The sequence below is a fragment of the Winogradskyella sp. SM1960 genome (assembly GCF_020179375.1).
In the GTDB taxonomy this organism is placed as follows: domain Bacteria; phylum Bacteroidota; class Bacteroidia; order Flavobacteriales; family Flavobacteriaceae; genus Winogradskyella; species Winogradskyella marina.
Genome location: NZ_JAICBG010000003.1, coordinates 173,015 through 230,685, shown reverse-complemented (window position 1 = coordinate 230,685; position 57,671 = coordinate 173,015). Strand labels below are relative to the sequence as shown.

Sequence of the window (57,671 nt, the reverse complement as noted above, 5' to 3'; positions counted from 1 at the left end):
AAGAGCCCTAGCAGAAAAACAATAAATTTTATAAAAAATTAAAAGACTATGACATTGACAATAAGATTTATAGCGATCACAATTTCAATTTTAGTTTTAACATCGTGTAAAAATAAGGTTGAAGTTAAAGAACACACTGAGGAAACTAAACAAGAACTCGTGAAACGGGTTTTTTCCTTAGCAGAACATCAATATGATTATTTAATACATAAAATAGATACCATTTCTCCATTATTAAACCCTAGAAGTTTAAACAAGGATGGGTCGCTTAGAATGGCCTACAAACAAGATTGGACTTGTGGTTTTTTTCCAGGTTCATTATGGTATTTATACGAACAAACAAATGATAATAAGTGGAAAATAGAGGCCGAAAAATTTACAGAAGCCTTAGACTCTGCTCAATTTGTAAAATGGAACCACGATGTTGGATTTATGATACAAAACTCGTTTGGACAAGGCTATCGTCTTACCGGAAATGAAACTTATAAACAAGCTGTTGTTGATGCAGCAAAATCTTTAAGCACACGTTACAGACCTGTTGCAAAAGTCATCCAATCTTGGGATACAGATGCACCATGGATTCAAGGGAAAGGATTAGACATGCCTATTATTATTGATAATATGATGAACCTGAATTTACTATATCAAGCGACCAAGCATACGGCAGATTCAACCTTCTCTAATATCGCAAATGCGCACGCCACAACAACGATTAAAAACCAGTACAGACCTGATTATAGTTGTTATCATATCATAGACTACGACCATATTACGGGTGACGTACGTAAAAAAGTAAATTTTCAAGGCTTCGCTGACGAGTCTGCTTGGGCGCGTGGACAGGCGTGGGGATTATATGGTTATACAGAAGCATATAAAGAATCGGGACATAAAATATTTCTAGAGCAAGCTAAGAAGATAGCCGATTATATTATGAATAACGATAAAATTCCTGGTGATAATATTCCTTATTGGGATTATGATGCCGAAAGTACTGAAGAGATTCCCAGAGATGCTTCAGCGGCAGCTATTGTAGCATCGGCATTATTGGAATTACAAGCATTTGATGTAGCAAATAAAAAAGAATATTTAGACTACACCGAAACCATCTTAAGAACACTTTCATCTGATGACTATTTAGCTCAAAAAAATGAAAACGGAGGCTTTATCTTAAAACATTCTGTGGGCAATTTTCATGAAAATAATGAAACCGATGCTCCACTAAATTATGCAGATTACTACTATTTAGAGGCTTTAATTCGATGGTCTAATATATAACGGTATCATTTAAAAACAGAAATTTATACATACTGCTCAAACCTTTATAAGTTTTGTCTTTTATTCATTACTGAGCCGTATAATATTATGAATTTAGAAGTTTTTATATATATATTTGAGAATACTATAATAATTAGCTATTGTATTACTAACAACTAACTTTTTAGGGTACTTTTTTGACGTTTCTTTAAAAGCCTTATAATTCTAAATTCAATTTTTTATGGGAATAACACATTTTAAACTCACTGCATTTCTCTGTGTTTTTATAATAACATCATTTTCTGTTTTGCAAGCACAAGAAATTCAAATAACTGGTAAAGTGACTTCATTAGAAGATGAGATGCCTATGCCAGGTGTGTCGATTATTGTTGTAGGAAAGAACAAGGGGACGAATACCGATTTTAATGGCGTTTATTCAATTGACGCAGAAAAAGGAGATGTACTTCGTTTTAGCTATATTGGCTTCTCTGAACAGACGGTAACTATAGGAGATAATACCGTTATTAATATTCAATTGGTTGAATCTGTTGAAGCGCTTAACGAAGTCGTGGTTACTGCTTTAGGAATTTCACGTAAGGAACAAGCTTTAGGCTATGCTATATCTAAAGTTGATGGTGAAGAACTCGCTGAAATAAAAAGTATTAATGCCGTTAACTCGTTAGCAGGAAAAGTTGCTGGTGTAGATATTGCGCAACCAAATACAGGGTCAGGTGGTTCATCTAAAATTATTATTCGTGGAAACACAAAATTTAATGGTTCTAATCAACCGCTATACGTTGTTGATGGGGTTCCAATGGATAACAACTCTTTCGGACAAGCCGGACAATACGGTGGCCAAGATTTAGGAGATGGTATTTCTTCTGTAAACTCAGATGACATAGAAACCATATCTGTTTTAAAAGGTCCTGCAGCAGCAGCATTATATGGTTCTAGAGGTGGTAACGGTGTTATTTTAATTACTACAAAATCCTTTAAAAAGAACTCGAAATCTAAATTTAATATTAATTTTTCAACAAACTCTACGTTTGATGAAGTCATAAGTGGATATGAAGATGTTCAACATGTGTATGGTCAAGGTATCGGAACACCTCCAAGAGATATCGGTGACGCTACAGGTATGTGGAGTTGGGGAGGTAAAATGGATCCTAATTTACAATTCATCTCTTTCGATGGAGAGTATAGAGATTATGGTGTGAAAAAAGATAATATTGAGTCTTTTTTTAGAACAGGCTATACCATTCAAAATACAATCTCTTTATCTGGTGGTAATGAATCTGCCAACCTATTATTTTCTGCATCAGATGTAAAAATGGAAGATATTGTTCCAAATAGCGGTTTACATAGAAATAACTTCACTTTAAAAGGGCACTTGAAAATGTGGGAGAAGTTAACTTTAGATGCAAAAGTTAATTTTACTCTAGAAGATGTAGATAATAGACCATATTTGGGTTATTCAGGAGCAAATACGGCATTAGCACTTCTAGGGTTACCAGGAAATATTGATCAGCAATGGTTACAAGATAGTGCAACGGATGCTAACGGTGATTATGTGTTTTGGAATTCTGCAACACGAATTATCAACCCTTACTATTCATTATATAACATGAAAAATGAATCTAATAAGAATAGAGTTTTAGGATATGCCTCTTTAAACTATAATATCACAGATTGGTTAGATTTCAAATTCAAATCTGGTATAGATACATTTACATATGATTATTATAATTACTCACCAAGAACAACCCCTTTAGCTGAATGGGGAGAACTAACAAAAATAGACTCAAGAACTACTGAAATTAATACTGAATTTCTACTTTCTGCGAATAAACAGCTTAACGATAATTGGACCGTTGGAGCAAGTCTTGGTGGAAACATTATGAATTATGAAAGTTCAACAAATACTATACTTGGTAAAAACCAAGGGTCAGAAGATGTCATCTCTATAAATAACTATAATGAATTCATTGTAGGACGACAAAACCCTAGAAAATCAGTCAGATCATTTTACGGATTTGCAAATGTTAGTTTTAAAGATTATGCCTTTTTAGATGTCACAGGAAGACAAGATTGGTCATCTACATTAAAAAAAGGTAATAACGGCTATTTTTATCCATCATTTACAGGTGCCTTAGTCTTAACCAAGGCCATAGAAAATATAAAATCTAAAACGATACCTTATGCAAAATTAAGAGCTTCTTATGCTGAAGTTGGTGGCGATACAGATCCTTATGCTTATAATACCTTTTTCGATTACCCATATTCTTCAAACGGAGCAAATTTTTCAACCGTAAATGATATTACATATTTTACCAATATTAACCCTTCAAGAACCAAAGGATATGAATTTGGTTTAGACGCCAAACTTTTTAACTGGAGAGTTGGTTTAGACGTCACATATTACAATCAAACCACCTATGATGAAATAATGAATATTCCTATTTCTAATTCAAACGGCTTTGAATCGGCTAGTATTAATGCAGGTGAAATCAATAATAAAGGATGGGAAGTGATGGTAAATTTTGTACCTATCAAAACAGATGATCTTCGTTGGGATTTAACATTCAATTTTGCCAATAATGAGAACGAAATTGTAAAATTACATGAGGAAGCAAAGACACAAACCATTGCAAGAGCAGATTGGATTAGCTCATTAATTACTGCAGAAGAAGGTGGTTCTTATGGAGATATTGTCGGTTACGACTTTAAACGTACTGAAGACGGTACCCCTATATTAGGTGCTAATGGACTACCTTTAAGATCTGATGAACAAGTCTCTTTAGGTAATGGACAATATAAATTTACTGGGGGTATTACCAATGGTATCCAATATAAAGGATTTAGGTTAAGAGCTTTAATTCAAATTAAATCTGGAGCAGATATATTATCTATGACCAATCAAAAATTATATCAACAAGGAGCACATATCGGAACCCTAGAAGGACGTGAAGGATGGGCACTATCCGAATCAGAAAGGGAAAGTGCAGGCGAACTTCCAAGCAGTTGGGTTGCCACAGGTGGTTACCTAGCACAAGGGGTTATTGAAGATGGTGTTGGAGTAGACGGAAATCCAAATTATAGAGCTAATGACGTTTATGTAAATCCTAAAGATTATTGGGGTAGTATTGCAAATTCGCACATTATAAAACCTTTCATTTACGATGCTTCGTACGTAAAATTAAGAGAAGTTTCTTTGTCTTATTCTTTAGGCCCAGAACAATTGAAAAACATTAAATTCCTGAATGGTTTAACCTTTTCTATTATCGGTAGAAATTTATGGTTAATTCATTCAAATGTACCGAATGTTGATCCAGAGTCAACTTACAATATTAGTAACGGACAAGGCTATGAATATGGTTCTTTACCACAAAGACGAAGTTACGGATTTAACTTAACTGCAAAATTTTAAAAAATGAAGACAAGTATAAAGATATTGATATTACTAGTGTCTACTCTAACACTAACTACAAGTTGTGAGGATTTTAACGACTTAAATGTTGATCCCACAACCTCAACAATTGCCAACCCTAAAACCTTAATTTCTAAAGTACAAACAAGCTACTCTGGAGATAGAGAAACACAATGGAGGTCTTTAGCTGCGTATCACATGTCAATTACGCAAATGATTTCAGATGGGTGGACTGTATCGCATGGGCAAGCCTATAAACTCGATATAAGTTATATGGAGTATATGTGGAAAAGTTCTTATCGTGAAATCAGTGATTTAACTTACGCTATTCAAGAAGCTGAACAAAATCCAGAACTTGTAAATTACGAAGCTGTAGCCAGGATATTAAAAGTTATGATCTTTGCTCAACTCACAGATACTTATGGAGATTTACCATATTTTGAAGCGGGTGCACAAGCAGAGGACGATAATTTACATCCGGCTTACGACAATCAGGAAGACATTTATAATGATTTCTTTAAGGAATTAAAAGAAGCTGCCGCTCAATTAGATGACTCTAAAGCTTTAGAAGGTGATTTAATGTATAATGGAGATGTAGAAAGATGGAGAAAATTTGCAAATTCTTTAAGGTTAAGATATGCGATGAGATTAGTCAATGTTAATTTGTCTAAAGCCGAAACTGAAGCTGTATTGGCTATTGAAGATGGTGTGATGGAAAGTATTGATGACGCTGCCAAAGTAGAACATGGTGATTTTACAGTAAGCACAAGTGGTGCCTCAGAAATTAGAGGAAATGGATTTTCACAAGTTCAAAATTTTTCAGAAGAAATAATGGTGGCCTGTGAAACGTATGTATCTTATTTACGAGATAATGATGACCCAAGACTCTTAATGATGTTTGGAATGTATGCCGCTTACCAAGAAGATGCAACATCGCGATACAACTCAAAATCTTCTACCGAAACCAGTGTGGAAATTACAGATGAATATTTAGCTGCTTATGGCGTTCTTGAAGGCTATGCACCAGGATACTTTTTATTTGAATCACCTGAAAATGCACCAGCTGATATTTGGTCACCACGTTTCGTTGAAAAAAATGGAAGAACTGTTCAAATTGATAAATATTTTAAACCCCTTCAGATAAGAAGACATTTAACACGTATTGATTTACCTTCAATATATCAATCTTATTCTGAAGTAGAACTGTGGTTGGCAGAAGCAGCTCTAAGAGGTTGGAGTAATTTTGGTGGTGATGCTAAAACCCATTATAAAAATGCCATTTTTGCTAACATTGATGAACTGGTTATAATATTAGGTGCTGAACCTAATTTAGATATTAATTCAGATGTTTACGCTGAAAATTTATGGAATAATACTGCAGATAAAATGGAGGCTATAAACATGCAACATTATGTTAATAATTTTTACAATGGTATAGAAGGCTTTGCAAATTGGAGAAGATCAGGTTTCCCTGTACTTAAACCTACAACTGACAACCCTTATACGGACCAAACACTAAATGGTTTAATTCCTAGAAAATTACCGTATCCTAATACCGAAATGAATTTTAACAGAGAAAATTTAGAACCCCATTTAGATAACGGAGTCAATTTTTGGGGAGCACCTGTTTGGTGGGATAATAGTTTAACAAGAGGAGTTGATTTATAAAAAAACACATTATGAAAATAAAGAATTATAGTGCCTATATTTTTAGTCTTTTATTACTTCTTACGTCATCTTGCAGTCAAGACGATGTAAAAAATCCAACACTATCTGACACGGATTTAACCGTTTATTTTTGGGGTGAAGGAGATAATATAACCGGCATTGCATGGGAAGGTTATGATGTTTTAATAGGAGAAACATTAGACCTAAACCTACAAGTATCACCAAGTGAAGACACCACAGTACAATGGGTAGACGATGAAACTGGTGAAATATTAAGTAACGACTTAAACTATACTTACGCTCCAACCGAAGAAGAGACCAAAAGAGTTAATTTTATTGCGACCCGACCTTCTGGATATGAAAAAACAGTGGTCTTTAATTTTAGAGGTAATCTCGATGGTTACACGAGTAGAATTAACGAATGGCAATCTATTCCAATTCCGCAAGGCACTCAAACAGGTACATTTACTGTTGAGTTTGATATGATTCCTAGTAAAGACATCATGGATGGTGTTGTTGGTATTTTAGATGGAATCGCAACAACGTATTCTGATAACTCATGCATTGTAAGATTAAATCCTTCAGGAAAAATAGATGCTTATGATGATACTGGGTATGCAGCAGATAACGAGCTAGAATATCATGCTGGTTTAACGTATCATGTAAGAATGGATGTCGATGCCGTTACTATGACTTATGACATATACGCCAATGAGCAAGGTGGAGACGTTGTTCTCATTGGAGAAAATTATAAATTTAGACGTAAAATTACACACCAAGATTATTGGTCTATGGTCGCTGGTAATTTTAATTTGGATGATCCTGGAACGCATAGAGTGTTAAATATGGAAATCACGACACTAACACAAAATCAAGCGCCTGTTTTTCTACCTGTAGATGATGTTGTATTAGCGGAAGGAGCTGTTTTAGAAGTAGAAATTGAAGCCGTAGATCCTTTAGGTGGCAATATTACTATGGAAGCAAATGATTTACCGCAATTCGCAAATTTTGTAGATAACGGCTTTGGATCTGGAGCCATAACTTTTGACCCATATTCCGATTGTGGAGGATGCGATTTAGGTACCTATGATATTACCATCGTTGCTACCAATGGTGTAGAGTCCTCTGAGTTAACTTTTACTATTGATATTGTTGATCCAAACGCGGCCTTCGATGTAACTGCGGATGCAGGAGATGCTACTATTTGGAGTGGAGGCTCTGTGGATGCAACATGGACTCAACTATTTGGTGGGCATGTAGCCACAGGTGTTGGAGGTGATGATCAAGTCGTTAGTGTGATGCCATTTGCTTTACCAGAAATTCCTGAAGGTAAAAGGGTGAAATCAGCCGTTTTAAAGGTCAATGTCGTTAATAACAACTCTTGGGTTCCTGTAGAGTTTGATGTGTACGCTATAGCTTCCAGATCAACTTCAGAGGTCCTATCTACAGACTATTTCACTGGAGACTATGATACCGATGCCAATGCTACTGCAATTCAACAAGGTTTTATTACAGATGGAGGTACTCTTGGGGAGTTTGTTATGGATGACCCATCTAGTATAGACTTGGCGACTTTTATGAATGACCAATATGATAATGGAGCAAGTGCTGGAGAATTTATGTTTCTTAGAATTGGTGCTAACCGAAATGACATGCCACTTTGGGCACATTTACAGTTTGATAGTGCAGAATCAGCGGCTACAGCTCCTATCTTAACAGTAACTTTGGAAGATGAGTAAAAAGTGGGTATCTAAGCTCAAAATAATATAGTATTTAAAACTTACTAAAAATAGAAACCTCCAGTACAATGTATAAAGTTGTACTGGAGGTTTTTTATATTTAATACTATCGTATTACCTTATAATTATGTTACGCAACAAATCTCATATAAGGTTTAAGCCGGCTCAAAATCTTTTTTTAATAGTTGCTTAGCCAATTTTAATTCTGATTCAGTAAAAGACCTTGCTTCTGAAGCAGAGACCGCTCCCTTTAACTCGCTGATATTTTTAGCTCCTGATAAAACCGTTGAAACCCCTTTCTGATCCAATACCCAACGTAAGGCTGCTTGTGGCATATTTTTAACGTCATCTCTCAGTAAAAACTTAAAAGCTTCTACTTGGTCAACACGATCTGCAATGTCTTCACGCGAATAACGTGCATTCAATGTGCCTGCTGCAAAATTTGTATCTTTTGTAATAGCTCCTGATAAAAACCCGTTTGCCAAACACTCTCGTCCAAAGACACCTATTGGGTATTCTTGTAATTCTTCGATTAATTCCTGAGATTCTTTATTCATTAAACTCAACACCACTTGAATAACGTCTATTTTACCTTCTTTTGCCCATTGACGTGCCATATTTTCGGTCTGATGAAACATGGAAATAGAATGCCCAATAAAGCGTACTTTACCTTGTCTTTTTACTTGTTCAATTCCTTCCCAGACATCATCATCGATTTCTTCAGGAGAAAAAGGAGAATGAAAAAACAACACATCAATATAATCGGTTTGTAACCGTTTTAAACTCTCTTCTACAGAGTCAATTACTCGCGACTTATAGAATTGAGACGCTCCATTTTTAATCGTCGGATTTCGTCCAAATTTTGTAGAGATATGTACCTTATCACGTTTGCCTTTTAGTGCCTTTCCTAAAACTATTTCGGCAACACCATCTTGTTCTGGAGTTCCGTATTGTGGTGCTGTATCAAAAATATTTACACCCATATCAATACCGGCATGAATGGTATTTATCCCATCCTTCTCATCAACACCTCCATAAACTTTATTACCAAAAGCCCAAGTACCTAGACTAATTTCGCTAATTTCTATACCTGTTCTTCCTAATTTTCTATACTTCATAAATATTGTCGTTTTAACTCTTCTATAACTAAAGATGCTTTGCTTAGAAATAATTTTGCAATCTTTTGACCTAATGCTTTGGTCGCTAATCTTGGATCGTCACCAGAAACAGCATCTAGTTCTAGCATAATTGATCTGTCCTTTGGTAAGGTCTCTAAATCTACCGTTTCAGGTGCGTAGTATAATTGTAAGGACGTTTCACCTATAGCAGAATGGTTAGCGACCAATAAATCATCAGGTAGTATATCAAATTCTGCTAATGCCCAAAATCTCCTATCCGGATATTTACTATTAAAGGCTTCGGCTACAGTTTTTAAAATGGTGAGATGAGGTTCTCCGGCATGACCAGATAATAAAACAATAATTTTAAAACCTTGCAGAACTAGTTGTTCCAAATACTCTTCACAAGCAAGCCTAATGAGCTTCTCTGAGAATTCAATAGAATGCTTAGGGAAGTTGACACCTGGATAAGATTTAATTAAATTAGCCGCCAAACTAATTACAGGAAAAACAAGACCTCCATTTTTTTCTGCTAAGTCTTTACACAAGCTAAACGCTTTTATACTATCAAGACCAGTAGGATTATGACTTCCATGATATTCAATGGCTCCCCAAGGCAAATATGCAATAGGTGTTTTATTTTGAATTGCTTCAATTTCCTGAGGTCGCATTTGGTCGTATAGTCCCCAAGTAGAAGCTGTGTTTGTAGTGTCATTAACAATATTCATATCATTCTGCATTAAAACTCATCAAAAGCAATTTGATGACTTGTTACTCCCAGTTGAGTCAACATTTTGGTACAGGCCTTAATCATCTTTGGTGGACCGCATAGATAAAATTCTATGGCTTTAGGGTTGGGATGCGTATTTAAATAATTGTCAAAAACGACTTGATGAATAAAACCCGTTTGACCTTCCCATTTATCATCTTCTAACGGTTCAGAAAGTGCTATTTGGAAATTAAAATTAGCATGTGCATCTTCAATACTTTCAAAATAATCATCATAAAATATTTCTTGTATAGAGCGTGCTCCATACCAGTAACTCACTTTTCTATGGGTAGACTCATTTTCGAATAGATGCGCAATATGAGAACGTATTGGCGCCATACCAGCTCCACCTCCAATATAAACCATTTCTCTCTGTGTCGGTTTTATATGAAAATCTCCAAAACTACCAATAGCAGTTACACGATCACCTGGTTTTAGATTAAAAATATAACTAGAACCAATGCCTGGAGGACAATCTTGACCAGGTGGTGGAGTCGCTATACGAACATTAAATTTAAGTGTGTGTTCTTTAAGTCCATTACTGGCTAATGAATAATTATTAACGCGACCAACTTCTGTATTATTACTACTTAAATCAAAAATTCTTTGATGATTCCAAACGGCAGCATAAGGCTCTGGAATATCAAATTGATTGAATGGCATTTCATTATACTCTGGAATGTTAATTTGCATATAATCTCCAGGCACGAATTCTATTTTTTCATTCGTATTTATAGGCTCAAGAATAAGTTCCTTTATAAATGTTGAAACATTTTGGTTACTAATTACTTTTAAATCATAGCGCTTTTTCTTGCGAGAACCTGCTCCACCTGCCTTTTCAATATTTAGCCAGATTTTATTGTTTCGGTTTTCAATAGGATAAGTTGCCAATCCTTGACAAATAGGAGCACGAGCAGGAGAACCATCTTCAATATTAAAACGTCCATTATGTTTTGGGCATTCTATGATTTTACCTTTTATTAAACCTTCACTTAAGTGTGTATTTCCATGTGTGCAAATACCATCTGTAGCATGAAGACAGCCTTGACTATCACGAAAAAGGGCAAAGGTTTTCTTTACATGATCAAATCTAATAATATCTTCAACCTCTAAATCTTTGTCAGCACAAACTTCTAACCAGCCTTCAGAATCAGGTAATACATTGGACTTTACGAAACCTTCTGGTGCGACGTTCTTTCCTTCTGGTAATTTACGTTTCACGTAATAACCAGGTTCTTTAACTTGTCTTTTTATAGCAGGTAGTATTTCACTCCAAGCACTGTAAATAGACGTGTAAACTGGAGGACAATCGTCTTTTATAAGTTCATGTAATTTAGGAAGTGCATGGTAAGGCACAAGTGGAAACATATGATGTTCTGTGTGGTAGTTCATATTCCAATATATAAACCGGCTTATTGGATTCATATAAACGGTACGGCAATTTAAACGGTGATCTAAAACATTTTCTGCTAAACCAGCATGTTGTGTAGTGTTATGCACAATCATCAGCCAAGTCCCAAAAAATTGAGGTAATACAAATAGAAATATGGGAATCCAACTACTCAAAATAATAGACAAACTAATAACAGCAATATAAATTGCTAGGTAAATACGTGCTATTGTAAAAATTTTACCAAATTCAGTTTCTGGAATATACGTTTTTTCCGAATCCGTAATTTTTCCAAATGCATGCCGAATTAAACTTGGAAAGAATGTTTTGTAACCTCCCCAATTAAATAGAGATAAAATAAGATTCTTGATGTTTGGTGGACGTGGTATTTGAATTTCTGGATCGCGTCCTACAATAATAGTATCACTATGATGACGTGTATGACTCCAGCGCCAAACTACAGATTCTCTCATCACCATAAACGATGCTACTTCATAAACAACATTATTCATCCAATCAGTTTTAAATGCTGTTCCATGGCTACATTCATGCCATCTAGAGTCTGAACTTGTACTATAAAAGACAGCATAAATAAGATAAGGAATGACAACCCACCAAGTTCCCCAAAGTAAAATGGTAGCTACTGCTGTACTGACTAAAATAGCAACCAAAAGCAAAGTATCTACAATGGCTGGTCCATCTTTTCTTACCAGTAATTTTCGCATTGTTTTGCGAGGCACAGGAGTTTGATACCAATCTGCCTCAGCAAGTCCTAATTCTATAGCTCTAGCAGCGTTTTTTCCTGTTAGTGCGTAGTCTAATTCAATTTGAGAATTCGGCATAGACGTTTCATGAGCCAAAGTCTTTTCTTTATGTGTTTTTTGTATTACAACCTTTGGTTCTAGATCTATCATTTTAATTTTTTACTGTTTTCATACCCTGTGTTATGTCAAATTTGCAAACGGTTAATTTTTGCTCTTATAAATTGACGTGATGAAAATTGATTATAGCGCCATGAGAAACACTTTATTCAATATGGGTGATTTACAAACTTAGCGGAATCACCTATTCCAAACAATAGACGTTTTGTTGGTTTTGTTGTTCAAAATGTCTACATTTGATTAGATATGGACAGTTTTTTTCACTATTTAGCTGACGACCCTGAAGCCGAGGTTTGGGGTGTTTATGTACCTACATGTGGCTATCAGCATATTTACCCTGGAGCTCAATACCCATTAGAAGGTCACCCAGACACCCATGACTTTCAACAAGTCATGGGCAGAACGTTACCTGGATGCTATCTTGTGTATGTACCTACAGGAAAGGGTACGTTAGAGACAAAATCTGGTAAATGGGAAGTGAACTCAGGAGATGTTATGTTATTATACCCAGGAGAATGGCATAAGTACAAACCAGATGAAGACACAGGATGGGAAGAGTATTGGATGGGCATACGAGGTGAAGTTTTATCTAATAAAATACTTAAAGATTTGTTTCCTAATAACACGTCCTATGTGAAACAAATGGGATATCAGGATGAGCTGATATTTTTATTTAATCAATCTATAAAATTAGTTAAAAGAAATAGCCCAGGATTTAGAAAAATTTTAGCAGGCATCGTTTTACAGTTGGTTGCCTATGTTATTTCTTATGAAAACCAAGAAACAGGTAATCGAGAAGAAGAGCTTTGCAAAAAAATTATTGATTTTATTAGAGAGAATCTTAATACAGATGTAGACTTCAAAAAACTGGCTAGTGAGCATCACTTAAGTTACAACAGGTTTAGAACGGTTTTTAAAAATAATACTGGTATTTCCTTACAGCAATATCTTATTCAAGAACGACTAGAACATGCGAAACGACTTATGGTGAATACCACGCTTTCTTTAAAGGAAATTTCAGCTAAAACAGGATTTAATTCGCTATTCTATTTTTCAAAAGTATTTAAAAATAAAATGGGGTATTCTCCAGGACAAATTAGAAGAAAGCCATAGCTTTAACGTCGTAAAACTATGGCTTTAAGTTATTTTAATGTTCTGAAATTAAACCATAATTCAAGAAATTATCTTTATTGAAACAAGTTTAAACTCCTAATGACATCTGATTTACAGTCTACTTATTCAAGCTAATTTCTAAAGGATTGTTTACACATTTTGAAAATGTAACTATATAGTCTTCCCATGCTTTCTCAGAAGTAAACTGACCACTTTTTTTCCACCCAAAACCAGCGTAATAAACAACCTTATTGTCGATGACTTTAAGATGTGCATAGGCATTACTCAGGTCTTTTATGTCACTATTATAAGTTTCAAAATCGTTAAAATAGTCTTTAGACGCAATAATAGCAGTTCCTAATTCTGAATCGGCATGAGGCTGCCAATAACTCACCCAGCCTTCTTCTTTATTGCCAGAAACTTCACCATCTTTTTCATGCAATGTTAAACCAGCAGAAATACTATTCACACCCTCTAATGACACATTAAATTTTGAAAAATTCTGACCTAAATCTAAACTGATTACTTTTGATTCTATAATGGTGTTTCCGCCTGCATCCCAATTTTCATATTCCAAATAAAAACTAGTTCTAAGAGGACCCGTTGTTATTGTACGCCAATTGGTAAAGTTTTTAGCGGTATAATACGTCGTATCAATTTTTACAGCAATACCACCTACTCCACGACTAGCACCAACATGAAAATCATCTAATCCTTCTCCTGTATCGATATGATAACTTCCGTCTGTTTCAGTTTCTTTTTTGTACCATTTATTAATAATTGGATATTCTACACGTTTTAACCAAGCGTCAACACCACTAGAAAGCGTACCTCCAGGAATACTATCTTCAATCATTTTTTGTGCCGTTGGCCCATATACCCGAAACGCAACTTTATCATTTTCCCACGTATAGTCATCTGTACGTTCTGGTACAAAACGCGAATAACACAAATCTGCTGCTTTAGGTTGTTCTGCTTCGGTAATTGTCACCACCTCAAATTTAGCTACAGATTTTGAAGCCACTTTAGGTTGAAATAAAATGACATCCATAGAGCCATCTCCATCATTATCGACTAATTGGGTCACTTGAAGCTCACCTGTATTCACATCTTTTATACCAATATTTGATGAATTTTCTGCATCTAATGACGTTATATCAATTTCTACCGTCTCAAAAGAGCGTTCAAAATCTAATGTGTTTTTCACGCTAATAACGGTACTATTTTTCTCTTGCTCACAAGCACATAATAGAACTATCAATACTAAAGCAATAGGTTTTTTTATGATTTTCATAATAATATTAGATTTATTAATCTTCGTTGGCTGGTTTACCAATCGTTGCAAGGATTCCACCATCTACATACACAACTTGACCATTAACAAAATCACTAGCTCTAGAACTTAAAAATATAGCTGCACCTTGTAAGTCATCTGGGTCTCCCCATTTTCCTGATGGTGTTCTATTAACAATAAAATCATTAAAAGGATGACCATCTACTCTAATAGGTTCTGTTTGACTTGTTGCAAAATACCCAGGACCTATTCCATTGGTTTGAATGTTGTGTTTAGCCCATTCTGTAGCCATATTTTGTGTCAGCATTTTAAGTCCACCTTTTGCAGCCGCATAAGCACCAACAGAATTTCGACCTAACTCACTCATCATGGAACAAATGTTAATGATTTTTCCACTTTTTCTTTCAATCATTCCTTTCACAACATGCTTAGAAACAATGAAAGGTGCCACTAAATCAACATCAACAACCGCTTTAAAATCGTCCACCTCCATATCTACCAATGGAGTGCGTTTAATAATTCCTGCATTATTGACTAAAATATCAATGGAACCAACTTCTTTTTCAATTTTTTCAATATTTTCTTTTACAGCGACCTCATCTGTAACATCAAAAAGGTAACCGTAGGCTTCAATACCAGATTCTTTATAAGTTGCAACAGCGTCATCTAATTTTGCTTGTGACGAATTTCCGTTTACAACAATTTTAGCACCTGCATTTCCAATACCTTTAGCCATTGCCATTCCTAAACCATGCGTAGCTCCAGTTATTAATGCTGTTTTTCCTGTTAAATCAAATAAGTTAATTGACATAATTGCTGTTTTTAAAAAATTATTTTAACTCATTGATCTTACAGTGATCCATATCTCCGTAGTCTAAATTTTCTCCAGCCATACCCCAAATAAAGATATAGTTACTCGTTCCTGAGCCTGAATGTATAGACCAAGGTGGAGAAATTACAGCTTGGTTATTGGCCATCCAAATATGTCTTGTTTCTTCAGGTTCTCCCATAAAATGGCAGACAGCCTGATCCTCTGGCACCTCAAAATAAAAGTAAACTTCCATACGTCTATCGTGTACATGAGCTGGCATGGTATTCCAAACACTTCCCGTTTTCAATTCGGTCATACCCATTTGTACTTGGCATGTTTCAACCACACTATTTACAATTAGTTTTCTAATTGTTCTGGCGTTTGCTGTTTCTAAAGCACCTAATTCTACCACTTCGGCATCTTCTCTACTAATTTTTTTAGTTGGAAACGTTTTATGAGCAGGTGTAGAGTTTAAATAAAATTTTGCCGGATTTGTAGCATCCTCACTACTAAAGCTAACATCTTTATTTTCTCTACCTATGTATAATGCTTCTTTATAATCTAAATGATAAGCTACACCATTGACAGAAACAGTGCCTTTGCCACCAACATTTATAATTCCTAATTCGCGTCGTTCTAAAAAATAATCTGCTTTTAAGGGCTCTATAGATTCAAGTTTTAATTCATTTTTTACTGGAACAGCTCCACCAGTAATAAATCTATCATAATGAGAATAGACTAAATTTATAGCATCATCTTCCATAACGTTACTAATCAAAAATTCATCTCTTAATCTATTCGTATCGTAATTTTTCACGTCTTGTGGTGATGCCGCATATCGTGTTTGATAGTGAGTTGTCATTGCCAAATATATTTAAGTTAATTTTTGTAAAAGTAATAAAAATATTCAAAATACAATCGATTGTATTTTGAATATCATATATTTGTTACATCATGTTCCTTGATTACAAGTGTAAAAAACGTAATCTAGCAGGTACTAAATAATATTAAAATGCAAAACAATAAGGTTACCATACACGATATTGCTAAGGCCTTAAATCTCGATAGTTCTACAGTATCTAGAGCTTTAAACGATAGCCCAAGAGTGATACAAAAAACTAAGGATATTGTTTTAGCTAAGGCTACAGAAATGGGTTACCAACGCAACCATTTAGCCTCTAGTTTAAGAAAAAGTAAAACAAATACCATTGGAGTTATTGTACCAAGAATTTCGCGTCATTTCTTTTCATCTGTAATTAGTGGTATTGAAGAGACCGCATATGAAGCTGGCTACACGGTTATTATTTGTCAATCGTTAGAGCAATTCAATCGTGAAAAAAAAATTATAAACACGCTTATGGGTCAACGTGTTGGCGGTGTGCTTATGTCCATTTCAATGGAAACCAAAGACTATAAGCATTTAGAAGTCTTAAAAAAGCAAGGTATTCAACTCGTTTTTTTTGATAGACATTGTGACATTCCTAATTATTCTAATGTATTAATTGACGATTTTAATAGTGGTTTTGAAGCGACAGAACATCTCATTTTAAAAGGATGTAAACATATTGCTCATTTTTCTGGTCCGCAAAACTTAGAAATTTATAAAAACAGATTTAAAGGTTATAAGCATGCCCTTTCAAAACATGGTCTGCCCTTTAAAGAAGCACTTGTATTTCCATCAAAATTAATGGAAGAAGATGGTAGGAAAAATTCCGAGAAATTATTAGCCCTACCAAATCCCGTTGATGGTATATTTTCTGCAAACGATGTGGCTGCTATAGGAGCCATAAAATATTTAACTGCCAACGGTGTTAAAATCCCTGAAGATATTGCAATTGTTGGCTTTAGTAATGAACCAATTTCAACAGTTATTAATCCTGCTTTAACCACAATTAATCAGCCAGGAATTGAAATAGGTAAGGCTGCTACAGCATTACTTTTAAAGCAAATAACAAAAGAAAATGGTGCATTAGACGCACAAACCATCATAATGGATTCTAATTTAATAGAACGTCAATCGTCAAAAAAGTGAAAGCTTAATTTAAAATGATTTCAATGAAAACAATTGTTCCAATATTTATTTCATTTCTATTATTAATGACTTTTACGTCTTGTGAAACGTTACAAAGCGATAAAACAATAAAATTAGCTCACGGATTAGACACAAATCATCCTGTACACAAGGCCATGATACGTATGGGTGAAGAGCTTGACAAAAATTCTAAAGGAAAATTAAAATTGGAAATCTATCCTAACCAGCAATTAGGTTCTGAGCGTCAATGCTTAGAGCTACTTCAAATAGGAAGTTTAGATATGACCAAAGTATCTGCGGCAGTGATGGAAAATTTTTCACCAGATATGAAAGTGTTTGGACTTCCATTCATTTTTAAAGATCGCGAACATACGTTTAATGTTTTAGATGGTACTATTGGGAAAGAACTATTGGATGGAGGACAAAAATATTGGCTAAAAGGTCTAGGATATTATGATGCCGGAAGCCGAAGTTTTTACACTAAAGAAAAACCTATTGAAACACCAAAAGATTTAGAAGGCTTAAAAATCAGAGTTATGGAAAGCGTTACAGCCATGCGCATGGTTACAAGTCTTGGTGGTTCTCCTACTCCAATATCTTCGGGAGAATTATACACCGCTTTACAACAAGGTGTTGTAGATGGTGCAGAAAACAATCCTCCGACATTTTATCTTTCAAGACATTATGAAGTTTGCAAGTATTTTTCTTTGGACGAGCATACTACCATTCCAGATGTATTAATTATCAGTACGCATTTGTGGGAAACCCTGAGTGCTCAAGAAAAAGTATGGTTGCAATCAGCTGTAAATGTTTCCGTAGAGTATCAACGAAAATTATGGGCAAAAGCAGAATTAGAAGCCTTAGAAGCTGTAAAAAAAGCGGGAGTTACCGTTGTTAAACCAGACAAAACGATTTTTAAGAATAAGGTAGAATCTATTTATGAATCTTATAAAAATGATGCACAGGTGTATAGCCTCATTAAACGAATTCAAGAAAGCCAATAATTATGAAATTAAGAAAAAAAGTGGATAAGGTATTGGGCACAGCACTCGCCATAATTATGGGAGTGATGGTTATAAACGTATTGTGGCAAGTATTTACACGATTTGCCATGGACACACCAAGTTCATTTACAGATGAATTAGCACGATATCTCATGATTTGGGTCGGTGTCTTAGGAGCTGCTTATATTTCTGGAAAGCGTCTACACGTTGCTATAGATTTGCTGCCATCACGATTGAATAAAAAAGGACAAACAAAATTAAAAGTTGTTATCAATTGGATTATTATTGTTTTTTGCCTTGCTGCGCTAGTAATTGGAGGACTACGATTAGTATATATCACCTTTACTTTAAAACAGTCTTCGCCTGCATTACAAATTCCATTAGCTGTGGTTTATGCGATAATTCCTATTAGTGGCATCTTGATTATTTATTACAAACTTTCTGATATCATAAACAAACAATTATAATGGAATATTTACCTATACTCGTTTTAGTATTTAGTTTTATTGGGTTATTACTACTAAGTGTGCCTGTAGGATGGAGTATTGCCATTTCATCATTATTAACGATGATGACAAGTATAGCCATGCTTCCTGCGTTGACCACTGTATCGCAACGTATGGCGACTGGTTTAGATAGCTTTGCCTTATTAGCCATACCTTTTTTTGTGCTTTCAGGCCAACTTATGAATAAAGGTGGTATTGCACATCGCTTAATAGATTTTGCCAAAACACTTGTTGGTGCGCTTCCCGGTGGATTAGCATTAATCAATGTCATTGCTGCCATGTTAATGGGAGCCATAGCAGGATCAGCCATGGCATCTGCATCTGCTATGGGAAGTATTTTAGGACCCGAAATGGAAAAGGAAGGCTATTCAAAAGAATTTGGAGCAGCCGTAAACATTACATCTTCAACTACAGGATTAATAATTCCACCAAGCAATGTGCTCATTGTGTATTCATTGGCAAGTGGAGGTGTGTCCATCGCTGCCTTGTTTTTAGCAGGTTATATTCCTGGGATTTTAACAGGATTATTTCTTATGATTGTGGCCTCTTTTTGGGCAAAAAAGAAAGGCTATAACGTAGGTAAGAAGAGTTCACTAAAAGACGTTGGACGTACATTCTTTAGAGCTTTTCCTAGTTTAATGTTACTTGTTGTAGTGATTGGAGGTATTGTGGCCGGTATTTTTACAGCCACGGAAGCATCTGCTATTGCTGTTCTTTATACGTTAATCTTAGGCTTTTGGTATAAGGAAATCACCTTTAACGATTTACCAAAAATATCGTTAGAAGCTTGCGGCACCACCGCTATTGTAATGCTTTTGATTGGTGCATCTACGAGCATGTCTTGGGTAATGTCTTACGAGAATATTCCCAATGATATTAGTACAGCTTTATTAGGAGCAAGCAATAATCCCATAGTGATATTACTAATTATTAATTTGATATTATTGGTTGTCGGTATATTTATGGATATGACACCAGCAGTACTCATTTTTACTCCAATATTTTTACCTATCGTAGAAAAGCTTGGCATGGATCCCGTACATTTTGGGATCGTTATGATTCTAAATTTATGTATAGGCCTCTGTACTCCACCTGTAGGATCGGTTTTATTTGTAGGAGTCGGTGTGGCAAATACAACCATAGAGAAAGTGGTTAAGCCACTTTTACCGCTTTTTGCAGCCATGATTATTTCCTTACTATTGGTTACGTATTTTTCAGGATTAAGCTTGTGGTTGCCTGGTCTATTTGGGTATTAAAATGTTATTTTGGAAGTATTCTTCAGAGTTTAAAATATAGATACGCTATCACTTAATATCCTATTAAAGGAAGGATAGATCATGATACCTTTATAAAACAACTATCACTCTTATTATTATCATCTCATGAAAATAAAAAAGCCCTACATCTCTGTAAGGCTTGATTCTACTTGTGGTCCCACATGGACTCGAACCATGGACCACCTGATTATGAGTCAGGTGCTCTAACCAACTGAGCTATAGGACCATTGACAATTGTCAATCACTTCATTTCTAAAGCGAGTGCAATATTACTACATATTTTAAAACTCTACAAGAAAAATAAACCGTTTTAATCCTTTATATCTTGACACAACTCAATTAAAACTCCATTTGTGGATTTTGGATGTAAAAAAGCAATTAATTTATTATCGGCACCACGCTTTGGTTGCTTATGAATCATCGTAAAACCTTCATTCGTTAAACGCGCTATTTCGGCTTCAATATCATCAACGGCAAACGCAACGTGATGCATGCCTTCTCCTTTTTTATCAATAAACTTAGCTATTGGGCTTTCTTCATTGGTGGCTTGGAGTAATTCAATTTTATTGGGTCCACATTTAAAAAAAGACGTTTTTACTCCTTCGCTTTCTACATCTTCAATTTTATAATGTTCTTCTCCAAATAAGGTCTTAAAAAGGGTGTTTGATTTTTCTATGTCTTTTACTGCGATTCCAATATGTTCTATTTTTTTCATCCTTAGTGCCCGCGAAAACGGGTATCTTTTTATTTATTATTCCTTTTATTAAAAAAGATTTCTTGTTTAAGTAACCGCATAAACGGAAACCTCATTAATAATTTACTCCCAAAAATAAGATAATCCTTAAATAACTGCTACTTTTGCAGATGATTAGTGAGATCGATTATTATGGAAGACTATACACAAAGACAAAAAAAAATAGGAGGTATCCTCCAACAAGATTTAGCAGAAGTATTACAAAAGGCAGCTACAGATGGTGGTTTGCGTGGTGTTATTATTTCAGTGAGTAAGGTAAATGTAACTACAGACTTGTCTGTGGCCAAGGTTTATCTCAGTATTTTTCCGAATAAAGAAGCGAAACCGTTATTAGAAGGTATCCGTTCTAATACGCCTTTGATTAGACACGAATTATCGCAACGTACGCGTCATCAATTGAGACGTATGCCGCAATTAGAGTTTTTTATCGATGACTCTTTAGAATATATAGACGGTATTGAGCGTTCTCTTAAAGGTGAAGATAATCCGCTCGAAAACCCAGATTTATTAGGTAAGCGTAAAAAATCTTAAGTGAATTTCCCTTTATATATAGCAAAACGATATCTGTTTTCTAAAAGCAGTAATAATGCTATAAATATAATGACCTTAATTGCGTCTGGAGGTGTTATTATTGCTTCAGCTGCACTTTTTATTGTCCTTTCAGTTTTCGCTGGTTTAAAAGATTATAGTCTTAATTTTTCCACATTTGTAGATCCGGATTTAAAACTAATTCCATCGGAAGGCAAGTCGTTTCAATGGACTGAAAATGATCATACTTCCCTTTTAAAAATTGAAGGGATTTCAGCATCTTCTGAAATTATTGAGGAACGCATTTTTATTAAATCTGAAAACAAAAATCAAATTGCGACGCTAAAGGGAGTAGATGAAAACTACTTAAATGTTACCACCATTGATTCAATGGTCACCAAAGGCAATTGGATTACAGCTAATAGTAATGAGGTTGTTTCTGGTTGGGGAATTTCTAATAATTTGTCTTTTGGTGTTCTCGATTACCTAAAACCACTTTCCTTTTATGTGCCTAAGGTTGGTAAAGGTCAGGCTACTTCGATTCAAGGCTATTATAATTCGGTTTATGTGAATAATGTAGGGCTATTTGATATTAACGAGCAGTTGAATAATAATTATGTGTTTTCAGATATTAAACTCGCAAAACAATTACTAAATTATAAAGACGAGCAGCTCAGTGCCATTGAAATTAAATTGAAGCCTAAAGCGAACGAAGACCTCATAAGATCTGAAATTGAAGCGGCCTTCACAGGAAAATTCAACATAAAAAATAGAGCCGAATTAAATGATGCTTTATTCAAAATGTTGAATACCGAAAACCTCGCCATTTACCTCATCTTTACATTGGTCATTATCATTGCACTATTCAATGTCATTGGTGCGATAATCATGATGATTTTAGACAAGAAGAAATCTTTAAATACCTTGTTTAATATGGGAACAGAAACTAAGGCGATTAGGTCTATTTTCTTTCTTCAAGGTAGCTTAATGACGGTTGTTAGTGGTCTTATTGGTGTTAGTCTTGGATTACTTATTGTGTTTATACAACAGTCTTTTGAGTTCGTTATGTTAACTCCAGATTTAGCGTATCCTGTTCGTATTAATGTATTGAATGTGCTTATTGTTTTGGGTACTATTTTTGGTTTGGGAATTGTGGCTTCTAAAATTGCTTCTCAGCGGATTACTCAAGGGTTGATTAAGAGTTAAGTTTAGATACGAATTGCACTAAACTTTATAGTTATTGGCGGTTTATTGAGAGTGGATTGTTACACTGAGATACACGGAGATTTCACAGAGATGCACGGAGGAAAAGGTAGACATGAAGTACTCTAATTTTAATTAATCTGTTCGTTTGACTTGGCGACTTTGCGGCTTGGCGAGAGATTAATTATTGCACTGAGATACTCGGAGGTTTCACAGAGTTTCGCGGAGGAAAAAAGACAAGACTTTTAAATTAGTTACACAACCCTATTCATCCAGCTTTGCGACTTTGCGACTTAGCGAGAATCTTCAAGCTTCACACTTCCAACTTCATGCTTCCAACTTCCCGCTTCCCGCTTCCTACACAAACTGATAATCAGAAAACTTATCTAAGACTTCATCAAAAGCTGCAAATACATCTTTAGAATCGTCACTAGTGACCATTTTCAAGCGGTACTCTTTGAAATGTGGAATGCCTCTAAAATAGTTGGTATAATGTCTTCGGGTTTCAAAAACTCCTAGCGTTTCACCTTTCCAATCTATTGCCATTTGAAGATGACGTCTGGCGGCTTCAACACGTTCTGCTAACGAAATTGGTTTGAGGTGCTCTCCTGTTTCGAAAAAGTGTTTGACTTGTTTAAAAAACCATGGGTTTCCTATCGATGCTCTACCTATCATAGCTCCATCTAAACCGTAAGAATCTCGCATTTCCATGGCTCTTTCAGGCGATGTGATATCACCATTTCCAAACACAGGAATATGCATTCTAGGATTATTTTTCACCTCTGCAATTGGTTTCCAATCGGCATCACCTTTATACATTTGTGCTCTGGTTCTACCGTGTATTGCAATGGCTTTACAGCCCACATCTTGTAAGCGCTCTGCGACTTCAACTATTTTTATTGAATCGTGATCCCAACCTAATCTAGTTTTTACGGTCACCGGTAAATTGGTACGTTTTACCATTTCTGCCGTTAACTGTTCCATTAAACAGATATCTTTTAAAATACCTGCTCCTGCTCCTTTGGATACGACTTTTTTTACGGGACAACCAAAATTAATATCAATAATATCTGGATTCGATTTTTCGACAATATCTATGGTTTGCAACATGCTTTCCATATTGGCACCAAAAATCTGAATGCCTACAGGCCGTTCTTTTTCGTAGATATCTAATTTCATAACGCTTTTTGCTGCGTTACGGATTAGACCTTCACTAGACACAAACTCAGTATACACCACATCGGCTCCTTGCTCTTTACAAAGTGCTCTAAATGGTGGATCGCTTACATCTTCCATAGGTGCCAAAAGCAATGGAAAATCTGGTAATTCTATGTCTCCTATTTTAACCAAGTGTATATATTTTGATGCAAAACTAATGTTTTTTATTAAAAGACCTCACACGTTATAAAAACCTGTGAGGTCAATTTATATATTGAATATGCTAGTGTAAATCTTAAAACTTCACCTTCGTATCAATTTCTTCTTCACCACGTTTCACTGTAATAGCGGCCTCGTCTCCATTATCGAAAACAGATAAAGCACGCATATAACTCATCATATCTGTAATGGTACTATCGCCTAATTTAATAACTACATCTCCTTTTTGTAAACCAGCATTAAAGGCCGGAGTATCTTCTCGTGTGCCATCTATTCGCATGCCTTTTCCGTCGTATAAATAATCTGGTACCACACCTAAACCGACTTTAAAACGCGGTGTTTCTTCACTTTCATTTTTTGTTTTTCGGAACGCTAATTCTCCATTATCATCTAAATCATTAATAATATTAAAGATGTAATCTGAAATTAAATCCATCCCTTCATAATTCAACTTATCAAAATCATCAGATGGTTTATGATAATCTTCATGCTGACCCGTAAAGAAATGCAACACCGGAATATCTATTAAATAAAACGAGGTATGATCACTTGGTCCTACTCCACTTTCGTTTTCAACAATTTTAAATTTATCATTGTTAGATTTTAAGGTTTGTTTAAAAATTGGAGACGTTCCTGTGCCATAAACAGCTAAGGTACTATCGGCTTTCATTCGTCCAACCATATCCATATTTATCATATAATTTATAGACGCTGCTTCAATCGTTGGGTTTTTAGAAAAGTAGTTAGAACCTAAAAGTCCCATTTCCTCACCAGAAAATGCTAAAAATAGATAGTTGTTTTTATCCTTAACTTCAGACTGATCATTCTTTACTTTTAATCGACTTGCTAAATTTAGCATCACTGCCACTCCACTGGCATTGTCATCAGCTCCATTATGTATGGCTTTTTCTGCTTCGCGAAATAATGAACCTTCGCCTCCAAAACCAAGATGGTCGTAATGTGCTCCAATAACAATCGTCGTGTTCGCATTGTTATCTATAAAACCAATAACATTATGACCCGTAATGGTGCTGTCTGCATTGGTTGTAAATTCAACTTCGCTATGCGGATCTGTTTTAGGCTTGAATGAAAAGGATTGTAAATAACCCTCTGTTCCTTTTGGTTGCACACCAATGTCTTTAAAACGTTTTATCAGATATTCAGAAGCCATAACCTCACCTTGTGTACCTGTTTGGCGTCCTTCTAATTTATCATCGGCTAAAAATGCAACATCTTCTCTTATGTTATTTTCAGCAACTTTTGGTTCGTTTTTACAAGATAAAAATCCTGCAAGTAGTACTACTATTAATACGTTTTTCATTTTAGAATAAGTGTTTAAAATGTTTTTGAGAAACCTATATTGTCATAAAACACGAAACTATTAATCCGTTGTATTTCGTCGGATATTTCACCTATAAGTCTTACTTTTACACAAAATTAGGCATTAAATATCACTTATTATAATTCTTTATTATGAACAGAATCATTGCAATTTTAATTCTACTCGTTACGTTTTCGTCTTGTAAAAATGAAACCAATACAGCGACTGAAGCAACTTCGGGTGCTACAAAACAATATGATTCGTTAATCTATCCTGAAGAAACGCATTTTAAATCGTTAAGACAAGTTACTTATGGTGGTGATAATGCAGAAGCTTACTGGAGTTTTGACGATAAACAGTTAGTGTTTCAATCTAACAATGTGAAATGGGATGTGGAGTGCGACCAAATGTTTATAATGGACGCTAACCAAACCTTTACAGATAGTATTGCTCCGCCAATGGTGAGTACAGGGAAAGGGCGAACAACCTGTTCTTATTTTATGCCAGATAATAAGCATATCATTTATGCTTCTACACATCTTGGTGATGACAATTGCCCTGAAACTCCAATGAAAAGAAACGGAAAGTATATTTGGCCAATCTATGATACCTACGATATTTTTGTAGCCGATTTAGAAGGTAATATTGTAAAACAATTGACTAATGAAGTAGGTTATGATGCCGAACCAACCGTATCTCCAAAAGGTGATAAAATCGTATTTACATCAACTCGAAGTGGAGATTTAGAATTATACACCATGAATATTGATGGTAGTGACGTTAAACAAATTACTCACGAATTAGGCTACGATGGTGGAGCCTTCTTTTCGCCAGATGGTTCTAAATTAATCTTTAGATCTTCGCGACCTAAAACGGAAGAAGAGATTAAAGAATACAAAGACTTATTGGCTGAAGGCTTAGTGCAACCAACACAAATGGAATTGTATATCTGTAATGCCGATGGATCAGATTTACGTCAATTAACGGATTTGGGTAATGCGAATTGGAGTCCATTTTTTCATCCCTCTGGTGAGAAAATTTTATTCTCTTCTAATTTTGAATCTGAACGTGGATTTCCTTTCAATTTATATATGATTGATATCGATGGAAAGAATTTAAAACGCATTACGCATAGCGAAACGTTTGATGCTTTTCCGGTGTTTTCTAATGATGGAAAATATTTGGTGTTTTCTTCTAATCGAAATAATGGTGGAGGAAGAGATACGAACTTATTTATCGCAGAATGGCAAGATTAATCAAAAAGGAACTCTCAAAATTTTAAACCTATATATTGTACCTAAAGGCACAAATGAGCAGCTACTAAAGTCTTCTTTTACCAAGATGTTGTACCTAATGGTACAACAATATTTCAGCCTAAAACTACTTTTATTTAGGTGTTGTACCTAACGGCACAAATGAACTCGCACTAAAGTGTATTTTTATAAAAATGCTATACCTAATGTCGCCATTGCAAAAATCCTGTAAAGTGATTTAGAAGTTTATCCCTCTACTACTGCATGTCTTTAAGACGTTGACGCTCTTCTGCACTCGTTGCACGCTCGTTGGTGCTTAATTTGGTGTTTCCAAAGTTATAACGGAAGCCTAATTTAATATATCTATTATCGCTATCAACAATACTAGAGCTCGACTGATTTAAATACCTTATGGATGTTTCTTGGTCTTGTAGATTAAAAAAGTCTTCGACTGCTAAAGAAATAACTCCTTTTTTCTTAAAAATAGATTTTGAAATACTCAACTCTGAAACCAAACGATCTTCAACTGTTTGAAATTGTTGTAAGTTTTTACCAACCCAAGTGAAAGCCAAGCTCATATTTAAACTTTGGTCTTTTAAGAACGCTACACTATTGTACAAAACACTGTAATTAGACCATTGGTCTTGTTCTACAAAGCCTTCACCAAAATTAGATTCTTCGGAAATATTATAGAATGACGTCACAAAATAAAGGTTCCAGGTATTGGTTGGATAATAATCGAAAACAAAGTCGAAACCATACTCTATTTTTTTCTCGAGATTTGTTGGTGTATATGCAATGGTATTTGTAGCGTTGTTTTGTCGTGGTAATTCTACGATATCACCATCAAAATCCATATAATACGCTTCTACTGTAAAGTGTTCTAAAAAGTTAGTTCCTATTTTATAATGATCTCTATACATGGGCATCAAATTAGGATTTCCTAATACCACTGTATTTTCATTTAAAAAGAATGTAAAAGGATTTAAATCTGTATAACTTGGTCTTGCAATGCTGCGCTTATAATTTGCTTTGATACTTAAATCTTCAAGAATTTGATGTGACACACTCGCATTAGGAAACCAATCTAAATAATCTTGTGTATTGGTTTCGCTTAAAGTTAAAGATTCACCTTCAACATTAGTTTGCTCTACTCTTAATCCTAAATTAAATTTCCACTTACTCCAAGATTTTGCATAGTTCGTATAAGCTGCTAAGACATTTTCTTCATACTTAAACGCGTCTGTATTGTTAACGTCTATTATTTCAGATGCACCAATAACATCATATTTTGTAATGTCGCTATCCGTATTAACATTAGAGTATTTTACACCAACCTCAAAATTAGAAGTGTCATTAATTGGTAGCCTATAATCTACTTTACCAGTAATAATATTGGTGTTTTGATTGGCATTAGTGTTAAACTCAGAACTGTCATCAAATTGGTTATCTATTCCAAAATCATTAGTCAATACATTTTGATCTCGTTCATAATCGTAAATGGTATGATGAGCGTTAAATGTTAGACTTGCACTATTATCAAAATCGTGTCTAAAAATTAAATCTGTACCAATGTTGAATTTGTTATCTCTAGATAAATTATCGGCTGTAAAACGTGATAAGAAATTCAAATTTTCATCCGTAATAGCTGTGTTGTTTTTAATCTTATATTTAAAATTTGGCGTATAAAGTCCTGTGCTAGTAAGACTCAATGTGTTTTTATCATTAATGTAATAGTCAAAATTAAGATTAAGATTATGATTTTCGGTCCAGGAATTTCTATTGGTGTTAGAGTCCCAAATTTGTTCAATTTCATTTGAATTGTCTAAATAATTCACCGTATCATCATGCGCTCTGTTGATTTTCTGATTGGTATAATTATAGTTCACATTTAAGTTCACCTTATTATTTTTGAAATAATGGCTAGTACCAGCATTATATCTTGGAAAAACACCTTGTGTATAGTTAGTAAACACAGAGCCTCTATAGCCTGTTACCAAATTTTTACTCATTATAATATTAATCACAGAACCTGAATCGGCATCGTAACTGGCAGGCGGATTTGTAATCACCTCAACTGATTTTATACTATTCGCTGGTGCGCTTTCTAATAAGCTCATAAGTTCATCTGAAGTCAACTGCACGCGTCGGTTATTAATATACACTGCAGCTGGTGCGCTTTTTATATTTATACTCCCCTCAGACACAATAATGCCTGGTGTATTTTTTAATACACTTAGTGTAGAACCTTCTGATAAAGCGGTATTTTCAACATTAAAAATTAAGCGGTCAGGTTTACGGGTAATGGTTGGTTTTTTAGCTACTACTGTGACTTCACTTAAACTTTCAGGAATATCATTAAGCTGAATGGTTTTTAAATCTAAATTGCCTGTAAGGATGATTTTTTGTTGAAATTCTTCAAAACCAATAAAGCTAATTTTGAGATAAAATGTGGTTTCTGAGAGCTTACTTAAATTAAAAAAACCTGTGTCATCTGTTGATGTTCCTTTTAGGTAATCACCTTCACTTTCTGTTAAAATAACAACCGTTGCAAATTCAATTGGCTTGTTATTTGCATCAATTACACGGCCAGAAACAGAATAGTCTTGAGCAAACACTACATGTGAAAGCATTGATATAACGACACAGCAAAAGAGGCGCAAGCGAAAAAGCATAAAATAGGTTTGCATGCAATATATAAATAGTTTTTTACAATTTACTGAGGTTTTTCCGTAATTGTAAAGGTTTTTAATTGTTGTATTTGATGGGGTAAAGCACAAGAAATCAACGCTGTTGCTTTAGTAAAATCTTAAATTTATAACCTTAAACCGTCTAAAATTTAGCTTCACCTCAGTAACCATTTCGTTCGCCCATAAAATTTATATAATTTGAAAACTTAAAAAAATTCAAATGAAAAATTTCATGTACTTTTGCCAATTAGTTATTGCCTTAGAAAAGAGACATGAAAAACATACGTAATTTTTGCATTATTGCACATATTGACCACGGAAAAAGTACCTTAGCAGATCGATTATTAGATACAACAGGTTCTGTAACTGCTCGCGAACAACAAGCCCAACTTTTAGACTCAATGGACTTAGAACGCGAACGTGGTATTACTATTAAGTCGCATGCCATACAAATGGATTATATACTCGATGGTGAAAAATATGTTCTTAACCTAATTGATACTCCAGGTCACGTTGATTTTTCATATGAAGTTTCTCGTTCTATTGCTGCTTGCGAAGGGGCGTTACTAATTGTTGATGCTGCACAAAGCATACAAGCACAAACCATTTCTAATTTATACTTGGCTTTAGAGAACGATTTAGAAATCATTCCGGTATTGAATAAAGTAGATTTACCAAGTGCAAACCCTGAAGAAGTTACTGATGATATTGTCGATCTTTTAGGTTGCGACCCTGAAGAAGTGATTCACGCTAGTGGAAAAACAGGCTTTGGTGTCGAAAACATTTTAAAAGCTATTATTGAACGTATTCCGGCACCACAAGGTAATGTAGACGAACCGCTTCAAGCGCTGATTTTTGATTCTGTTTACAATACATTTAGAGGTATTGAAACCTATTTTAGAGTCTTTAATGGTGAAATTAAAAAAGGACAAAAAATTAAATTCGTCGCCACAGATAAGGAATATTTCGCCGATGAAGTAGGGACTTTAAAACTCAATCAAATTCCAAAACAAAGTGTAAAAGCAGGTGATGTAGGTTATTTAATTACAGGAATAAAAACAGCGAAAGAAGTAAAAGTTGGTGATACTATTACAGATTTTGCTAATCCAACCACTAATATTGTTGAAGGTTTTGAAGATGTAAAACCCATGGTATTTGCTGGTATTTATCCGGTGGATACGGAAGATTATGAAGAGTTAAGAAACTCTATGGAAAAACTTCAGCTTAATGATGCCTCTTTGGTCTTTCAGCCAGAAAGTTCTGCTGCTTTAGGTTTTGGTTTCCGTTGTGGGTTTTTAGGCATGTTACACATGGAAATCATTCAAGAACGTTTAGAGCGTGAGTTTGATATGACTGTAATTACTACGGTTCCTAACGTGTCTTATTATGCTTATACCAATAAAAAGCCAGACGTTCCTTTTATAGTAAATAATCCAAGTGATTTACCAGAACCAACGACTATCAATCGTGTTGAGGAACCGTTTATAAAAGCGACCATTATTACTAAGGCTGATTTTGTAGGTAACGTCATGAGTCTTTGTATTGAGAAGCGTGGTATGATTGTAAATCAAACGTATTTAACCACAGAACGTGTTGAGTTAATTTTTGAAATGCCATTAGCCGAAATTGTTTTCGATTTTTACGATCGTTTAAAAACCGTATCTAAAGGTTATGCCTCTTTCGATTATTCTCCAATTGGCATGAAGGTGTCTAAACTAGTACGTTTAGATGTGTTATTAAATGCACAACCGGTAGATGCGCTTTCAGCATTAATTCACGCAGACAACGCCCATCATATTGGTAAAAAGATGTGTGAAAAGTTGAAGGAATTAATTCCAAGACAACAGTTCGATATTCCTATTCAAGCTGCCATTGGTGCTAAAATTATAGCACGTGAAACCGTAAAAGCACTGCGTAAAGATGTAACTGCTAAGTGTTATGGTGGTGATATTTCTCGTAAACGTAAGTTATTAGAAAAGCAGAAAAAAGGAAAAAAACGTATGCGCCAAGTTGGTAATGTAGAAATACCGCAACAAGCATTTATGGCGGTTTTAAAACTGAATGATTAACGGTCATTTTTAGCTAAAACCTCAAAATTTATAAACAAAAAAGATTCCTGCTATTGTAGGAATCTTTTTTAATTTAATTAGTTCTTTCTAATTAGAAATTGAATCTGTCGGAGGTGCTGAATAATCTTCAGTAGATACCTTTTCAACATCAAAAGGCTTCCCTAAATACACCAACATAAAGTTTTGTCCTACAATATCGCTTCTTGTATTATGTACAGAAATAATATGAAGCATGCCTTCATCATCTTTTATAAATAATGGAATAATGTACTTATCCTTACTTGCCATTTCCATTAAACCTTCATAGTGCGCTACATCATGTATATCTATTTCTTGAATAGCAGGATATTTACGAATGACCTCTGTTAAATTAATATAGTCATCAGTAGGAGAAAACAGACCTTCTTTTGGGCTATTTTCAGGATTATTCATCTCATCTGAAGTGACCAATCTATACGAGCCATTTTCACCAAAGTCTTTACTAAATTTTTCAATAACGTAGGCGTTAATGTCCGAGTTGCCCGTCATAGCCATAATATAACCAACATCATTAAGTTCAATATTATCTGACAAGGTATCTGCGTAAATATTACTGCTTAAGGCTTCTAAACCTAATTCTTCAGCCTTATCTATATTATTTTGGTTGCTATCTATTAAAACAACATGCCTACCATTATTAACTAAATAATGTCCTAACAATCGCGATAATTTTGACGCTCCAACGATTAAAATTCCATTAGATTTCTTTAAAAACACACCAACTAATCTTGCAAATAAACGTGCTGTTGTGGCATTTAATAAAACAGTTCCTAAAACAATCATAAAGACCAAAGGAGTAATGTATTCTGCACCTTCAACACCTTGTTTCATTAATTTGCTTCCAAAAAGTGAGGCGATACCAGCTGCTACAATACCACGAGGACCAACCCAACTTATAAATACTTTTTCGTTGAGTTTGAGTTTAGAGCCATGCGTACTTACAAAAACCGCTAATGGTCTTACAACAAAGACAACGATAGCAAAAAGTATAACCGTATCCCAAGTGTATAGCAGCATTAAGTCTTCAATATCAATGTTTGCTGCCAAAAGAATAAATAAAATTGAAATCAATAATACACTCAACGATTCTTTAAAGTAAAGCAGTTCCTTAAGGTTGTCTAATTTACTATTTCCTAAAACCATACCCATAACAACCACAGCGAGTAACCCAGATTCGTGCGCAAATAATTCTGATTCAACAAAAACAAGTAGTACTGTTGAAAGTGATACCACATTTAATAAATAATGCGGAATCAATTTTTTATTAATAGCAAAGGCTAAAGCGTGTGCAAATGTAAATCCGAATGTGGTACCAAATAATACAATTTTACCAAATTCCATTAAAGCTGTTTTGGTAAAACCACTATCTCCTCCAACACTTATAAACTCAAAGACTAAAACGGCCACTAAGGCTCCTATAGGATCTATAAGAATACCTTCCCATTTTAAAACGGTTGAGACATCTTTTTTAAGTGGAATATTTCGTAGAATAGGAGTAATCACTGTTGGTCCTGTAACAATAATAAGACCTGCGAACAAAAATGATAAATCCCAACTTAAATTAAAGGTATAATGTGCTACAATACCAGCTCCAAAGAAGGTAATAGCAGAACCGACAGTTATTAATTTGGTAATAACAGGTCCTACATTTTTAATTTCGGAACGTTTTAAGGTTAATCCACCTTCAAATAAAATGATACTTATGGCAAGCGATACGAAGTAGTATAAACTATCGCCCGGAAATAGTCCGTTTGTGCCATTCCAAATAGGTTCTATCCACTTGGTTTTATCTTCACTTAAAAACTCAGCTGCAATCGGTCCAACCAATAATCCTATTAATATTAAGGGTAAAATTGCCGGAATTTTAAATTTCCAAGCGACCCATTGTGCTAATATTCCAAGGATTATAATTCCTGCTAATTCTAACATCTATTTACATTTTGCGTGAAAGTACTAAATTCTATTTTTATAGATCCTTTCAAATTAAATCGTGTGAAGATTGTGTGTTCTCGTTATTCCTCTTTCTTTTGTGCTTCTTCTTTTTCTTCAGATTTATAATACACCCGTTTTAAACTCTTCTTTAATAAGGTAAACCTGTAAACGCCAATAATAAAAAAGACCACACTAAATATAATTGCTGTAAGCGCTAAGTATTGAAAATTCGCAAATTCTTTAAGTTGATATAACGCAATAGCACCTAACAATAAATACAGCGAAGATCGGATATAAGACAAAAGCGTTCGCTCGTTAGCTAAACGTGTTCGTTCTATGGCTAAGTAGTCGCGTAAGATAACTTGTTGATCGGGTTTAAAATCCCGACCAAAACGCAACAACTTAATTTTCTTCATTTTTAATGGAGACTTTGGTATCTGTTTCATCGCTAATTCATTTTCTCATTCTAAAAGTAAATATTTTTTAGAATAGAAAAGCGAATATATAAGTCTTAATTGTTAAATATCCTCTAATTTATTAAGGCTAACAACAATTAGTCTTTAAGCTTTTAGTACTTTGCAAAACTTTACAAAATTTTTGCCAATGCAGTTATACCCTATTCAATCTGGAAACTTTAAACTCGATGGAGGTGCTATGTTTGGTGTTGTTCCGAAATCTTTATGGCAACGTACCAATCCGGCAGACAACAACAATATGATAGATATTGCAGCACGTTGTTTGTTAATTGAAGATGGTAATCGCCTTATTTTAATAGATACCGGAATGGGCAATAAACAAAGCGATAAATTCTACGGTTATTATTTTCTTTATGGTGATGACTCTATTGACAAATCCTTAGCGTCGCATGGGTTTCATCGCGATGATATAACAGATGTGTTTATGACGCATCTTCATTTTGATCATTGTGGAGGCAGTATTCAATGGAATAAAGATCGAACAGGATATGAGCCTGCTTTTAAAAATGCTAATTTCTGGAGTAATGCCGATCATTGGAAATGGGCAACAGAACCTAATAGACGTGAAGTAGCTTCATTTCTTAAGGAAAATATTTTACCAATGGAAGACAGTGGTCAATTAAAATTTACTGATGTTCCAGAGTCGCATATTTTAAAAAATTGTGACTTAGGATTTGATCTGTTTTTTGCCAATGGCCATACCGATAAACAAATGATTCCTATGATACAATACAAAGGAAAAACCATTTGTTTTATGGCAGATTTATTGCCAACCGTTGGTCACTTACCACTGCCATTTGTAATGGGTTATGATACCAGACCTTTGTTAACACTAGACGAAAAAGAGTTGTTTTTAAACATGGCAGCAGATAACAACTTTTATTTGTTCTTAGAACACGATGCACATAACGAAATTATAACCGTTAAGCACACTGAAAAAGGAGTGCGACTAAACAACACATATACAACAAACGAACTATTTAACTAAAAGCATAAAAAAACAATACAAAAAACATGAAATTTAATCATAGAGTAATAGCCTATTTAGGATTTGCAGGAACATTATTTTTAGGATGTGGTAGTACAGGAGAAATCCTTTCTACACCTATTGAAAACATAGATTCAGCTCCACTAAAAGTTACAGAATTAACAGATGCTGAAGCTAAGAATTGGGGACATTTAGATCTTGTAAACGATACTATTCCAGGTATGAGTGTTGATAAAGCCTATACCGAAATCATTAAAAATAAGAAAGGTAAAAGTGTAATCGTAGCGGTTATAGATTCTGGTGTAGACATCGATCATGAAGACTTAAACGGAGTTCTTTGGACAAATAAAGACGAAATTCCTAATAACGGAAAAGATGATGATAACAATGGTTATGTAGATGATGTACATGGTTGGAATTTCTTAGGAGATGCCTATGATGAGCAATTAGAGTTTGTACGTATTTTAGCTTCTGGTGACACGTCTAATCCAAGTTATGATGCAGCAAAAGCTCAATATGAGGAAGATTACCAAATGTGGAGCGGTAGAAAAATGCAATACGACCAAATTGCACAAGCTGTAAATGGTGCACATGAAACGTTAACAAAACACTTTGGTAAAAGTGATTATACAATTGAAGAGGTTAACGCTATAGAAACTGAAGATCAAGCCATAATGCAGGCTGTTCAAATCGCAAATGGAATGCATGCAAGCGACCTTACTTTAGCAGATGCTAAAGTTGAAATTAATGAGGCTTTAGTGAGTATAAATGAACGTTTAAATTTTAACTTGAATAAAGATTTTTCTGGTCGTACAACTGGTGATGATATTAATGATTTATCAGATATAGGTTATGGTAACGGAAATGTAAAACCTGTTAAAAAATCGGAATCTCATGGTACACACGTTGCAGGTATTATAGCAGCCGAACGCAATAACGGTTTAGGAGTTAATGGTGTTGCTAATAATGTAGAAATTATGTCTATTAGAGCTGTTCCAAACGGAGATGAGTACGATAAAGATGTTGCTTTAGCCATTAGATATGCTGTAGATAATGGAGCTAAAGTTATTAACGGAAGTTTTGGTAAATCATTTTCTCCACATGCAGAATGGGTTAGAGATGCTATAAAATACGCATCAGATAATGATGTTGTATTTGTACATGCAGCAGGAAACTCAAGTGAAAATATTGATGTAGAGCCTAATTTCCCTGATGATAATGTAAATTTTGTTGAAGTTTCTAACACCTATATTAGAGTCGGTTCTTTAACTTCTAAATATGGTTCTAATATTGTTTCAGGATTTTCTAATTACGGAAAAAAGAATGTTGATGTTTTTGCACCAGGATCTGCAATCTATTCTACATTTCCAGAAAATGAATATAAAAGTATAAGTGGAACATCAATGGCAGCACCTGCAGTTGCTGGTGTAGCAGCTTTAGTACGTTCTTACTATCCAAAATTAACGGCTGCACAAGTTAAACAAGTCATTTTAGAATCTGGTTTACCTATTACAACTAAAGTGGTTGTTGGTGGAGATTCATCTAACGTAAAATCATTTTCAGATTTATCTACAACTGGTAAAATAGTTAATGCGTATAATGCCTTAATAATGGCTTCAAAATTATAATAAGAAAACCCTTTTTTTATGAGATATTTTATTATTAACCTTTTTTCAATTTTAATATTAACCTCTTGTGGTGCTACTGAAAAGCCAATCAAAGCGGTTACAACAACGAATACGTCTACAAGTAGTTATTGGCAACAACATGTCGATTATGCTATGGAAATTGATATGAATGTTAATACCTACCAGTATAAAGGCAAGCAGAAATTGGTGTATACCAATAACTCACCAGATGTACTGAATCGTGTGTATTACCATTTATTTTTTAATGCTTTTCAACCCGGTAGTGAAATGGATGTACGCTCTCGTACTATCGCCGATCCAGATCGTCGTGTTGGAGATCGTATAAGTAAACTTAAACCCAATGAAATTGGTTACATAAAAGTAAATTCTTTACAACAAAACGGAACATCTATTTCTTATGAAACTGTAGGAACTGTTTTAGAAGTACAATTAAATACACCTATTCAACCTGGAGAAAAAGTAACTTTTGAAATGGACTTTGATGCACAGGTTCCTGTTCAAGTTCGTCGTTCTGGTAGAAATAGCTCAGAAGGTGTCGCTTTATCTATGTCTCAATGGTATCCTAAATTAGCTGAGTATGATGATGAAGGCTGGCATGCAGATCCATATATCGGAAGAGAGTTTCATGGTGTTTGGGGAGATTTTGATGTAAAATTAACTATTGATGAAGATTACATTGTTGGTGGTTCAGGATATCGTCAAGGAGAACCAACGGTAAAATCTGGAAAGAAAACACATCATTTTATAGCACCAAAAGTGCACGATTTTACTTGGGCTGCAGATTTAGATTATATACATGATACTCTAAAAATGCCAAATGGTCCAACACTTCACTTTTATTATAAGAGCACTTTAGCACAAAAATATTTAGACAATTGGAAAAAGTTACAAGCTGATACCGCTTTATTAATGACATTCTTTAGTGAAAACATTGGAGACTATCCATACGATCAATATTCAGTGATTCAAGGTGGAGATGGAGGTATGGAATATGCCATGAGTACACTTATTACAGGTGAACGTGAATATGGTAGTTTATTAGGTGTTACAGCTCACGAGTTAGCACATAAATGGTTTCAATTTATTTTAGCTACTAACGAGTCTAAACACGAATGGATGGATGAAGGTTTTACCACGTATATTTCTAATTTAGCGATAAACTCACTTCGTGAAAACAAAAACCCTAAACCGCTTGCTAGTGCTTATAAAGGTTATATAGCGCTTGCAAATTCTGGTGTTGAGCAACCCTTAACAACACACTCTGACCGTTATGCTTTAAACCGAGCTTATGGAGCAGCGGCTTACAGTAAAGGTGCTGTTTTTTTAGCACAATTAGGTTATGTTATAGGTGATGACAACTTAGATAAAACCATTAAAAAATATTATCAAGATTTTAAATTTAAGCATCCAAAACCATTCGATATCATTAGAACTGCAGAACGCATTACAGATTTTGAATTGGATTGGTACTTTATAGATTTTACACAAACCACAAACACTATTGATTATGGTGTAAAAGCCGTAGAAGGTCAGACCATAACATTAGAACGCATTGGTTTAATGCCAATGCCTATAGATCTTACGGTAACTTATACAGATGGAACAACAGAAGATTATTACATTCCGTTACAAATGATGCGTGGCGAAAAGCCAACCTCAGCGACGATAATTAACGATTGGGCTTGGGCAATACCAACTTATACTTTTGATGCTAAAAAAGCTGTAAAATCTGTTGAAATTGATAATTCTCACATGATGGCAGATGTTGATAGAAATAATAATGTGTTTACAATTAAGTAAACACTGTAATATAAATGGATCAAAACCGCATCATGTTGATGCGGTTTTTTATTTTTGTTAAACCTGATGAACTAAAAGTGACCTTTAACTATTCAAAAAAAGACAAACTAAAAAGTAAAAAGCTCATAGAACAACTTTTTACCGAAGGCAAAGCTGTAACGGCTTACCCGCTTAGATTGGTGTATCTTAAAACCGAATTTGAAGATGGCTCACCATTAAAAACAGGTGTTTCTGTTAGTAAGCGATTGCATAAAACAGCGGTTTCTAGAAACCGTATTAAACGCTTGCTACGTGAAGCATACAGACTTAATAAACCATTATACTTTAACACAAGTTCTAATTCTTATGCGTTTATGATTTTGTATCTTAGTAAAGATGGAACAACTTTTGATAAACTAGATCGTAGCATCAAATTGTTGTTTAAAAAATTTTTAGCTAAAAATGAACTTTTGGTAAAACCATCAGATCCAAATACTTCTGACACATGAAAAAACTGCTTCGTAAAAAACTACTCATTCCTGTTTTAGCTGTACTTATCTTTTTTGGTACAACAGCCTTTAAAAACGATTTTTTTGAAATTGCTAAGCAAATAGAAATATTTACCACGCTTTTTAAGGAAATTAATATGAACTATGTAGATGATACCAATCCTGGTGAGTTAATGGACACTGCTATTAAGAGCATGTTAGACGATTTAGATCCTTATACACAGTTTTATAACGAACAAGACGTAGAAGCCTCTAGAATTAATAATGCAGGCGATTATACAGGGATTGGTGCAAAAGTATTAACCCTTGAAGATAAATTGGTTATTGTAGAACCTTACCAAAATTATGCAGCCGATAAAGCCGGACTTAAAGCTGGAGATGAAATAATAAAAGTAGATAACGTTAATGTTGCCGATTTTAAAGATGATGCTGCCAACTTATTGCAAGGTTCTGCAGGAACAGAAGTTTCTATAACCTATAACAGACAAGGCAAAACCAATACGGTAACAATTATTAGAGAGTCTTTAGAAATTAAAGCCGTGCCACACTACTCAATGGTCGATGAAAAAACCGGTTATGTTGTACTAAGAAAGTTTAATGATAAAGCATCATTGGAAACACTAAGAGCTATTAAAGCTTTAAAAAATCAAGGAGCCACGCAATTAATCTTAGATTTAAGAGGTAATCCTGGTGGTTTATTGCACGAGGCGGTTAACGTCACAAATATTTTTGTACCCAAAGATCAGTTAGTTGTCACCACAAAATCTAAAGTAAAAAAATACAATAAAACCTATTATACTCAGCGCGAAGCAATTGATACCGAAATTCCATTAGTGGTTTTAATTGATGGTAAAAGTGCATCGGCAAGCGAGATAGTTTCAGGAGCTTTACAAGATATGGATCGTGCTGTGGTTGTTGGTACTAGAAGTTTTGGAAAAGGCTTAGTACAACGTCCTAAACCATTGACATACGGAACGCAAATGAAGATTACAATTTCTAGATATTATACACCATCTGGTCGTTGTATTCAAGCTTTGGATTATTGGAATCGTGATGAAGATGGTAAAGCCATAAGAACATTACAAGAAAATTACAATGCATTTAAAACCAGAAATGGACGTGCTGTTTTTGATGGAGGAGGTGTAGAACCAGATGTAGAAGTAGAATTTGCCAAACAAACACCAATTACCAAAGCAATATCGAATGAAAATTTAGTGTTTAACTATGCAACCGATTATTATTACAATCATCAAATTAAAGATTTAAAAAGCTTTTCACTTCAAGATTCAGACTTTAAAAAATTTAAAAATTATATAAAATCAAGTGGTTTTAATTTTGAAACTAAAACTGAAACCGCCTTACATAATGCACTTATTGTAGCTAAGGAAGAAGCACTTGCAACGGAAATTGATTCAGAATTTAACGCTTTAAATGAAGCTTTAAAATCGTATAAAGAAAATGCAATTGACGACAATAAAACACAATTAAAATCGTTACTTACAGACGAAATAATTAAACGTTATTTTTATAGTGAAGGCCTTTATACCTATTACACTGCTAATAATACAGAAATTAAAAAAGCTTTAAGTATTCTTAATAACCCTTCACAATATGCAAGTATTTTGAGATAGCACTAAAATTATTTATATTTAGCGTCACAACTATTTTCTATAAGTAAGAAAATTATAATAGAAACATGAAACCCCTAATTATCCTCTTATGCTTATTTTTTCAACTTTCTTTTGCTCAAAAAGAATTGAAGCATGAGGTGTATTTTGAAACCGATCAGCACGATATTCCTGAAACTGAACACAGTAGATTATTATTATTTTTATCTGAAATTGAAGATGTCGATATAGAAAAAATTTCTATCTACGGCTTTACTGACGATAGAGGTAGTGATAATTATAATCTCGTTTTATCTCAAAATAGAGCAGATGCCATAAAAGAAGTCTTTTCTAATAATGAATTTGATGAGACTAAAATGACTAATGTCGACGGAAAGGGTAAAATTTTAGTCAATATTATTAAAGAAAATGATCTTAACAAAATACGAGGTTTAAACCGTAAAGTAGAAATCATTGTAACTCCAGTATTTCCACCAAAACCTAAGGAAGAAAAACCTGTTGTAAACAAGGCTGAAGATTTATTAAAAGGTGATTTAAAAGAAGGTGATAAAATTCTATTAGAAAACTTATTATTTAGAACAGGCTATAGCTACTTAACAAAAGAATCTAAAATTATACTCGATAGAATTGCTGAAATTTTAGTAGAACGTACTAATGTTTATTTCACTATTGAAGGCCATGTATGCTGTACACAAGGTGAAAGAGATGCGATAGATCGTAAAACAAAAAAACGTAATCTATCTGTTGCGCGTGCAAAATCTATCTACGATTATTTAGTAGATAAAGGCGTTAAACATTACCGAATGAAATTTTCTGGTATGCGTAGAAAAGCACCACTTGGAGGTGAACCTCACTTAGATAGACGTGTAGAAATTTTAGTGACACGTATTTACGAAAAAAAATAATTAAGATTTAATCATATTTATATGCGGAATACCATCCTCTAGGTAGGCTTCACCAACCGCTTTGAAATCTAAATTATTATAGAATTGTTTTAGATACATCTGTGCAGAAATCCTAATAGTAGTTTCGTTATAATGCATTTTAATAGCCTCTATAGAAGCTTCCATAATCGCGTAACCATATTTAAACTTTCGTGCGTTTTGTTGCACAACGACTCTACCAATACTAGATTCGTCAAAATAATAGCCTGGTTTAAAAATACGTGTGTAAGCCACTAATACGTCGTTTTTATAACCCAAAACATGACGTGCTTTTTGATCCTTTCCATCGATATCTTGGTACACGCAATCTTGCTCTACTACAAAAACTTCACTTCGTAATTGAAGTATATTATAAAGTTCTTGCGTTGTTAATTCGTTGAAATTCTTTGTTATTATATCTAGCATTAATCTTGTACAATGACCTCTTTAGGGTCTTCTTTGTTGAACTCTGGTTGAATGGTAACATGGTTGATATTGAATTCGTCATGTAAGACCGTTTCAATGTCTATAAGTAAATTATTAAAGGCAGTCGTAGAAATATCTTCTTTTAAATCTAAATGGGCTTCTAAATGCAATTCGTCATCACTTAAATTCCAAATATGCACATGGTGAAGTTTTTTAACTTTAGGGAAATCATTTACCACTCTTACAACATCTTTAATATTAATATGATCTGGTGTAAACAGCATTAACATGCGTATGGATGTTTTTAATAAATCGTAACCAACCCAAATTAAATATAAAGCAATTAATAAGGTTAATAAACTATCGACCCAAAATAATTGATAGTATTTCATTAATAAACCACCAATTAATACAGCCACACTAGCCAACATATCGGTAAGCAAATGCAGATATGCCGATCGCATATTAATGTTATTCTTAGCATCTTTTTTTAATAATAAAACACTTAAACCGTTACCTGCAATGGCTAAAACAGCTAACCAAATCACTAAGCCAGATTCTATTTCTTGAGGATTCTTGAAACGTTTTACAGCTTCAAAGATTAAAATAATTGCGACTATAACAAGTGTACTAGCATTGATAAATGCTGCTAAAATTTCGGCACGTTTATAGCCAAAAGTTCTATTAATAGAGGCTTTTTTCTTCGATAATTTAGTAGCGACATAACTAATTACTAAAGAAACAACATCACTAAAATTATGTAAGGCATCACTTAATAATGATAAACTTCCAGAAACTAAACCACCAATAACCTGAGTTACAGTAATAACAATATTTATGAGTATTGAAATTATTAACTTTTGCCCTTTTAAATCTTTAGGACCGTGAGAATGGTTGTGATTGTGGCTCATATTATATCAATTTAAAATTGATATCTTATAGTTAACACGACAGAGGAATCTTATCTACACGGTTTTGATGACGACCACCTTCAAACTCCGTTTCTAAAAAAGTATCTACCATTTTAATCGCTTGTGGAATTGAGGTAAAACGTGCAGGAATACAAATAATATTTGCATTATTATGTAAACGTGTTAATTCCGTAATTTCACTGGTCCAACACACACCAGCTCTTACATGTTGATATTTATTAGCCGTCATAGCAACACCATTGGCACTACCACAAATTAAAATACCAAAATCTACGGTTTTGTCTTCCACATCTTTAGCTACAGGATGTACAAAATCTGGATAATCTACACTATCTAAGCTATCTGTTCCATAATTTGTAACAGTATAGCCTTTAGCTTCTAAATGTTTTACAATGGCAAATTTGTAATCTGGTCCTGCGTGATCGTTTCCTATTGAGATAGTCATAATAAATTGTCTTTACTTATTAGACATCAAAGTTAATAATTGCTTACAACTAAGCATAACTTATAAGACCTTAGTTATCCATTAGTTTTAAGTTTGAAAATGCGTTTTTAGATTATACATAATATCATTGTTAATAACTCTAAATAAAATGAAGGCAAATTGTTAATAGCTATTCACAACTATTGAAAATAAAAATTAGGATTATCCAGATATTTTTACAAACCAAAATCAAAAGTTATAAACCTAATTAGTTAGCTGTTTTTTTAAAAAAAGTTATCAAACCAAAAAGTTGTGAAATCAACAGTAATTTTAAAAATACATATCAGTCAATTCTATTAACATTGGTTATTAACAGTTGTTAATAGCTTTTCAATTTTACTTAAAAATGAAGCCTTTAGATGTAAATTTAATGTTAACTAAATGGTTGTAAATTGTAAACTATGAATATTCAAAACAAAACTTCAAAAAGTTATATCAACTATTAACAAGCTATAATAACCACTATTATTTTTTTTAAATTTTAAAAGAAAACTGATTATATGTATATATATGTTTATAACTCTAAAAAAAAGAAATTTTAACGTTCTTGTAGAAATAGAAACCATTAAAGGAAAAGCCTCTAAAAAGCTAATCATAGAATAGTTTTTATTACATACTTTAAATAAAAACGCTGTAGATTTTACAGCGTTTTTTCATTAATTTAACACTACCTAAACACTATTAAAAAATTAAAACGTAACTTTGTGTAAACTTAATAACCTCTCTTCGCCTTGATTAAGTTTTAAATAAGAATTCCTATCACTTATAGGAAATGAATATGATTACAAATTAAATGACAAAAAAGAAAAAAAGGAAATCATCAAATAATAAGATTTCCAACCTTACAAATACCATTTTAGGTATTTTAAAAAAAGATAGAAACTCAACTTTTAACTATAAACAAATTGCAGCTAAACTCGGTGTAAATGATGCCAGTAGTCGCAATCAAATTATAAAAAAACTTCAGCAGCTTAAAGCTAAACAAGAAATTGAAGAAGTAGATCGTGGCAAATTTAAAGCCATTGTTAATACCGAATATCATACTGGTATTTTAGATCTGGCTTCTAAAGGAAATGGCTATATTATTTCAGATGATTTTGAAGAAGACATCTTCATCGCCTCTAATAATATTAATAAAGCTTTAGATGGTGACGAAGTAGAATTTTACGCGTATCGAAGAAAACATAGAGGTAAACAAGAAGGAGAAATTACCAATATTATAAAACGTGCACGGACAGAATATGTTGGGACCATTCAAATTCACGATAAAAAGAATTTTGCCTTTGTAGTTGCCGATAGTGGCAAAATGTACACAGATATTTTTGTACCTATCAATAAAACATTAAAGGCCGAAGATGGGGATAAAGTATTAGTATCTTTAGAAGATTGGCCAGAAAAAGCAGATTCACCAAACGGAAAAGTGATTGAGGTTCTAGGAAAACCTGGAGAACATGGTACAGAGATTAATGCTATCATGGCAGAATACGGTTTACCATTAGAATTCCCTCACGAGGTGGAAGCCTTTGCCAATAAAATAGATACGTCAATCACAGACGAAGAAATAGCAAAACGTCGGGATATGCGTAAAGATTTAACCTTTACCATAGATCCTAAAGACGCTAAAGATTTTGATGATGCATTATCTTTTAAAGTCTTAGATAATGGCTTATATGAGGTCGGAATTCATATTGCAGACGTCTCACATTATTTACAACCAGGAACTATTTTAGACGATGAAGCTTACGAGCGTGCAACATCTATTTATTTAGTAGATCGTGTTGTTCCTATGTTGCCAGAAGTGTTATCTAATGGAGCCTGTTCGTTACGTCCACATGAAGAAAAATATACCTTTTCTGCCGTGTTTCAAATGAATGATAAATGCGAAATTAAAGACCAATGGTTCGGAAGAACTGTTACGTATTCTGATGCGCGTTTTGCTTACGAAGAAGCACAAGCCATCATAGAAAATAATCCAAAGTACAATTTGTCATCTCGAGCGAAGTCGAGAGATCTCATAAAGCTTAATATTCCAAAAGAAGTTTCTCTAACAGGAAAAGAGTATAAAACCAAACCAGATATAGCAGAAGCGGTTTTAGTTATGGATAGGTTGGCAAAAAAAATGCGTTCAACACGAATGCGAGAAGGTGCCATTTCTTTTGATAAAGTTGAAGTAAAATTCGATTTAGACGAGGATGCAAATCCAGTTGGAGTTTTCTTTAAAACGAGTAAAGATGCTAATAAAATGATTGAAGAATTCATGTTATTAGCCAATAGAAAAGTATCTGAATTTGTCGGAAAGAAAAAACCAGAGAAAACATTTGTTTATCGAGTTCACGATGAGCCAGATCAATCGAAACTCGCACAATTACAAAATGTAGTGGCACGTTTTGGACATAAATTAAATTTTAAAGATAAAGGTAGTATTTCATCCTCTTTAAATAATTTATTAAAAGATGTCGAAGGTAAAAAAGAACAAAATTTAGTAGATACCTTAACGATTAGAACCATGTCTAAAGCCGAATATACCACACATAACATTGGTCATTACGGTTTAGCATTCGATTATTACAGTCATTTTACGTCGCCAATTCGTCGTTATCCAGATGTGATGGCACATCGTCTCTTACAACAGTATTTAGATGGTGAAAAATCGGCAAATCAAGATATTTACGAAGAGAAATGTAAACACTCTAGTAATATGGAATATTTAGCGACTAAGGCCGAACGCGATTCTATAAAATACATGCAGATTCGTTTTATGCAAGATCATGAAAACGAAGAATTTTTAGGTGTAATTTCTGGAGTAACCGATTGGGGAATTTATATAGAAATCATTTCTAATAAATGTGAAGGTATGGTGAGTGTTAGAGATATGAAAGACGATCACTATCAGTTTGATCAAGATCAATACGCTATGATGGGTAAAAACACAGGAACCATGTACCAGCTTGGTGACGAGGTTATTGTAAAAGTTAAGAATGCAGATTTAACTAAAAAACATTTAGATTTTTATATGGTAGGTAAACCTAAAGGAAGTGATAAATAACGTCAGTTCGAGTGTTTTATGAAGAATGAATAAAATGTATCGAGAACCTTTCTTTATAAACTGCTATATTTTAACTTAAAACAATACTTATAAATAAATAACCATATATGATTCTTACAACCACTAATTCAATAGAAAACCATAACATCATAGATTATTTAGGTATAGTTACTGGTATTTCTTTTAATTCTACACATTCCTACAAAGGAAAAAGTATGTCTTTTAAGGATATTTTCAGTTCGCAAAAATATTATGAAGCCTATGCTAAAGGATTAGAACATGTTAAAGAAGAAGCGTTTCAAAAACTTCAAGATAATGCTAAAGCTATTGGTGCTAATGCTGTTGTAGGTGTGCAAATAGATATTGAAACACTATCAACTACAAATACATTAATTGTTTCAATTACTGGAACAGCCGTAAAAGTTGCCGTTTAATTATGAAGACAAGTACAAAAGCAGGATTATACGTTTTTTTAATATTTGCCGTTATATATATCATGGTAAGATTTAGCATTCAAGCTATTTTTGTAGATATCAATCAAATGGTTTTAGCCGTTTTATCTGCAGTGATTACTGTAATTTTAACACCACAAAGACGTATTGTAAAAAAACAATCTGGAGATCAAATTCAATTAAAATGGATGTTCAGTAAAAAGATAATTGTCATAAAATAAATTTAACTATATATGAAATATATCATCTTAATTATAGCATTTTCATTAGGAAGTATTGGTCATTCTCAAGCAACAATTGAAAAGGCTGTAGGTGAATTTTCAACCGTAAAAGTATTCGATTTAATTAACCTTAAAATGATGGCTTCTGATGAAAATAAAGTCGTTATTTCAGGTAAAAATCAAAAGGATGTAGAAGTTGTAAATAACAACGGAACACTTAAAATAAGAATGAATCTTAGAGAAAGCTATGATGGAAACGATACGGTTGTATTGCTATATTATACGTCAGTTGATGAAATTGATGCCAACGAAGGCGCAAAAGTAACTGTTAAAGAACCTATTAAACAATATGAGTTAGATCTAAGAGTACAAGAAGGTGCAGAAATTACAGCAGCATTAGAAACAACGTATGCTAATCTAAGAGCAGTAACAGGAGGTATTATTAATGTTTCAGGAACTTCTAAAAATCAAGATATTTCAATTTATACAGGTGGTAATTTAAATGGTGAAGATTTTGTTACTGAACAAACAGAAATCAGTATAAATGCTGGTGGTGAAGCGTATGTGCATGCAACAGCCTACGCAAATGTTAGGATAAAAGCAGGTGGTAACGTGTATATTTACGGAAAACCTAAACAAGTTGACGAAAGCACTATCCTAGGCGGAAAAATAAAACGTATGTAATTTCCGTTGAGTTTCTTACATTTGTGTAAACCGCAAGTTTTACATGTTAGACGATATCTTAACAGCTATTCCCTTCGGAATAATTTTAGCCTTTACCATTGGTCCAGTTTTTTTTGTATTACTAGAAACTGGTGCTACAAAGGGCTTTACGAGTGCTGTTGTCTTTGATCTTGGTGTTATTTTCGCAGATATTGTTTTTATTTTTGTCATCCTTTTTAGCACGGATTCACTATTAGATAAAATTAAAGATGATCCTAAACTGCTGGTTTTTGGAGGTGTTTTACTTATTGTTTACGGGCTAATTAGCTTTATAAAAACTTCAAAATCGTTCCGATCAATTGTAAGAGAACATCATAGAATTCAACTGCCAAAGAAAGATTATGGTAAACTTTTTGTAAAAGGATTTTTACTCAATTTTATTAACATTGGTGTGCTATTAGGTTGGTTAGGTTTTATTGTAATTGGGACGTCTATTACAACTTCTGAAAATGGGGTAACGATCTTTATTACAACGATGTTAATTTCGTACTTTTTATCAGATTTAGTAAAAATTGCCGCAGCAAAACGATTACGTAGTAAATTAACACCAAGGCGCGTTTTTAAGACAAAAAAAATTGTGTCTTTAGTCATTTTAGTCTTTGGTATTTTTCTTTTAGTTCAAGGCCTTTTTCCTGAGGTTTATGAAAAGAGTATTGAGCAGATTGAGAAGGTTAATCCTATTGATTAATAATAAATTACCTGAGGTGTTGTATCTCCAAAAGTTTCGAGTGAATCGTTTTAGATAGTGCTATCCTTAATTACGTTTTTATAAAAAGGTATAAATAAAAAAAGAGACACTTTTCAGTATCTCTTTCTTGAGGTGTCGAGCGGATTCGAACCGCTGTAGATGGTGTTGCAGACCACTGCCTAGCCACTCGGCCACGACACCTTATTAATAATCCCAATAAATTTATTGAGAGCGCAAATATAAAAATTATATATGTTTTAGCCTAAATAGGTTTGCTTTTTTCGCTTTTGACTCATTTTAATCGTAACCATCTCAACGTCACCACCAATTGGAGGATTTATTTTACTCACTGCAACTGTGGCTTTTGTTATTATAGAAGATTCTTTAAAAACACGGTTTAAAATACGCTTAGCAACCGTCTCTAAAAGTTTAGAAGGTATAGCCATTTCGTCTCTAACGACTTTATTTAAAAACACATAATCTACAGTATCACTGAGTTCGTCTGTTTTTGAAGATGTTTTTAAGTTCGCTTTTACTTTTAAATCTACCCGATAATCACTACCAATCGCTGTTTCTTCTTTTAAACAACCATGATTAGCAAATACCCTTATATTTTCAACTTTTATTATTCCCATGAAACAAAAATAATATAAAAGATATTAGACCGCTTCGCTTTTAGAACCTAGAACAAAGACTAAATTGTAACTCATTGATAAATAGATGTTAATTATTTAAAAATTCTTTTATGCTTCTTTAAAACCTCACCTATTTTAAAATAAATTTTCATAAATTATGAGGAATTAATTTCTTGATGAATCTGCCTTACTTTCTACTAATTTGAATGTTACGCGTATTTCTTTGAGTGACGTCGGTTATGGTCACTGAGTGTAGTCGAAGTGACATTCATGAGAAAGAGTTAAAATCATAATAATCAAATAAAGACAAAATGTTATCAGTTACCACTAAATAAGTCTTTATTCTAGGTTCTAACAGCGAAGCGGTCTTAAGTCTATATTCTTAAACCTGCTAACTTAATTCGTAAATAAATCAAAAATATTACTCAAAGCACCAGTCTTAGCCTTATAAAACTCAGTATAACTACATTTTTTACAAGTTACAGAGCTAAATTTCTTATTCTGAATATCAAATATTTTAGACCACCTTCCACCTGTGGCTCTCATTTCGCTTATATCATAAGTCGTATTATGGCATTTAGGACATTTATAATTCATAATCTATAATCGTTTTTTGGTTCATACTATCAGTCTAAAATGATGAATAAATGTTACATTTTGTTTAATTTTACCCACGATTTAGTGATGTAGGATATTTGTCTCATTCCTAATTCCTATTACCTAATGCCTATAAAGATGTCAGAAGAAAAAAAATCACTCAATTTTATTGAGCATATCATAGAAGAAGATTTAGCAAACGGTTTACCAAAAGAGAAGCTACGTTTTCGTTTTCCACCAGAACCAAATGGTTATTTACACATTGGTCATACCAAAGCCATTGGTATTAGTTTTGGATTAGGTGAAACTTATAATGCACCTGTTAATTTAAGATTCGACGATACCAATCCTGCAAAAGAGGAGCAAGAATATGTCGATGCTATTAAAAAAGACATCTCGTGGTTAGGTTATCAATGGGAAAATGAATTGTACTCGTCTGATTATTTTCAGAAGTTATACGAGTGGGCAGTTCAAATGATAAAAGATGGAAAGGCGTACGTTGATTCGCAATCGTCTGAAGTGATGGCAGAACAAAAAGGGACACCAACACAAGTGGGAACCAATAGTCCATACAGGAATCGAAGTGTTGAAGAAAATTTGGAATTATTTGAAGGCATGAAAGCCGGAAAATTTCCAGCTGGTACACATTTATTGCGTGCTAAAATCGACATGGAAGATCCAAATATGTTAATGCGAGATCCTATTATGTATCGTATTATGTTTGCAAAACACCACAGAACTGGTGACGATTGGTGTATTTATCCAATGTACGATTGGACGCATGGCGAAAGCGATTATATAGAACAAGTGTCGCATAGTTTATGTTCATTAGAATTTAAACCGCATAGAGAGCTTTATAATTGGTTTAGAGATCATGTTTATGATTATGCAAAAGACAAGTTACCAATGCCTCCAAAACAACGCGAATTTGCACGCTTAAATCTCAGTTATACCATAATGAGCAAGCGTAAATTATTGCGTTTGGTGGAAGAAGGTATTGTATCGGGTTGGGACGATCCACGTATGCCTACCATTTCTGGTTTACGTCGTCGTGGTTATACACCAAATTCTATTCGAAAATTTATTGAAAAGGTAGGTGTTGCTAAACGCGAAAATGTCATTGATGTATCACTTTTAGAATTTTGTATTCGTGAAGATTTAAACAAAACAGCTAATCGTGTTATGGCGGTTTTAGATCCTATAAAAGTAGTGATTACTAACTATCCTGAAGACAAGGAAGAATGGTTAGAAGCCGAAAATAATCAAGAAGATGAAGCCGCTGGTTATAGAAAAGTGCCATTCTCAAGAGAAATTTATATCGAAAAAGACGATTTTAAAGAAGAAGCAGGCAGTAAGTATTTTAGGTTAAAACTTGGTGGTGAAGTTCGATTAAAAAACGCGTATATCATCAAAGCGAATTCAGTGGTTAAAGATGCCAATGGAAACATTACAGAAATCCATTGTACTTATGATGAAGACACCTCTAAAAAAGTAAAAGGCACCTTGCATTGGGTATCTATAAAACACGCCATTACAGCCGAAGTTAGAGAATACGATCGTTTGTTTATGCACGAGTCGCCAGATAGCCAAAAGGATAAGGATTTTATGGCATTTATAAACCCAAAATCTTTAACTATAAAAACAGGTTATTTGGAGCCAAGTTTAGCAGAAGTTGAAGTAGGTGAGCGGTTCCAGTTTCAGCGTTTAGGTTATTTTAATGTCGATGATGATTCTACAGCAGAAAAATTGGTATTTAATAAAACGGTTGGACTAAGAGATAGTTGGGCAAAACAAAAACCTAAACCTCAAAACAATCAGAATAAACCTAAACCACAACAGCAGAAGCGCTCAGCTATTAGTGTTATTCAACAATTTGGAAAGAAATACACTAAATTATCTGATGAAAAGCAACAAACAGTTAAGGCAGAGATACAAGAGCTAGCTAAAGAGGTTTCGTACGATGATTTAGAGCCGTTATTTGGCACAGCTGTAAAAAAAGCAGGTACACGTATCGTAACTTTAATTGCGTTAAAGGTGTTGCTTAAAAATGGCTTAGAGAAAAATGACGCTATTAATGAGTTTATAGATAAAGCAAAAGCGGATAAAAATGATGTTTTAGTAGCTGAAGCAGCTGAGATTTAACATTTCATTGAGAGCTATTCGCTGTGTATTTTTGTATATTAGGCTAAACCGATTAAATTATGAAAAACACAGATATATTAGCAGAAATTTCATCAGTCACTAGAGATATTGAAGACAATTACCCTGAGCTTCAAAAATATTTAAGCGAAACTAGAAGTACATTACCTAACGGTTCTAATAACGAAGCAAGCTTAGATAAAAACGATTTAGAGAAATACCTCAATGAGCTAAAGGAAATTAGAGATAAATATAAAGAAAAACATTAGAGCGTAAAACCAGAAGTTTTATAACAAACTTATGTACTTCTAAAAAGCAAAAACCTCGAAAATTATTTTCGAGGTTTTTTTATTAATCGTCTATAGGTTCCATTTTTAAATCGTCTTCCGGAATCTCTAATGAGGTTTTAAAATCAGGAAGAATTTGTTGTGTTAAAGCGTCATTCTGTAATTGTTTGGCTTCAATAAACCACCAGTAATTATCGGTTTCATTATAAATTCCTAAAAGGTAACTTTTTGAAGAAATACGTTGATTAGACATTACCATTTGATTGTAACCTTCTACAACGCATCTAAACTGTCCTTGTTCTTTAACTATTTCAGATACACCAATAATATCTGCTTTTTCAAACACAAAACCTTGTGCTTTCATACCTTCAAAAGTAGCCTCAATAACTTTTAAAGCTGCGTCTTTGCCTCCCATCATGTCTAATACAGACGGAAGCGTGTGTTTAAGAACGGTTTTATAATCCATTTCTAAGGTTGCCGTAGATGTAATTTTAGCATCTTTTAATGCATCAGCTTTAGTTTGAGAAACTACACTTAGACTTGTTGCTATACTTACAAATAGCACTAATCTTTTTAATTTATTCATCATTCTTTTTTTTCTCTTTTTGAGCTTTCATAGCCTCACCAATTTGATTACTTGCTGTAAAACTAGCCACCATATCGTTTAGCATTTGGCTACCAGCTTGTGGTGAATTAGGTAATAGTATTAAGTTACTATTGGTTTCTTGTCCTACGGCTTGTAATGTATCATAATGTTGCGTTACAACAATTAAAGCAGAGGCTTCTTGCGAGTTAATACCAACACGGTTTAAAACATCAACAGACTCTTCTAAACCACGAGCAATTTCGCGTCGCTGGTCAGCAATACCTTGACCTTGTAAACGCTTACTTTCAGCTTCAGCTTTTGCTTTTTCAACAATAAGAATACGCTGTGCATCACCTTCATATTGTGCCGCTGTTTTTTCTCTATCTGCCGCATTAATACGGTTCATAGCTATTTTTACTTGTGGATCTGGATCAATATCAGTTACTAATGTTCTTATAATATCAAATCCGTATTCCATCATAGCATCATTTAATTCTGCTTTTACAGCTAAGGCGATATCGTCTTTTTTAACAAAAACATCATCCAATTTCATTTTTGGTACTTCAGCACGTACGACATCAAAAACATAACTTGTAATTTGTTCATGCGGATAATCTAACTGATAAAAAGCATCATAGACACGTTCTTTGATTACTCTATACTGTACAGAAACCTTTAGTTTTACAAAAACATCGTCTAAAGTTTTCGTTTCTATAATAACATCGAGTTGTTGAATTTTTAGACTTAATCGTCCGGCAATTTTGTCTACTAACGGAATTTTAAGTTTTAATCCAGAATGCCTAATACTATGAAATTTACCAAAACGCTCTACAATTGCAGCAGTTTGCTGTTTTACAACAAACAGACCTGAAATCACAATAAAAACACCCAATACTATAATTGGAACTAAGAAAAAATCACCCATAACTTGTTATTTAAATTAATAATATAATCGTTTAAAAATAACTTATTTAAAGCACAAGTCCTAAGTTAAAAGTATTTAGTACGAGCTTTTATATGTAAATGGAAAAGAGTCGTTTTTAAATGGTCTTCATTAAAGCTTCAATACGTTTCACAGTTTCAGCCTTTCCAATCATAAACATAATATCAAATACATCAGGACCTTGTAATGCACCAACCAAAGCCAATCGTAATGGCATCATTACTTTTCCAAAACCAATTTCATTTTCAGTAATCCAGCCTTTTGTTTTGGCTTGTAAATTTTGAACTGTAAATTCTGAGGTTCTTGTCACAATGTTAATAACCTCTTGAAGCAATGCTGGAGTTTCATCTTTCAAAGCTTTTTTAGACGCTTTTTCATCATAAGACGTTGGAGCGGTAAAAAAGAAATGACTTAAGTCCCAAAAATCTTGAACAAATGTGGCGCGTTCTTTTATTAAACCAACAACCAAGGCAATATAATTAATATCGATTTCTGCCAATTCTGGTTGAAGGGCTTTAAACTGTTCCGCTAAATCTAAATCTAATTGCTGTTGCATATAAAGATGATTAAACCACTTGGTTTTATCCGGATCAAAACGTGCACCTGCTTTATGTACTTTTCCTAAATCAAATTCTGAAATCAATTGTTCTAGGCTAAAAATCTCTTGTTCTGTTCCAGGATTCCATCCTAAAAACGCTAAGAAATTAACTACAGCTTCCGGAAAATAACCATCCTCTTTATAACCTCTTGAAACGGTTTCATCTGGTGCTGTATACTCTAATGGAAACACAGGGAATCCCATTTTATCGCCATCACGCTTGCTTAATTTTCCTTTACCTGTTGGTTTTAAAATTAATGGTAAATGCGCGAATTCAGGCGCTTTCCAACCAAAACCATCATATAATAATTGATGCAAGGCTAAAGATGGTAACCATTCTTCACCTCGAATCACATGTGTAATTTCCATTAAATGATCATCAACAATATTCGCCAAATGATAGGTTGGCATGCCATCGCTTTTAAACAAAACTTTATCGTCTAAAATATTCGTATCAATCTTTATATTTCCACGAATAATATCAGTAAGATGTAAGGTTTCATCTTGAGGCGATTTAAAACGAATCACATAATCATCACCGGCTTCAATTTTAGCTTTAGTTTCTGTTTCTGTTAACACTAAAGAGTTAACTAAACGTCCTTTTTCACGGTTATGCCAATTATAAATAAAGGTTTTGCCTTCTGCTTCATGAGCTTTGCGTTCAGCATCTAATTGTTCAGCGGTATCAAACGCATAATAGGCTTTGCCTTTTGCAATTAATTGATCCGCATATTGCTTGTATAAATGCTTGCGTTCACTTTGTCTGTATGGTCCAAATTTTTCGTTTATTCCAGGACCTTCGTCAACAGTAATGCCACACCAATTTAAGGATTTCACAATATAATCTTCTGCACCTTCAACATACCTATTTTGATCGGTATCTTCAATTCTTAGTACAAAATCACCATTGTGTTTTTTAGCGAATAAATAGTTGAATAAAGCGGTTCTAACACCACCAATATGTAATGGTCCTGTTGGACTTGGTGCAAAGCGCACACGTACGTTTTTAGACATAATAGTAAACTCTCAAAGGGTTTGTTATTCTGAATTTATTTCAGAAAATCATTAATGCACAAAGATAGTTTGATAAGATTTTAGAACAAAGAAAAAAGAGCAAAGAGGTTAGATAATAGAAATTAGACTAACAGAATATAAATACAGTTTTAATTTTATAAAGAATTAGAAATACCAATGCATTCACGAAAACCGAATTAAAACATAAAATGTGGATGCGTAATTTCTGAACTAATCGTTTTGATGTTTTTTGGCTTGTTTTACCCTTAGCAAAGTTGAAGGGTTATGTATCAAGTCAACTGCGAAACTTATCATGAGTTCATCTCTATATAATTGAAACGGCCAAATAGAATGAATATAATAAGTAAAAATTTCAACTTGAATGTGATACCATGAATCAAGACGATTTTTAGTTAGATCGCAAATTAATTACTTATCATAGTCTTAGGTACGCGCTTATTCATAATCTTAAACCATAATGGAGGCACCATGGCTAACACCATAGACGTTGGATAGCCATAAGGCATTTGTGGACTTTCATCATGGCAATCTAAAATCTGATATTTTTTAGACGTTTTATAATGATGGTCGCTGTGTCTGGTTAATTCGTACAACACAATTCTGCCAATAACATGATTAGAGTTCCAAGAATGTATTTCTTTTACACGCTCATACCGTCCAGATTTTGTTTTTAATCGCAATAAACCATAATGTTCAATATAATTCACGGTTTCGAGAAGTATAAACCCAACTATTCCTGCAAAAATGGCGAATATTAAACCTGAAATTCCAAAAATGACGACGACGACTATGACATAGCTAATTTGAATAAAAACATACCAAAACATGTCATTTTTAAGCGAAAAGAAGTGTTTTTTGTTGTTTTTAAGCAATTTTAGTTGAATTTTCCATGCATTAAAATATTGTCTTAGAGTTGATGTGAACCAAAAGGAATACACACTCTGGTTATATTTAGCAGTCGCAGGATCTTCAGGTGTTGCGGCATGTAAATGATGTCCAAAATTGTGTTCAATATAAAAGTGCATGTAAAAAGCGGGTAGAAGTAGCGCTTTACCTAAATATCGTTCGTTGGTGGTTTGTCTGTGACCAAGTTCGTGAGCGACATTAATACCATTGACACCCAAAACAATTCCTACGGAAAAGATAATACCGACAAATTCATAGGTTTGCAACACTGAAAATGATGTGGTAAATAAGCCATAAATAACTAAACCATAAACAACAGGAAGGTTTAAATATAATAACCAATCAAACAGTTTTTGTTTTAATTTATTGTCGGCTTCATCAGGCTTTAAATTATCAGTATCTACTGGAAAAATAAGTTCTAAAATAGGAATACATAAAAACGCAAAAATAGGTGTTGCCCAAACCCAATAACCTTTTAAAAATAGACCTAAAAATGCCATAACAGGAATGGAAAATGCAGCGATGTATTTAAGGTCTTTCATGGAATTTTATTAATCTTGAAAACACTGGAAACGGTTTTTTAAGGTGTGTAAAGTTCAATTTCCACTCAATTTAACACTAAAATCCTCTAAATTAACAGAATCTTACCAATTTTCCCGAAATTGCATTTAAAATAAAATCGTAGTTTAGGCAGTTATTAGCTATGAGTCGTTAGTACTGAGTCTTTAGCTTTTAGTTCTGAGCTATGAGAAATGTGTATTGAAACATTAGAAAAAAGAGATACAGAAACAGAGAAGGACTAGAGTAAGCAATGTTAGAAAATTACAATTAATGTACTAACTTAATAAACGAAAATAAAAAGATTGTAAAATACCAAAGTTCGGACAAAGTCGGACACAACGATTTTCAGAAATAATGAGCCAAAATCGTTGTTAATTTACAAAATCAAGGATTGGAACGTAAATTTTATAAAGTACAAAACGTATTAATTCATCAGCGAATGGTGCTTGCAATTTCCTAATAAATCGTTTTGATTTTTTGGTTCGTTTTGTATCAAGACAAAATGAACAGAGAAATAAGAGAAAATAATAAATGAGTAATTTCGAAACCATAAAACAAAAACTAGAACAGTTCATAAAACGGTATTACACCAATGAACTACTAAAAGGCGTCATACTATTTTTCGCTGCTGGTTTATTGTACCTCATGATTACTTTATTTATAGAATACGTACTATGGCTAAACCCAACAGCAAGAACAATTTTATTCTGGACATTCATCGCCGTAGAATTAGCACTTTTCGTAAAATTTATAGCCATTCCATTAGCGCATTTATTCAAGCTACGACAAGGCATCAATTTTGAAACAGCCTCTAAATTAATAGGAAGTCATTTTCCAGAAGTCAACGATAAATTGTTGAATGTTCTTCAATTAAATCAAAATCCACAACAATCGGATTTATTACTTGCCAGTATAGAGCAGAAGTCGCAAGAACTACAACCTATTCCTTTTAAGTCAGCCATTAATTTTAAGTCGAATACCAAATATTTAAAATACGCAGCCATTCCTATT

Annotated in this window: 49 protein-coding genes, 2 tRNA genes and 1 pseudogene (2 of these 52 running past the window's edge); 29 read left to right on the top strand and 23 right to left on the bottom strand. The window is 33.8% G+C overall.

Features of this window, described 5'->3' with window-relative positions:
* From K1X16_RS09880 to K1X16_RS09860, 5 genes are all read left to right on the top strand, one after another.
* Positions 1 to 25: the end of an MFS transporter gene (locus tag K1X16_RS09880; protein ID WP_225035973.1), read on the top strand. Its footprint begins 1,634 nt before the window's first position; 25 of the gene's 1,659 nt are visible here — the last part of the coding sequence; the start codon falls outside the window, past its left edge; its stop codon occupies positions 23 to 25.
* A 23-nt stretch (positions 26 to 48) separates the two neighbouring features.
* Entirely contained in the window at positions 49 to 1,275 is a 1,227-nt protein-coding gene (locus K1X16_RS09875) for a glycoside hydrolase family 88 protein (protein ID WP_225035972.1), read from the top strand.
* 220 nt (positions 1,276 to 1,495) lie between these two features.
* Positions 1,496 to 4,681 carry a SusC/RagA family TonB-linked outer membrane protein gene (locus K1X16_RS09870; RefSeq protein WP_225035971.1) on the top strand — a complete coding sequence of 1,062 codons (3,186 nt, stop codon included), beginning with the start codon at positions 1,496 to 1,498 and terminating at the stop codon, positions 4,679 to 4,681.
* A 3-nt stretch (positions 4,682 to 4,684) separates the two neighbouring features.
* The gene (locus K1X16_RS09865) at positions 4,685 to 6,349 is read left to right on the top strand and encodes a SusD/RagB family nutrient-binding outer membrane lipoprotein (RefSeq protein WP_225035970.1); all 1,665 of its coding nucleotides are present in this window, start codon (positions 4,685 to 4,687) and stop codon (positions 6,347 to 6,349) included.
* An 11-nt stretch (positions 6,350 to 6,360) separates the two neighbouring features.
* Entirely contained in the window at positions 6,361 to 8,088 is a 1,728-nt protein-coding gene (locus K1X16_RS09860; protein ID WP_225035968.1) for a hypothetical protein, read from the top strand.
* Positions 8,089 to 8,243: 155 nt separating this feature from the next.
* On the opposite strand, the gene K1X16_RS09855 is transcribed toward K1X16_RS09860, so the two are convergent.
* Genes K1X16_RS09855 through nqrF form a run of 3 tightly spaced genes read right to left on the bottom strand, consistent with a single transcriptional unit; the run spans position 8,244 to position 12,279 of the window.
* Entirely contained in the window at positions 8,244 to 9,206 is a 963-nt protein-coding gene (locus tag K1X16_RS09855) for an aldo/keto reductase (RefSeq protein WP_225035967.1), read from the bottom strand.
* Entirely contained in the window at positions 9,203 to 9,934 is a 732-nt protein-coding gene (locus K1X16_RS09850) for a creatininase family protein (RefSeq protein WP_225035966.1), read from the bottom strand. Before K1X16_RS09850 ends, K1X16_RS09855 begins: the two co-directional genes overlap by 4 nt.
* 11 nt (positions 9,935 to 9,945) lie before the next feature.
* Positions 9,946 to 12,279 carry an NADH:ubiquinone reductase (Na(+)-transporting) subunit F gene (gene nqrF, locus K1X16_RS09845; RefSeq protein ID WP_225035965.1) on the bottom strand — a complete coding sequence of 778 codons (2,334 nt, stop codon included), beginning with the start codon at positions 12,277 to 12,279 and terminating at the stop codon, positions 9,946 to 9,948.
* Between the two features lie 213 nt (positions 12,280 to 12,492).
* On the opposite strand from nqrF, the gene K1X16_RS09840 reads away from it, so the two are divergent.
* Positions 12,493 to 13,359: an AraC family transcriptional regulator gene (locus tag K1X16_RS09840; protein ID WP_225035964.1), complete on the top strand. Its 867-nt coding sequence runs from the start codon at positions 12,493 to 12,495 to the stop codon at positions 13,357 to 13,359.
* 118 nt (positions 13,360 to 13,477) lie between these two features.
* Here K1X16_RS09840 and K1X16_RS09835 read toward each other — a convergent pair whose 3' ends face one another.
* From K1X16_RS09835 to kduI, 3 genes are read right to left on the bottom strand one after another with little or no spacing between them, the layout of a single operon-like run.
* A complete protein-coding gene (locus tag K1X16_RS09835) occupies positions 13,478 to 14,653 on the bottom strand; it encodes a DUF4861 family protein (protein ID WP_225035963.1) in 1,176 nt (391 codons plus the stop codon).
* Between the two features lie 16 nt (positions 14,654 to 14,669).
* Positions 14,670 to 15,464, bottom strand: coding sequence for a gluconate 5-dehydrogenase (locus K1X16_RS09830; RefSeq protein WP_195870365.1), 795 nt, complete (start codon positions 15,462 to 15,464; stop codon positions 14,670 to 14,672).
* 19 nt (positions 15,465 to 15,483) lie between these two features.
* Positions 15,484 to 16,326, bottom strand: coding sequence for a 5-dehydro-4-deoxy-D-glucuronate isomerase (kduI, locus tag K1X16_RS09825; RefSeq protein WP_195870364.1), 843 nt, complete (start codon positions 16,324 to 16,326; stop codon positions 15,484 to 15,486).
* A gap of 141 nt (positions 16,327 to 16,467) precedes the next feature.
* Between kduI and K1X16_RS18085 the strand changes: the two are divergent.
* The 5 genes and pseudogenes from K1X16_RS18085 to K1X16_RS09805 all read left to right on the top strand — a co-directional run.
* A pseudogene (locus tag K1X16_RS18085) lies at positions 16,468 to 16,620 on the top strand (LacI family DNA-binding transcriptional regulator); the annotation flags it as partial.
* Complete coding sequence (locus K1X16_RS09820; RefSeq protein ID WP_410530007.1) at positions 16,615 to 17,496, top strand: LacI family DNA-binding transcriptional regulator; 882 nt, start codon at positions 16,615 to 16,617, stop codon at positions 17,494 to 17,496. The pseudogene K1X16_RS18085 and the gene K1X16_RS09820, both read left to right, overlap by 6 nt.
* A 23-nt stretch (positions 17,497 to 17,519) precedes the next feature.
* Entirely contained in the window at positions 17,520 to 18,500 is a 981-nt protein-coding gene (locus K1X16_RS09815; protein WP_225035961.1) for a TRAP transporter substrate-binding protein, read from the top strand.
* A 2-nt stretch (positions 18,501 to 18,502) separates the two neighbouring features.
* Positions 18,503 to 18,967 carry a TRAP transporter small permease gene (locus tag K1X16_RS09810; RefSeq protein ID WP_225035960.1) on the top strand — a complete coding sequence of 155 codons (465 nt, stop codon included), beginning with the start codon at positions 18,503 to 18,505 and terminating at the stop codon, positions 18,965 to 18,967.
* Positions 18,967 to 20,262: a TRAP transporter large permease gene (locus tag K1X16_RS09805; protein WP_225035959.1), complete on the top strand. Its 1,296-nt coding sequence runs from the start codon at positions 18,967 to 18,969 to the stop codon at positions 20,260 to 20,262. Before K1X16_RS09810 ends, K1X16_RS09805 begins: the two co-directional genes overlap by 1 nt.
* Before the next feature lie 173 nt (positions 20,263 to 20,435).
* On the opposite strand, the gene K1X16_RS09800 is transcribed toward K1X16_RS09805, so the two are convergent.
* Both K1X16_RS09800 and mce read right to left on the bottom strand, forming a co-directional pair.
* Positions 20,436 to 20,509: transfer RNA gene (locus K1X16_RS09800), tRNA-Ile, on the bottom strand.
* An 84-nt stretch (positions 20,510 to 20,593) separates the two neighbouring features.
* Positions 20,594 to 20,998 (bottom strand): methylmalonyl-CoA epimerase, encoded by a 405-nt coding sequence (gene mce, locus K1X16_RS09795; RefSeq protein WP_225035958.1) that lies wholly within the window; start codon positions 20,996 to 20,998, stop codon positions 20,594 to 20,596.
* Positions 20,999 to 21,169: 171 nt separating this feature from the next.
* Between mce and rbfA the strand changes: the two genes are divergently transcribed.
* Positions 21,170 to 21,568 carry a 30S ribosome-binding factor RbfA gene (gene rbfA, locus K1X16_RS09790; protein WP_195870334.1) on the top strand — a complete coding sequence of 133 codons (399 nt, stop codon included), beginning with the start codon at positions 21,170 to 21,172 and terminating at the stop codon, positions 21,566 to 21,568.
* Entirely contained in the window at positions 21,569 to 22,771 is a 1,203-nt protein-coding gene (locus K1X16_RS09785) for an ABC transporter permease (protein ID WP_225035957.1), read from the top strand.
* 354 nt (positions 22,772 to 23,125) lie between these two features.
* On the opposite strand, the gene dusB is transcribed toward K1X16_RS09785, so the two are convergent.
* Together dusB and K1X16_RS09775 are read right to left on the bottom strand one after the other, a co-directional pair.
* On the bottom strand, positions 23,126 to 24,118 hold the full coding sequence (dusB, locus tag K1X16_RS09780) for a tRNA dihydrouridine synthase DusB (RefSeq protein WP_225035956.1): 993 nt from the start codon (positions 24,116 to 24,118) through the stop codon (positions 23,126 to 23,128).
* A 103-nt stretch (positions 24,119 to 24,221) separates the two neighbouring features.
* The gene (locus K1X16_RS09775) at positions 24,222 to 25,466 is read right to left on the bottom strand and encodes a M28 family peptidase (RefSeq protein ID WP_225035955.1); all 1,245 of its coding nucleotides are present in this window, start codon (positions 25,464 to 25,466) and stop codon (positions 24,222 to 24,224) included.
* 152 nt (positions 25,467 to 25,618) lie between these two features.
* Between K1X16_RS09775 and K1X16_RS09770 the strand changes: the two genes are divergently transcribed.
* Complete coding sequence (locus K1X16_RS09770) at positions 25,619 to 26,722, top strand: TolB family protein (RefSeq protein ID WP_195870330.1); 1,104 nt, start codon at positions 25,619 to 25,621, stop codon at positions 26,720 to 26,722.
* A gap of 254 nt (positions 26,723 to 26,976) precedes the next feature.
* Here the strand turns inward: K1X16_RS09770 and K1X16_RS09765 are convergent, their stop codons facing one another.
* Positions 26,977 to 29,352, bottom strand: coding sequence for an outer membrane beta-barrel family protein (locus tag K1X16_RS09765; protein WP_225035954.1), 2,376 nt, complete (start codon positions 29,350 to 29,352; stop codon positions 26,977 to 26,979).
* A gap of 329 nt (positions 29,353 to 29,681) precedes the next feature.
* On the opposite strand from K1X16_RS09765, the gene lepA reads away from it, so the two are divergent.
* The gene (lepA, locus tag K1X16_RS09760) at positions 29,682 to 31,478 is read left to right on the top strand and encodes a translation elongation factor 4 (RefSeq protein WP_225035953.1); all 1,797 of its coding nucleotides are present in this window, start codon (positions 29,682 to 29,684) and stop codon (positions 31,476 to 31,478) included.
* Positions 31,479 to 31,565: 87 nt separating this feature from the next.
* Here lepA and K1X16_RS09755 read toward each other — a convergent pair whose 3' ends face one another.
* Together K1X16_RS09755 and K1X16_RS09750 are read right to left on the bottom strand one after the other, a co-directional pair.
* Positions 31,566 to 33,446, bottom strand: coding sequence for a cation:proton antiporter (locus K1X16_RS09755; RefSeq protein ID WP_195870328.1), 1,881 nt, complete (start codon positions 33,444 to 33,446; stop codon positions 31,566 to 31,568).
* Between the two features lie 83 nt (positions 33,447 to 33,529).
* Positions 33,530 to 33,895, bottom strand: a complete 366-nt coding sequence (locus K1X16_RS09750; RefSeq protein ID WP_225035952.1) for a DUF202 domain-containing protein — start codon at positions 33,893 to 33,895, stop codon at positions 33,530 to 33,532.
* Positions 33,896 to 34,052: 157 nt separating this feature from the next.
* On the opposite strand from K1X16_RS09750, the gene K1X16_RS09745 reads away from it, so the two are divergent.
* From K1X16_RS09745 to K1X16_RS09720, 6 genes are all read left to right on the top strand, one after another.
* On the top strand, positions 34,053 to 34,913 hold the full coding sequence (locus K1X16_RS09745) for an MBL fold metallo-hydrolase (RefSeq protein ID WP_225035951.1): 861 nt from the start codon (positions 34,053 to 34,055) through the stop codon (positions 34,911 to 34,913).
* Positions 34,914 to 34,939: 26 nt separating this feature from the next.
* The gene (locus K1X16_RS09740) at positions 34,940 to 36,541 is read left to right on the top strand and encodes a S8 family peptidase (RefSeq protein ID WP_225035950.1); all 1,602 of its coding nucleotides are present in this window, start codon (positions 34,940 to 34,942) and stop codon (positions 36,539 to 36,541) included.
* Positions 36,542 to 36,559: 18 nt separating this feature from the next.
* Entirely contained in the window at positions 36,560 to 38,362 is a 1,803-nt protein-coding gene (locus tag K1X16_RS09735; protein WP_225035949.1) for a M1 family metallopeptidase, read from the top strand.
* A gap of 77 nt (positions 38,363 to 38,439) precedes the next feature.
* The gene (rnpA, locus tag K1X16_RS09730) at positions 38,440 to 38,850 is read left to right on the top strand and encodes a ribonuclease P protein component (protein WP_195870524.1); all 411 of its coding nucleotides are present in this window, start codon (positions 38,440 to 38,442) and stop codon (positions 38,848 to 38,850) included.
* Positions 38,847 to 40,481, top strand: coding sequence for a S41 family peptidase (locus K1X16_RS09725; protein WP_225035948.1), 1,635 nt, complete (start codon positions 38,847 to 38,849; stop codon positions 40,479 to 40,481). Before rnpA ends, K1X16_RS09725 begins: the two co-directional genes overlap by 4 nt.
* 65 nt (positions 40,482 to 40,546) lie before the next feature.
* Positions 40,547 to 41,383: an OmpA family protein gene (locus K1X16_RS09720; RefSeq protein ID WP_225035947.1), complete on the top strand. Its 837-nt coding sequence runs from the start codon at positions 40,547 to 40,549 to the stop codon at positions 41,381 to 41,383.
* Here the strand turns inward: K1X16_RS09720 and K1X16_RS09715 are convergent, their stop codons facing one another.
* Genes K1X16_RS09715 through rpiB form a run of 3 tightly spaced genes read right to left on the bottom strand, consistent with a single transcriptional unit; the run spans position 41,384 to position 43,204 of the window.
* Positions 41,384 to 41,827 (bottom strand): GNAT family N-acetyltransferase, encoded by a 444-nt coding sequence (locus tag K1X16_RS09715; protein WP_225035946.1) that lies wholly within the window; start codon positions 41,825 to 41,827, stop codon positions 41,384 to 41,386.
* A complete protein-coding gene (locus K1X16_RS09710) occupies positions 41,827 to 42,738 on the bottom strand; it encodes a cation diffusion facilitator family transporter (RefSeq protein ID WP_225035945.1) in 912 nt (303 codons plus the stop codon). The genes K1X16_RS09715 and K1X16_RS09710 overlap by 1 nt, the downstream gene beginning before the upstream one ends.
* A 31-nt stretch (positions 42,739 to 42,769) precedes the next feature.
* Entirely contained in the window at positions 42,770 to 43,204 is a 435-nt protein-coding gene (gene rpiB, locus K1X16_RS09705) for a ribose 5-phosphate isomerase B (RefSeq protein WP_225035944.1), read from the bottom strand.
* Between the two features lie 832 nt (positions 43,205 to 44,036).
* On the opposite strand from rpiB, the gene K1X16_RS09700 reads away from it, so the two are divergent.
* The 5 genes from K1X16_RS09700 (at position 44,037) to K1X16_RS09680 (ending at position 48,373) form a co-directional block, all read left to right on the top strand.
* The gene (locus tag K1X16_RS09700; protein WP_225035943.1) at positions 44,037 to 46,289 is read left to right on the top strand and encodes a ribonuclease R family protein; all 2,253 of its coding nucleotides are present in this window, start codon (positions 44,037 to 44,039) and stop codon (positions 46,287 to 46,289) included.
* A gap of 107 nt (positions 46,290 to 46,396) precedes the next feature.
* Positions 46,397 to 46,723 carry a YbjQ family protein gene (locus K1X16_RS09695; protein ID WP_195870317.1) on the top strand — a complete coding sequence of 109 codons (327 nt, stop codon included), beginning with the start codon at positions 46,397 to 46,399 and terminating at the stop codon, positions 46,721 to 46,723.
* Positions 46,724 to 46,725: 2 nt separating this feature from the next.
* Positions 46,726 to 46,962, top strand: coding sequence for a hypothetical protein (locus tag K1X16_RS09690; RefSeq protein WP_195870316.1), 237 nt, complete (start codon positions 46,726 to 46,728; stop codon positions 46,960 to 46,962).
* A 12-nt stretch (positions 46,963 to 46,974) separates the two neighbouring features.
* A complete protein-coding gene (locus K1X16_RS09685) occupies positions 46,975 to 47,646 on the top strand; it encodes a head GIN domain-containing protein (RefSeq protein ID WP_195870315.1) in 672 nt (223 codons plus the stop codon).
* Positions 47,647 to 47,689: 43 nt separating this feature from the next.
* Positions 47,690 to 48,373, top strand: coding sequence for a LysE family translocator (locus tag K1X16_RS09680; protein ID WP_225035942.1), 684 nt, complete (start codon positions 47,690 to 47,692; stop codon positions 48,371 to 48,373).
* A gap of 130 nt (positions 48,374 to 48,503) precedes the next feature.
* On the opposite strand, the gene K1X16_RS09675 is transcribed toward K1X16_RS09680, so the two are convergent.
* From K1X16_RS09675 to K1X16_RS09665, 3 genes are all read right to left on the bottom strand, one after another.
* A tRNA-Cys gene (locus K1X16_RS09675) sits at positions 48,504 to 48,574 on the bottom strand.
* Positions 48,575 to 48,630: 56 nt separating this feature from the next.
* Positions 48,631 to 49,008, bottom strand: coding sequence for a dihydroneopterin aldolase (gene folB, locus K1X16_RS09670; RefSeq protein WP_195870313.1), 378 nt, complete (start codon positions 49,006 to 49,008; stop codon positions 48,631 to 48,633).
* 396 nt (positions 49,009 to 49,404) lie between these two features.
* Positions 49,405 to 49,605 carry a zinc ribbon domain-containing protein gene (locus tag K1X16_RS09665; RefSeq protein WP_225035941.1) on the bottom strand — a complete coding sequence of 67 codons (201 nt, stop codon included), beginning with the start codon at positions 49,603 to 49,605 and terminating at the stop codon, positions 49,405 to 49,407.
* 138 nt (positions 49,606 to 49,743) lie between these two features.
* Between K1X16_RS09665 and K1X16_RS09660 the strand changes: the two genes are divergently transcribed.
* The gene (locus K1X16_RS09660; RefSeq protein WP_225035940.1) at positions 49,744 to 51,747 is read left to right on the top strand and encodes a glutamine--tRNA ligase/YqeY domain fusion protein; all 2,004 of its coding nucleotides are present in this window, start codon (positions 49,744 to 49,746) and stop codon (positions 51,745 to 51,747) included.
* Between the two features lie 59 nt (positions 51,748 to 51,806).
* Positions 51,807 to 52,013: a hypothetical protein gene (locus K1X16_RS09655; protein ID WP_195870310.1), complete on the top strand. Its 207-nt coding sequence runs from the start codon at positions 51,807 to 51,809 to the stop codon at positions 52,011 to 52,013.
* Between the two features lie 82 nt (positions 52,014 to 52,095).
* On the opposite strand, the gene K1X16_RS09650 is transcribed toward K1X16_RS09655, so the two are convergent.
* The 4 genes from K1X16_RS09650 to K1X16_RS09635 all read right to left on the bottom strand — a co-directional run bounded on the left by K1X16_RS09650 (position 52,096) and on the right by K1X16_RS09635 (position 56,641).
* Positions 52,096 to 52,617, bottom strand: coding sequence for a hypothetical protein (locus K1X16_RS09650; protein WP_225035939.1), 522 nt, complete (start codon positions 52,615 to 52,617; stop codon positions 52,096 to 52,098).
* Entirely contained in the window at positions 52,610 to 53,542 is a 933-nt protein-coding gene (locus K1X16_RS09645; protein WP_195870308.1) for an SPFH domain-containing protein, read from the bottom strand. The genes K1X16_RS09650 and K1X16_RS09645 overlap by 8 nt, the downstream gene beginning before the upstream one ends.
* 115 nt (positions 53,543 to 53,657) lie before the next feature.
* Positions 53,658 to 55,172, bottom strand: coding sequence for a glutamate--tRNA ligase (gltX, locus tag K1X16_RS09640; protein WP_225035938.1), 1,515 nt, complete (start codon positions 55,170 to 55,172; stop codon positions 53,658 to 53,660).
* A 425-nt stretch (positions 55,173 to 55,597) separates the two neighbouring features.
* The gene (locus tag K1X16_RS09635) at positions 55,598 to 56,641 is read right to left on the bottom strand and encodes an alkane 1-monooxygenase (protein ID WP_225035937.1); all 1,044 of its coding nucleotides are present in this window, start codon (positions 56,639 to 56,641) and stop codon (positions 55,598 to 55,600) included.
* 550 nt (positions 56,642 to 57,191) lie between these two features.
* Between K1X16_RS09635 and K1X16_RS09630 the strand changes: the two genes are divergently transcribed.
* A protein-coding gene (locus tag K1X16_RS09630) for a DUF4175 family protein (RefSeq protein ID WP_225035936.1) crosses the window boundary here: on the top strand, positions 57,192 to 57,671 show its 5' end (the start). 3,111 nt of this gene lie beyond the right edge of the window; 480 of the gene's 3,591 nt are visible here — the first part of the coding sequence; the start codon lies at positions 57,192 to 57,194; its stop codon lies off the right edge, out of view.

Bases quoted from the DNA above. Each gene is read 5' to 3' on its own strand.
- K1X16_RS09765 (WP_225035954.1), bottom strand. From the start codon at position 29,352: ATGCTTTCACATGTAGTGTTTGCTCAAGACTATTCTGTTTCTGGCCGT.
- K1X16_RS09835 (WP_225035963.1), bottom strand. From the start codon at position 14,653: ATGAAAATCATAAAAAAACCTATTGCTTTAGTATTGATAGTTCTATTA.
- K1X16_RS09710 (WP_225035945.1), bottom strand. From the start codon at position 42,738: ATGAGCCACAATCACAACCATTCTCACGGTCCTAAAGATTTAAAAGGG.
- K1X16_RS09775 (WP_225035955.1), bottom strand. From the start codon at position 25,466: ATGAAAAACGTATTAATAGTAGTACTACTTGCAGGATTTTTATCTTGT.
- K1X16_RS09840 (WP_225035964.1), top strand. From the start codon at position 12,493: ATGGACAGTTTTTTTCACTATTTAGCTGACGACCCTGAAGCCGAGGTT.
- K1X16_RS09700 (WP_225035943.1), top strand. From the start codon at position 44,037: ATGACAAAAAAGAAAAAAAGGAAATCATCAAATAATAAGATTTCCAAC.
- K1X16_RS09685 (WP_195870315.1), top strand. From the start codon at position 46,975: ATGAAATATATCATCTTAATTATAGCATTTTCATTAGGAAGTATTGGT.
- lepA (WP_225035953.1), top strand. From the start codon at position 29,682: ATGAAAAACATACGTAATTTTTGCATTATTGCACATATTGACCACGGA.
- K1X16_RS09805 (WP_225035959.1), top strand. From the start codon at position 18,967: ATGGAATATTTACCTATACTCGTTTTAGTATTTAGTTTTATTGGGTTA.
- K1X16_RS09665 (WP_225035941.1), bottom strand. From the start codon at position 49,605: ATGAATTATAAATGTCCTAAATGCCATAATACGACTTATGATATAAGC.
- nqrF (WP_225035965.1), bottom strand. From the start codon at position 12,279: ATGATAGATCTAGAACCAAAGGTTGTAATACAAAAAACACATAAAGAA.
- K1X16_RS09820 (WP_410530007.1), top strand. From the start codon at position 16,615: ATGGGTTACCAACGCAACCATTTAGCCTCTAGTTTAAGAAAAAGTAAA.
- K1X16_RS09655 (WP_195870310.1), top strand. From the start codon at position 51,807: ATGAAAAACACAGATATATTAGCAGAAATTTCATCAGTCACTAGAGAT.
- rpiB (WP_225035944.1), bottom strand. From the start codon at position 43,204: ATGACTATCTCAATAGGAAACGATCACGCAGGACCAGATTACAAATTT.
- K1X16_RS09770 (WP_195870330.1), top strand. From the start codon at position 25,619: ATGAACAGAATCATTGCAATTTTAATTCTACTCGTTACGTTTTCGTCT.
- K1X16_RS09690 (WP_195870316.1), top strand. From the start codon at position 46,726: ATGAAGACAAGTACAAAAGCAGGATTATACGTTTTTTTAATATTTGCC.
- K1X16_RS09875 (WP_225035972.1), top strand. From the start codon at position 49: ATGACATTGACAATAAGATTTATAGCGATCACAATTTCAATTTTAGTT.
- K1X16_RS09740 (WP_225035950.1), top strand. From the start codon at position 34,940: ATGAAATTTAATCATAGAGTAATAGCCTATTTAGGATTTGCAGGAACA.
- K1X16_RS09635 (WP_225035937.1), bottom strand. From the start codon at position 56,641: ATGAAAGACCTTAAATACATCGCTGCATTTTCCATTCCTGTTATGGCA.
- K1X16_RS09750 (WP_225035952.1), bottom strand. From the start codon at position 33,895: ATGAAACAGATACCAAAGTCTCCATTAAAAATGAAGAAAATTAAGTTG.
- K1X16_RS09870 (WP_225035971.1), top strand. From the start codon at position 1,496: ATGGGAATAACACATTTTAAACTCACTGCATTTCTCTGTGTTTTTATA.
- K1X16_RS09695 (WP_195870317.1), top strand. From the start codon at position 46,397: ATGATTCTTACAACCACTAATTCAATAGAAAACCATAACATCATAGAT.
- K1X16_RS09830 (WP_195870365.1), bottom strand. From the start codon at position 15,464: ATGTCAATTAACTTATTTGATTTAACAGGAAAAACAGCATTAATAACT.
- K1X16_RS09715 (WP_225035946.1), bottom strand. From the start codon at position 41,827: ATGCTAGATATAATAACAAAGAATTTCAACGAATTAACAACGCAAGAA.
- folB (WP_195870313.1), bottom strand. From the start codon at position 49,008: ATGGGAATAATAAAAGTTGAAAATATAAGGGTATTTGCTAATCATGGT.
- K1X16_RS09720 (WP_225035947.1), top strand. From the start codon at position 40,547: ATGAAACCCCTAATTATCCTCTTATGCTTATTTTTTCAACTTTCTTTT.
- K1X16_RS09855 (WP_225035967.1), bottom strand. From the start codon at position 9,206: ATGAAGTATAGAAAATTAGGAAGAACAGGTATAGAAATTAGCGAAATT.
- gltX (WP_225035938.1), bottom strand. From the start codon at position 55,172: ATGTCTAAAAACGTACGTGTGCGCTTTGCACCAAGTCCAACAGGACCA.
- K1X16_RS09755 (WP_195870328.1), bottom strand. From the start codon at position 33,446: ATGTTAGAATTAGCAGGAATTATAATCCTTGGAATATTAGCACAATGG.
- K1X16_RS09650 (WP_225035939.1), bottom strand. From the start codon at position 52,617: ATGAATAAATTAAAAAGATTAGTGCTATTTGTAAGTATAGCAACAAGT.
- kduI (WP_195870364.1), bottom strand. From the start codon at position 16,326: ATGACAACTCACTATCAAACACGATATGCGGCATCACCACAAGACGTG.
- K1X16_RS09745 (WP_225035951.1), top strand. From the start codon at position 34,053: ATGCAGTTATACCCTATTCAATCTGGAAACTTTAAACTCGATGGAGGT.
- rbfA (WP_195870334.1), top strand. From the start codon at position 21,170: ATGGAAGACTATACACAAAGACAAAAAAAAATAGGAGGTATCCTCCAA.
- K1X16_RS09660 (WP_225035940.1), top strand. From the start codon at position 49,744: ATGTCAGAAGAAAAAAAATCACTCAATTTTATTGAGCATATCATAGAA.
- K1X16_RS09860 (WP_225035968.1), top strand. From the start codon at position 6,361: ATGAAAATAAAGAATTATAGTGCCTATATTTTTAGTCTTTTATTACTT.
- mce (WP_225035958.1), bottom strand. From the start codon at position 20,998: ATGAAAAAAATAGAACATATTGGAATCGCAGTAAAAGACATAGAAAAA.
- K1X16_RS09645 (WP_195870308.1), bottom strand. From the start codon at position 53,542: ATGGGTGATTTTTTCTTAGTTCCAATTATAGTATTGGGTGTTTTTATT.
- K1X16_RS09725 (WP_225035948.1), top strand. From the start codon at position 38,847: ATGAAAAAACTGCTTCGTAAAAAACTACTCATTCCTGTTTTAGCTGTA.
- K1X16_RS09735 (WP_225035949.1), top strand. From the start codon at position 36,560: ATGAGATATTTTATTATTAACCTTTTTTCAATTTTAATATTAACCTCT.
- K1X16_RS09680 (WP_225035942.1), top strand. From the start codon at position 47,690: ATGTTAGACGATATCTTAACAGCTATTCCCTTCGGAATAATTTTAGCC.
- K1X16_RS09815 (WP_225035961.1), top strand. From the start codon at position 17,520: ATGAAAACAATTGTTCCAATATTTATTTCATTTCTATTATTAATGACT.
- K1X16_RS09850 (WP_225035966.1), bottom strand. From the start codon at position 9,934: ATGAATATTGTTAATGACACTACAAACACAGCTTCTACTTGGGGACTA.
- K1X16_RS09865 (WP_225035970.1), top strand. From the start codon at position 4,685: ATGAAGACAAGTATAAAGATATTGATATTACTAGTGTCTACTCTAACA.
- K1X16_RS09810 (WP_225035960.1), top strand. From the start codon at position 18,503: ATGAAATTAAGAAAAAAAGTGGATAAGGTATTGGGCACAGCACTCGCC.